Origin of the sequence: Acinetobacter sp. YH12070, assembly GCF_013419625.1 — a bacterium.
In the GTDB taxonomy this organism is placed as follows: Bacteria; Pseudomonadota; Gammaproteobacteria; order Pseudomonadales; family Moraxellaceae; genus Acinetobacter; species Acinetobacter amyesii.
On the sequence record NZ_VOZT01000004.1, the window covers coordinates 1 to 57,671 of the forward strand.

Below are 57,671 nucleotides of genomic sequence, written 5' to 3' on the forward strand. Positions count from 1 at the left end.
TTCGTATATTTGGCAATATCAAAAGCAGAGAGAAATTCACCTTTCCGCTTCAAATGCCTAAACCCTAAATCATTGACATAATTCCAGACGAAGTTCACTTCTGATGCTAGTTGGTCTAACACCTTGCGATGTTTGTCTTTTATACGTAATTTAAGGGTTTTCATGTACTTATATTAACAATCAAAACTCAAGGAAAATAGTCCTTAGTTAAATCAAACGACACTTCATGTCGTGTCGCTTATATCTCTGACCTGAAGGACTGAGTTTTACGCTCCATTTGATAAAACAGCTGTGCCATCACGGCATTCTGTCTTGAAACAAAATTTTTCCGCTCATTAATCTGTAAACTGGCCTGCTCTCGTATAGCATCATATTCTGCTGTTGTGAGTTTTCGCTGATTCTTCCAGTGCGCATCAGGTACATAACCTGTTCCATAATGTACATTCAACAATGGAAATTCATGAAAATATTTTGCCGTCGCACGTTTTTCTTTGGCTGTTAAAATATTCAGATGAATCCATTCACTGCCAAGATGAATCGATGGATCACGCTTCATACCTTCAGCAATCCATTTTTTGGCTAGTGAAATATTGCCGATCAACTCATAAGCTGTGCCTAAATTCACTGCCGTCTTCGGTAAACCTGGATGCTCATTTTCAATTGCACGTAAAACCTTAATGGCTAAATCGTAACGGCCTGCGTAGATCTGATGTACGGCATAATCATTTTCTGCCTGATAGTCTATTGGGCTAGGATGCCTTGAGACAAAGTTCTTCAATTTTTCGTCATGATGTTCTTCGTGTTGATTTTCTTTTTCTGAATCAGATGTATAAAAATCTTCTACATAGGTATTTAAACATGCCCAACTTGGCATAGTGATGAGTAATATGCTGCTCAATAGCATGATTTTTTTTATTATATTGTGTGTATAGACTGGACTATCCAATGTCATTTTCAAGCTTAGTTTTATCATCTAGTTATAATTCTGTGTGTTATTGGGTATTTTTAAATAATGACCATTCAAACATAAAAAAGCCACCCGAAGGTGGCTTTTTTCATTCAGCGAACTGAATTATTCATCATCTTTTTTTGCTTCGTCAGTAGGAGGTAAGTCCTTGACCGCTTCCGCAATTAGACCAAACATATAGTTGCCATAAGCATTTGTTTTGTCGTAATGGAAACGCAAACGTGGCGTAATACGTGTTTTGATACGACGGCTCAGTTCATGACGCAAGAAACCAGATGCTTTATTCAAGACATCTAAAGTTTCTTTATTTGCGGCTTCACTTTGCTCATCGCCTAGCTCACGACCCATTACAGTCACATAAACTTCGGCATATCCTAAGTCTGGGCTCACCTTCACGGCAGAGATGGTCACAAGACCACCTAAGCGTGGATCTTTCAGCTCCTGACGGATCAGTTCTGACAACTCACGTTGTACTGTATCCGCCATACGCTTCAGACGTTGACTACCCGCCATTAAAGACTCCGTTTAATCAATTGAACATCGTACACTTCAATCTTATCTTGTGCTTTGATGTCTTTATAGCCTTTCACCGCAAGACCACATTCCATACCGGCACGAACTTCTTCAACCACATCTTTGTAGCGACGAAGAGATTCAAGCTCACCTTGGAATACCACCACGTCATCACGTAATACGCGAATCGGTTTATTACGGTGTAATGTACCTTCAAGTACCATACAACCTGCAGCAGCACCGAATTTACTTGAGTGGAACACTTCACGTACTTCAGCAACACCAAGAATTGTTTCACGGTGTTCAGGCGCTAATTTACCGCTCATCGCATCTTTCACATCATCAATTAATTGATAGATGATCGAGTAGTAACGAATGTCGATACCATCAGCATCAGCTTTTTGACGTGCAGTATTATCAGCACGTACGTTAAAGCCGAGAAGAACCGCTTCTGATGATTCAGCAAGTGTTACGTCAGACTCAGTGATCGCACCAACACCTGAACCAATAATACGTACTTTCACTTCATCAGTTGCAAGTTCAGCAAGTGCAACGTGTAATGCTTCCAAAGTACCACGTACGTCTGTTTTCAATACCACGTTGACAATAGGCACATCTTTCTTGCCCATAGACGCCATGATATTTTCAAGACGCATCGCAGATTGACGCTCAAGACGTTTTTGACGTTCACGATCCATACGCGCATCAGCAACTTCACGTGCTTTTTTCTCGTCATTTACAACAAGAACTTCATCACCCGCCATTGGCGCTTCTGGTAGACCCAAGATTTCCACAGGAATCGAAGGACCAGCAGATTTAATACGTTGACCATTTTCATCTGTCATTGCACGTACACGACCGTATGACGAACCTGCAAGAACAAGGTCACCCACTTTCAATGTACCGTTTTGAACAAGAATCGATGTTACCGCACCACGTCCTTTGTCTACACGTGCTTCAATTACAACACCTTGTGCCGCACCCTCTTCAGATGCTTTAAGCTCAAGAAGTTCGGCTTGAATTGAGATCAAGTCAAGAAGTTCGTCGATACCTGCACCGCTGTGCGCAGAAACCATTGCCACTGGAACGTCACCGCCCCATTGCTCAGGTACGATTTCTTTCGTCGTCAACTCATTCAATACGCGATCTGGATCAGCAGACTCTTTATCCATTTTGTTGATAGCAACAATAATTGGCGTACCTGCTGCACGTGCATGGTCAATCGCTTCAGCAGTTTGTGGCATAACACCATCATCTGCTGCAACAACCAACACTACGATATCTGTAGATTTCGCACCACGTGAACGCATTGCAGTAAATGCTGCGTGTCCCGGTGTATCTAAGAAAGTAATAATACCTTTTTCAGTTTTCACATGGTAAGCACCAATATGCTGTGTGATACCACCTGCTTCACCTGCAGCCACTTTAGAGCGACGAATACGGTCAAGAAGTGATGTTTTACCATGGTCAACGTGACCCATAATTGTCACAACTGGCGGACGAGTGGTTTGGACACCACGCGCTTCTTCAGCTGCTTCAAGTAAGTTGTCTTCTGCTTGTGTATCCGAAACAAGTACTGGATTGTGACCCATTTCTTCAACAACAAGTACTGCGATTTCTTGATCAATCGCTTGGTTTTGAGTAACCAATTCGCCCATTTTCATGAGTGATTTGATAACTTCGCGAACTTTAACCGCCATTTTCGCAGCCAAGTCAGCAACAACAATTGTTTCACCAATTTCAACATCATAAACTTGTTTTTTAACTGGTTTTTCAAAGCCATGCTTGTTCGCTTGACTTGTTTTTAAACCACGTTTATGTGAGTTATCACGGAAAGATTGCTCTTCACCACGACGACCACCTTTTTTAGGTGAACGTGAATTGTTGGTATTGGTACCACGTTTAATTTCACGGTCTTCTTTCGCAAATGAATCTTCATATGCCTGACCTACAAGGCCGGCAGCAAGCGGAGAATCATCTACAACACGAATGGTCGCAGTAGTGTCTTCGTTAGAATACTTAGACGCCATTTGACGCATTTGCTCAAGCGTACGTTGTTGCGCTTCTTCAGCGGCTTTACGACGCGCCGCTTCTTCTACAGCTTTCAATTGTGCTGCTTGAGCTTCACGTGCTTTTTTCTGTTCTAGAGTTTCAACAGGTTTTGTAATTGGCTTGTTGTTTGACTTACGTTTTACAACAACCGCAGCTTTCGGTGTTTCTTGCTTCGCATGTTCTTGCTTCGCAGCAGCACGCATTGCTTCTAAAGCTTGTTTCGCTTTAGATACTGGTTGTTGCTTCGGTTCTTCAGCTTTCGCTTCAACCTTAGGTTCCTGTTTACGTGCTTGTTGGTCAGCTTGTGCTTTCGCTAATGCTTCAGCTTTAATTTGCTCAGGATCCGGTTTAACAAATGTATGTTTCTTACGAACTTCTACATTAATCGTTTTTGCCTTGCCCGATGTACTCGCCACTTTAGCAGTACTGGTAGTTTTACGTTTCAACGTGATTTGTCCTGCATTGCCCGCATCCTGACCATGAACTTTTTTCAAATGGTTAACGAGGGCATTTTGTTGTTCAGTGGAGATAATATCTTCAGGTTTAGTTTGTGTTAAACCTGCATCACGAACCTGTTCCAGCAGCTTCTCAACTGGACGACCCACGCTGAGAGCTAACTCCTTAATCGACTTGTCCGTCATATATTACCTCCTAGTTAAACCATGATTCGCGCGCTTTCATAATAAGTTGACCTGCTTTTTCAACACCTAAACCTTCAATATCAGAGATATCGTCAGTGGCTTGATCTGCAAGATCATCTACAGTTACCACACCGCGAGCGGCAAGCGCATACGCGATTTCTTTAGTCACGCCTTCCATTGCAGCAAGCTCTTCGCTTGGCTCTTGGATGTTCTCTTGTTGTTTCAATGCATCAGCCAATGCAACTTCTTTTGCACGACCTTGTAGCATTTCAACAGTTTCAGCATCAAGTTCGATCTCATCGAATGTTTCCGCAGGAACATACGCGATTTCTTCTAATGATGTGAAGCCCATTTCAACCAACGCCATCGCTAAGTCTTCATCAATATCTAGACGTGTAACAAACATATCTAAATATTGTTGCGCTTCGTTTTGTTGGCGTGCGTGATATTCTTCTTCAAGCATCATATTGAGCTTGTAACCAGTCAATTCAGATGCTAAACGTACGTTTTGACCTTGAGAGCCAATTGCACGCGCTAACTGATCACTCGTTGCAAAAATAATATCTGCAGTACGTTCTTCTTCATCAATCACGATACCTGATACATCAGCAGGCTCTAAAGCACTTGCAATGTACTGTGCCGCGTCATCCGACCAAACGACTACATCAATACGCTCACCATTTAACTCTGACTGAACCGCTTGGATACGTGTACCACGCATACCAATACATGCACCTACAGGATCAATACGGTGATCGTTTGTTTTCACAGCGATTTTAGCACGAACGCCAGGTTGGCGTGCAGCTGCCTTAATCTCAATGATTTCTTCAGCAATTTCAGGAATTTCTTTCTTCATCAATGCGATGAGCATTTCTGGTTTAGAACGAGAAAGTAATAACTGAGCACCACGGCCTTCACGGTTCACATTAAACAAAATCGCGTTTACACGTTGTTTAGGACGTAGAATTTCTTTAGCGATCATTTCTTCACGCGCAAGATATGCTTCTGCATTGTCACCTAAGTCAATGATAAAGCCATCTTTGGTTTGTTTTTTCACTTCACCGTAGATGAGTTCACCAACTTTAGACTCGTAAGCATCTGCAATTAATGCACGTTCTGCTTCACGAATTTTTTGAACAATCACTTGTTTCGCAATTTGTGCCGCAATACGACCGAAATCAATCGATTCAACTTCAAGTTCACGAATATCACCAATTGCCCATTTTGCAGGATCTACATCAGAGATCGCATCTTGGCATGCTGGCATTTCGTGATCTTCGTCGGCAACCACTTCCCATTGACGGAAAGTACGGTAATCACCAGTACGACGGTCGATTTCTACACGTAGACGAGCTTCTTCCGAGTGAGTTCCCTCGTAGAATTTCTTCTTAGTCGCTGCAACTAAAGCTTGTTCAAGCGCTTCAAAAATTGCATCACGACTTACACCTTTTTCGTTACTAACCGTTTCTACTACGGTAAGAATTTCACGAGCCATAAGTCACCTATTCGTTCAGATTCTTATTTATTAAATTAATCTTGGAAAACCAGATTTGCTTTATCAATATTGTGGCTGTCAATATCCAACACTTGTTGCTTTTCAACTTCAACCTGAATCATTTCGCTTTCAAGGTCTACGCTTACAAGTTTGGCTTGGAATTTACGACGATTATCCACAGCACTGATCAAACGCAAAGCGACTTGCTGACCAATGTATGCTGTCATTTGTTCCAATTTAAAGAACTGACGATCCCAACCTGGAGATGACACTTCCAATGCATATTCGCCTGAAATTGGATCATGTACATCCAACATCGCACCCACTTGCTGAGTGACACGAACACAGTCCTGCACGCCGATACCACGGCCTTGCTCAACTTCGCCATCTTCATTGATGACAGGTTCTGCATTTTCATCAACTTCACGGTCGATATAAATACGTAACAGTGAACGCTTACCTTGAGGTTGGAAATCGATCCCCCAAAGTTCTACATCACATGCTTGCACCGCTGGGGCAATTAAGTCCTGAAGTGCTTGAGTTTTATTTGATAGCTTCATTTACTCTCGTCAAATTTGTGCGATTCGATGGTCGAAATGACCACTACAGACCAATGCAAAACTATAGTAGTAGTGAAACATGACGGTTTGACCAAAATACTGTCGACACTACACGATAGCCAATAAAAAAGGGCGTAAATCGCCCCATTATTACACAGAAAACCATAGTCCACTGTGCAAAAAGGCCCACCTAGTTGTGAGCCTCTTTTAGAAACTTGGTAGCGGGAGCTGGATTTGAACCAACGACCTTCGGGTTATGAGCCCGACGAGCTACCAGACTGCTCCATCCCGCATCAACATGCAAAAATTATATACAATTTCTTGGTCATTTTCAATCTAAAACAACCTGAAGAATTGCCCCACTGAGTTGCATCTCAGAGGATTGGTAGCGGGAGCTGGATTTGAACCAACGACCTTCGGGTTATGAGCCCGACGAGCTACCAGACTGCTCCATCCCGCATCAACATCACAATAACTTTCAGATAAACTGCTTATATAGATTGTGCGCTATATAAGATTGGTAGCGGGGGCTGGATTTGAACCAACGACCTTCGGGTTATGAGCCCGACGAGCTACCAGACTGCTCCACCCCGCATCAATATGCAAATAATTCTCTCAGCTTTAAAAGCTGTCCATTTAAAAGTTTGCATCTTAAAAATAGAATTGATTGGTAGCGGGAGCTGGATTTGAACCAACGACCTTCGGGTTATGAGCCCGACGAGCTACCAGACTGCTCCATCCCGCATCAACAGAGTTTTGCTGCATACACCAACTTATGTTCTGGATTATAAGTTGGTGCGGAAGGGGGGACTTGAACCCCCACGCCCGAAAGCACTACCACCTCAAGGTAGCGTGTCTACCAATTCCACCACCACCGCAGCTGTGACGCATTCTAGTCGCAACACGTCAAAAAAGAAAGCGCTAAATAAATTATTCAGCGCTTTTTGGTGCAGTTGGCGAAGTTTCAGCCGATTTTGCAGGCGCAGTCGGTACTGAAGAAATTGCATTCAGACTATAAGCATCTGTCGTTTGTTTCTTTGCAAACACAGCAAGTGTCAAGCTCGTAACGAAGAACAAAGCCGTTAAAATCGCAGTCAAACGGGTCATAAAGTTACCCGAACCCGATGCACCAAATACAGTTGCAGCACCGCCGCCACCAAAAGATGCACCCGCATCTGCGCCTTTACCATGCTGAACTAAAATCAGCACGATCATTAAAATCGCTAAGATAATATGTACCACCAGCACAAACGTATGCATGCTGAACTCCTAATTATTTTGTATTTGCAAATGCTTGAGCAATTTTATAAAACGACTCTGCATTTAATGATGCACCACCGACCAGCGCACCATTGATATCCGGACAGGCTGCCAACTCTACTGCATTTTCAGGTTTTACACTACCACCATAAAGAATCGCAGTATGAAGTCCCATTGGGGTGATTTGGCTTAAACCTTCACGAATTTTAGCATGCATCGCTTGTGCATCTTCAGGTGACGCTGTTTTACCTGTACCAATGGCCCAAATTGGCTCATAAGCCACCACAATTTGTTTCCACTGCTCTGCTTGTACGACAGCAGCGATATCACATATTTGTTGTAACACAACCTGTTCTGCTTGACCGCTTTCACGTTGTTCTAAGCTTTCACCCACACAATAAATCACAGTCAAACCTGCGTTTAATGCATTTTTTACTTTTTCATTAATGATATGCGGTTGATCAGCGAATATTTCACGGCGTTCTGAATGACCAATCAGTACAAATTCAACACCATAATCTTTTAATAGCTCAGCACTGAGCTCACCCGTATATGCACCTGTACCTGCAACGCGAGAAACGTCTTGTGCAACAGTCATGATGTTACGGCTAGCTTGTGCTAATTCATTTTGCACCGTGGTCAGAGCAATAGCTGTTGGTGCAACCCCAATATGGCATGCCGCTTCAGCAATATTTTGTTCATTTAATAATTGCTTAAAATTCTTAAGAAGTGCGCCAGCATCGGCTTGCAATGGGTTCATTTTCCAGTTACCCACTACCCAAGGCGTAATCGTCGAACCCGACATATTTATCCCACATGACAAAGATGAAATCGGGCACATTCTACACGTAATTCATAATTTTGAAGATAAATTTCAACACATTTGCGTATTCGAATGACTCTAGTCATTCCAAGATCTTCACTTTTCTGTAAAAAAATTAAGCAGATTTAAGGACTGGTTCATGCTTTTTACCAATTCTTAGCTAGTGACAACACTTTAAGATATGGTATTTTTGTGCAACAAAAGTATAATTTTGCTATACCAATTATAAACAAACTGAAGCATAGGCAAGTAAAAGCATGACAGCAGTTCAAGGTTCTTCAAGATTTACGGGGTTTATTCGTCGCTTAGTTGACGAAGGGCATCTGTCTGCCGAAAAAATGCAAACAGCGCTGCAAAATTCAAAAAAGGCTCATCAAGATATCGTGCCGCATTTGATTCAGGAATATCAACTTTCAGCACGCCTGATTGCAGAAACCATCTCGATAGAGTTCGGTGAACCGGTTTTTGATATTTCAACTTATGACACCTCCTTAATTATTCGTGATGAATTTGAAGATAAGTTAATTACCAAGCATCGTATTTTGCCCATTTTTAAACATGGCAATTTGTTATTCGTTGCGATCAGTAATCCCACCAATATTGAAGCTGTAGACGCCATTCGATTTGGTAGTAAGCTGAATACCGAAACAATTATTGTTGAACATGACAAACTTGAAAAGTTAATTGAACAGAACTTTGCTGAAGAAAGTACTTTTGACTTTGATGATGACTTTGATCTTGATTTAGATAGTGAAACACCCGATCCATCTCAAGAAGATGAAGATGAGGCAACGGGTGATGAAGCGCCGATTGTTAAGTACATCAATAAACTGCTGGTCGACGCAATTCGCATGGGTGCATCTGACTTACATTTCGAACCCTATGAAAAGTCTTACCGCGTCCGCTACCGTGTCGATGGCGTGTTAAGAACAATTACTAATCCGCCCTTGCAGCCCGCGACTCGACTTGCTTCACGTTTAAAAGTCATGTCACAAATGGACATCTCGGAAAAACGTATACCTCAAGACGGTCGTATCAAGTTAAAGCTGTCAAAGAACAAAGCTATCGACTTCCGTGTGAACTCTTTACCGACCTTATTTGGTGAAAAACTTGTTCTACGTATCCTTGACCCTTCTAGTGCGATGTTAGGGATTGATGCATTGGGTTATGAACCGGATCAAAAAGAACTGTTCATGCAGGCTTTAGAAAAACCGCAAGGCATGCTGCTCATTACTGGCCCAACGGGTTCCGGTAAAACCGTATCTTTATATACAGGTTTAAACATTCTCAACCGTGAAGATACCAACATTTCAACGGCCGAAGACCCTGTGGAAATTAACTTAGAAGGGATCAATCAGGTCAACGTAAATAATAAAGTCGGCCTCACCTTCTCCGCAGCCTTAAAATCATTCTTACGTCAAGACCCCGATATTGTGATGGTCGGTGAGATTCGAGATTTAGAAACGGCTGAAATTGCCATTAAAGCGGCTCAAACGGGTCACATGGTGATGTCTACACTACAATACCAATAGTGCGCCTGAAACACTGACACGCTTACGCAATATGGGCGTGCCTTCATTTAACATCGCGACATCCGTAAACCTTGTCATTGCGCAGCGACTTGCACGTCGCCTATGTTCACAATGTAAAGAAACAGTAGACGTACCAAAACAAAGTCTATTGGAACTTGGTTTTACCGAAGATGATTTAAATACACCAGAATTTCAAATATACCAACCTGTCGGTTGTGCCGAATGCCGCGAAGGCTATAAAGGTCGTGTGGGTATTTACGAAGTCATGAAAGTGACCCCTGAAATTTCAAGAATTATTATGGAAGATGGCAATGCCTTACAAATTGCCGAAGCTTCAAATCAAGCAGGTTTTAACAATTTACGCCGTTCAGGCTTAATTAAGGTCATGCAGGGGGTGACTTCACTTCAAGAAGTCAATCGTGTGACCAGTGAGTAAGTGAATTAGTATTTAAAAATAAGGATAAATTCATGGCTGTAAAAAAAGCGCAGATGATGCCAACCTTCAGTTATGAAGGCGTGGATCGCAAAGGGGCGAAAATTAAAGGAGAGTTGCCTTCACGTAATATGGCTTTAGCCAAAGTCACTTTACGTAAGCAAGGCATTACCATTAAAACCATTCGAGAAAAACGTAAAAATATTCTCGAAGGCTTGATGAAAAAGAAAGTATCCACTTTGGATATCACGGTATTCACGCGCCAACTTGCAACCATGATGAAAGCCGGTGTACCGCTCGTTCAGGGTTTTGAAATCGTGGCGGAAGGCCTAGAAAACCCAGCCATGCGTGAAGTTGTCTTGGGGATCAAAGGTGAAGTTGAAGGCGGTAATACTTTTGCCGGTGCGCTGCGCAAATATCCGCAGTATTTCGATAACCTCTTTTGCTCCTTGGTTGAATCAGGTGAACAGTCGGGTGCACTTGAAACCATGCTAGACCGTGTTGCAATTTACAAAGAAAAAAGTGAATTGCTTAAGCAAAAAATTAAAAAAGCCATGAAATACCCAGCTGCGGTAATTGTTGTTGCTGTTATTGTGACGATCATTTTGATGGTGAAAGTGGTTCCCGTATTCCAAGACTTGTTTTCATCATTTGGTGCAGACCTACCTGCCTTTACCAAAATGGTGGTCAACATGTCGGAATGGATGCAAAAATATTGGTTCTTCCTCATCATTGGAATTGGCGCTTTGATTGCCGGTTTCATGGAAGCAAAAAAACGTAGCAAAGCTTTCAGAGACTTCTTAGACAAAGCTGCACTCAAAGCACCGATTTTTGGTGATTTGGTTTATAAAGCAATTATTGCCCGCTATAGCCGTACCTTGGCAACCACATTCGCCGCGGGCGTACCCTTAATCGATGCGCTTGAATCAACTGCAGGTGCAACCAACAACGTGGTCTATGAAACAGCGGTCATGAAAATTCGTGAAGATGTGGCGACTGGTCAACAACTGCAATTTGCTATGCGTGTCACCGATAAATTCCCATCTATGGCGATTCAAATGGTGGCTATTGGTGAAGAATCCGGTGCCTTGGATGCTATGCTGGACAAAGTGGCAACGCATTATGAAAATGAAGTGGATAATGCCGTAGATGGCTTAACTTCGATGATGGAACCCTTGATTATGGCGGTACTAGGTGTCCTCGTTGGTGGTCTTGTGATTGCAATGTATCTTCCAATCTTCCAAATGGGTTCTGTGGTTTAATGCAAGAATTAATAACATATTTAATTAATACCCCAATTGCGTTATATATCGCAGTTGGGATTTTTAGTCTTTGCATCGGTAGTTTTTTGAATGTGGTAATTTACCGCACACCAAAGATGATGGAACAAGAATGGCGTACGGATTGCCAACTGTTTTTACATCCGGATCAACCGATTATTGACGAAACAAAGATCACACTGAGCACACCTGCTTCAACCTGCCCAAAATGCAAAACGCCCATTCGTTGGTATCAAAACATTCCGGTTATCAGTTGGATTGTTTTACGCGGAAAATGTGGAAGTTGCCAAAATCCAATCAGTAGCCGTTATCCACTGATCGAATTACTCACCATGATCTGTGCGCTGATTGTTGTTGCAGTTTTTGGTCCAACCATCCAGATGCTGTTTGGTTTGGTGCTGACTTATGTCTTGATTGCCTTAACATTTATTGACTTTGACACCCAACTTTTACCTGACCGTTATACCCTTCCTTTGGCTGCACTCGGGCTTGGCGTGAATAGCTATGCCATTTATACCTCTGCAACCTCAGCCATTTGGGGATATATCATCGGCTTCTTATGCCTATGGATTGTTTACTTTTTATTTAAAATCATCACTGGCAAAGAAGGTATGGGCTATGGTGACTTTAAGCTTTTAGCTGCCTTGGGTGCATGGATGGGCCCTTTCCTGCTTCCACTGATTGTATTACTCTCTTCACTGGTGGGTGCAATCATTGGCATTATTTTGCTCAAAGTCCGTAAAGAAAACCAACCTTTTGCATTTGGTCCCTATATTGCCATCGCCGGATGGATCGCCTTTTTATGGGGTGATCAAATTATGAAAATTTATTTGGGTCAGTAAGGTCGTTGTATGACATTTGTCTTGGGTTTAACAGGTGGTATTGGTAGCGGTAAATCTGCTGCAAGCAATTGGTTTGAACTCCAAGGCATTCAAGTCGTCGATGCTGATATCGTTGCACGCGAGGTTGTCGAACCGGGACAATCTGCACTGAATCAAATTCAGCAACAATTTGGTGATTGGTTTTTACTTGCAAATGGTGAGTTAAATCGACGCGCTTTACGTGAACATATCTTTAAAGATCCTACAGCACGTCAAGCACTTGAAGCCATTACCCATCCTGCAATACGTCAGTCCATTATCCAACAGTTAAATGAAGCCACCAGCCCCTATGTCATCTTGGTTTCGCCGCTGTTATTTGAAACCAATCAACATGAATTAACCAATCACACCTTACTTATTGATGCCACAGAACAATTGCAAATTCAGCGTGCATCACAGCGCGATGGTCAAAATATCGAGCAAATCCAAAAAATCATTCAAGTGCAAATGTCGCGTCAGGAAAAGCAAAAAATTGCAGATGATATCGTGCTGAATGATGGTCATTTAGATCATCTTTATGCACAGCTTCGGCCGTTGCATCTCAAGTACTTAGCGCACGCTGAAAAAAGCTAAATAAAAAAGCAGTCTTACTCAGACTGCTTTTTTTGTTGTTCGAGTTGCTGCTCTAGACTGTCCTTTCGTCCCAACCATTTCCACGGTTGAATCGCTCCAATCCCCATCCCGACCAATCCACACACAATTGCAAAACTTAATGGTTCATTCAGCAGCGGTACCGCTAAAATTGCAGCAATAAAAGGTGCCAAAGTTACGATACTTCCGGCTTTAAATGCACCCAAGCGCTTGATCGCCTCTACATACGTTAAAGTCGCAATAATCACCACAAAAATACCGTGAAAGATAACTTGTCCAATGAGTTGCAATGGCTCTGGGTCAGACCAATGTTTAGGGAAAAATAGTAGATAAATAGGTACGAATACCACGGCAGACCAAACCGCAACCCCCGCCATGGCATGCCAAGCAGAGAGCCTCCATTGCTTAAGCAATACCGTAAATATCCCCCACCAAATGGCACTGATAAAAAATAGCAAATCACCTAAACCAAATGCCACACCAGTCTCGACGTACATTAAATAGCTCATTAAGCTAATGGCAGAGACCATAATCACCACACTGATCCACGTATGCTTATCGATCGGCTGTTTGAAGATCAGAAACGCGGCTATGGCCGTACATAAGGGAATACAACCATTGAGGAAAATTGCAGCATGGGCCGCAGGAGCATAATGAAATGCGCTATAGGCTGTTAAACAATAGGTCACCCCGCCGAGCATGGCGAGGATAAAAGGCTCTTTCTTCCATAAAAAAGCCGTATCTTTTTTATAAATCAAAATTGGCATTAAGATGCAAAATGCCAAAGCAAACCGAAGTGCCGTGATATCCCAAGCACTGATTCCCCAATTGGCGCTTAAACGCGCTGTTAAGGTGAATCCGCCCCAAATACACATGGTAATGAAAACATATAAATAACCTTGCTTTTGGGGAGACATCATCACTTCTATTTCAATTCATTGTTACGTTGACGACATGCTTCATACAATGCCATACCGGTTGCGACACTGACATTTAAGCTTTGCAAGTTACCAGCCATTGGAATGTACACAGTTTGATCACATTGCGCCTGTGTAATAGGACGCAAACCTATATCTTCAGCGCCCATCACCACACATACACCCGTACCAGTGAAGTCAAATTTTTGAATCGGCAAAGCTTTTTCATCTAGCATAGTACCGACCACACGTACATTAAAGTCTTCTTTGATTTGAGCCAATGTACGTGCCAAGTTGGTCACCTGAATAAACTTCACTTTTTCAGCACCACCAGCAGCAACTTTACGGGCTGTTGGAGTAAGTGTCGCTGAACGATCACGCGGTGCAATCACGGCTTCAACACCCATAGCTGCCGCTGTACGGATACATGCACCAAGGTTATGTGGGTCTGTAATATGATCTAAAGCCAATAGCAACGCATTGGGATTGGCTTGTAATAAAGCCTCTAAATCTTTTTCGTTTAAGACTGGATGGGGGCGTACAGCCGCGACCACACCTTGATGGAACGGTTGTCCCGCAAGTTTTTCCAAACTATCACGGCTAGCTTTTTGAATGCTGACACCAAACGGTTCTGCCAACTCAAAAATACGTTTTAAACGCTGATCATCACGTCCTTTTAACGCAAATAAAGTTAATACGCGTTCTGGCTCAAGTTCCAGTAATGACTCCACTGAATGAACGCCATAATAATATTCCGGTTTCGCCATGAACGACCTCTAATTTGCAAACTTCGATAAACTTTTAAACAGGGTATGATCACCCAGCGCACAGCTTAGGTTATCAAAAAGAAAAATCCTGCAAAGCAAGCTTTACAGGATTTATGCTATGACACATAGTTTAACCGATTTGAGGTTAAAAAACTGTGCCTAAATTGATTGAATTATTAGCCTTCTAAGTGGCACACATAATCCAAGACTTCATCTGTTTCAATTTTAAAACGGCTATTACCTGGCACGTAGAATGATTGACCAGCACGGAATAGTTCGCTTTCTTCGCTATCAGCAATTTGAACACGACATTCACCTGAAATAATTTCCATACGTTCAGGTACATGGGTTTCAAAAGTCAGCGCTTGTTCAGTTGGAAGCAACACACCCAGTGTTTTCTTGGTTCCATCTTCAAATTGCACAGTGTGGCTGATACATAGACCGCCAAAATAAACATTTGATTTTTTGATGACTGATACATGATCAAACTGTGCTGACATGCGTTTTCTCCAGATAAAGCATATTTATAATATTTTGATCGAAGTAGTTTAATTGTGCTGCAAAAACTAATCAATCAGTGTTGAAAACTTTGAGATAGATAATTACAAAAATCTGAGAAGTGGATATGTCCCCATACCATCTCACTATCTTGACATTGAGAATCTAAAACAAACTGTACTTTTGTACAAAATACTTTTTTTATTTCATCCACTAAAGTCCTAGTTAGGGTCTATTGAAACGCTGCAAAATCATTTCACAGATATACATGGATAATGAATTATATGGACGGATTTAAGAGACCAAATCATGACGTTTTAAGGCAATAACACTTTAGATTAGATACAAGAATACATACACAAACGTGTTTTGTGAGAACTTAGCAAAATGTTGGATGATTTAAGCTCACGTTATGCAAGATCATTTACTCTTTGCATCACTACACTGCGTGCTTACGGCAGATACGAAACTAATTTCTTATTAAACTGAAATTTAGGATAGAATTATGAGGTTTTTCGTCATCTTAAAATAAAACTTATCTTGTGACCAAAACAAAACTTAATTATCTTTAACTAGAACTTTTCGCAGCTCGGATGCGTTTATGCTGACACATTTAACTCTGATCAATTTTGCATTAGCCGACCATTTAGCCATCGACATTGAACAAGGCTTTAACGTCCTGACGGGTGAAACAGGTGCTGGTAAATCTTTGCTGCTAGACGCACTATCAGCATGTTTAGGTGAACGAACAGACACCAACTATGTGCGCTATGGATCAGACAAAGCCGATGTGACAGCGACCTTTAGCTACCAAGAGCACAGTCCTGAAGCACTGTGGCTCAAAGAACATGAGCTGGATGATGAGTCTGGAGAAATCCATTTACGTCGCGTGATTTTTGCAACAGGTCGTAGTAAGGCATGGATTAATGGACGTCCGAGCAGCTTATCCGAATTAAAAGAAATTGGCCGCTTATTGGTTCAACTCTATAGCCAACACAGCCAACAACAACTTTTAGAACCCCCCTACCCAAAACATTGGCTGGATCGCTATTACAATTTTTATCAACCTGCTCAAGCCGTGCGTGATGCCTATAGCAAATGGCAAAAGGACATTCGTCAGCACCAAGCAGCGCTCGATGCCCAAGCCACACGTAAGCAACGGATAGAAACGCTTGAACTTCAATTGGAAGAACTTGAAGACGTTGTGCAAACGGACTACAAAGAAATCGAGCAAGAATTTGACCGTCTCAGTCATCATGAACATATCATGCAAGATTGTAGCTATGGTCTAAATGCCCTCGATGACGCCGAGCAAAATATCAATCAAGAAATGGGCGCGATCATTCGTCGGATTGAATCACATGCAGGACGTAGTGAACAACTTTCTGAAATTTATACGTCGCTGCTGAACGCTCAAAGTGAAATTGAAGATGCGACAGCAAATTTACGTCAGTTTATTGATCGTCAAAGTTTCGATCCTGAACGTATGGACGAATTAAACACTAAACTCGAAGTTTTCCATCGTTTAGCGCGTAAATATCGTACTCAGCCTGAAGATTTAAAAAATGATTATGATGCGTGGCAACTTGAGCTTGAGCAATTACATCAACTTGAAGATCCTGAAACCTTAGCTGAACAAGTGGAAGTGTCTCATCAAGACTTTTTAGCCAAAGCACAGCATTTGGATGATATTCGTCGTGAAGCATCTATCCCATTGGCGAAGCAGTTGACTGAACAAGTGAAGCAGCTCGCGCTCCCAGAAGCACATTTTGAATTTAAGTTTGAACTTCTAGAACAAGCTTCAAGTGAAGGTTTAAGCTTTATTCAACTCCTGTTCACCGCAAACAAAGGGATTCCTGCTCAGCCTTTAGCACGCGTGGCATCGGGGGGTGAATTGTCACGTATCGCCTTAGTCATGCAAGTGATGAATGCTGAAAAAACCGAATCCGAAGTCTTAGTCTTTGATGAAATTGATGTCGGGATCAGTGGCGGAACGGCAGAAATTGTCGGACGTTTGTTGGCTGATTTGGCACAGCATGTTCAAATTTTATGTATTACTCACCAAGCCCAAGTCGCTGCTCAATCTGACCAACATCTTTTGGTGAAAAAACGTCAAACGGATCCTGCAAGCAGTACCATTATCGAATTAGAAGAAGATGATCGGATTCAAGAGCTGGCTCGAATGACCGGTGGGGTGGAGATTAGTCAAACGACCTTACAACACGCAAAACAATTACGACAATTAAAATTTCAACATAGTTAATTTTAATTGTTTTCAAAAAAGCCTGTGGATTAAAAACTACACAGGCTTTTTTCTTAAACACACTATTTGACAATTCCCTGATACACAAAGGCTTTCGAGCCTAAGGTATAGCGTAAATATTTATACTGCGGCTGATGTTGTTGATTGAGTAACATTACATCCACGTGTTTCGGACTGATTTTGAGATATTCATTCCCGCTACGACGATCGGTTTCATAATGGCAGTCATAATCTACCGAGATTTGATCTAGTTTCTTTTGCTTAGGTTGAAATACATAAGATTTAAGTAACTGTTTTGGTCCAACTTCAACAGCTCTTAGATGATGTAGTCCACTGCAATTATCACCTTTATAATAACTCTTCACCAAATATACGGTTTTATTTTGGATGTTGATCGGTAAAATTTGATTGATATAGCCTGAGTCAAATTGATCTAAATGTTGCGTTTTTCCCGTTGCATATTGCACATAGCTGCTCCACTCCCCCATGGTGCCTCCGCCAGACACATCAAAACTATAAAATTTTAGTTTTTTATCCGGAGAATATTGCACATGAACAAAACCTTGCTTTTCCAGTTGCGTAAATCCGTAGTGAAAACTGCTGGGATCTGCCGCAATGACATCCACAATTTCACGTTCTATCGCTGCATTGACCTCATAAAAATTTAAGTTTTTATATTTTTTAATCACCTGAGATTCATGTTTTTGTAAGTCAGCGCTTCCTGCAAAGCCTGAAATAGGTAGGCTTGCACAGAGTGCCATCCCTATTATTTTTGAAAAATGTGTCATTGTTGCACCCTCAGTTTATCCTGCTATTTTAAGCAATCTCAGTCATCCATCACGTATAACTTCTCCTCACTTTTGTACTGCTGTTGTTCAAATCACCAATCATCTCTTCACAATTCACCACATTGCAGACCTGCCTGCACGATGACGATTTTGATCATGCCCCTCACCGGTCGAGCATGACAAATATTGAATTTGCAGAAAAACTCATTGTTGAAAACTTGTGAGTCTAGTATGTTGATAAATACAACGTTATTCGAATGCAATTCACCCCAAAAATTAAACTTACCCCAATAAGGAGAAGCCATTAGGTGACTAAACAATACCTCACACACCGCTGCCTGATTGCTCCACCCGAAATGAACGATGAATTCTTTGCCAATACGGTGATTTATTTGGCTCGACATGATGAAGATGGCGCTCAAGGCATCATTATTAATCGTCCATCAGGTTTACAGATCAAAGAACTCTTGAATGATTTGGAAATTGAGGCAGATAATGTGCATCCTCATGAAGTGTTGCAAGGTGGACCTTTGCGCCCAGAGGCAGGTTTTGTTCTTCATACCGGTCAACCGACATGGCATTCGTCTATTGCTGTAGGTGAAAATGTTTGTATTACCACCTCTAAAGATATTTTAGATGCGATCGCACACAATGAAGGTGTGGGTCGCTATCAGGTGGCCCTAGGCTATGCCAGTTGGGGTAAAAGCCAATTAGAAGAAGAAATTGCTCGGGGTGATTGGCTCATTTGTGACTCAGACATGGATTTAATATTTAACTTACCTTATGACGACCGCTGGGACGCTGCCTATAAAAAAATGGGGGTAGACCGCATGTGGTTATCATCTGAGATTGGACATGCCTGATTTACCACAATATCAAATGATTATGGCCTTTGACTTTGGCACACAAAAAACAGGAATGGCTGTAGGACAAGCCCTGATTGAAAGTGCAAATCCCCTACCACTCTTTCCCATGAAAGATGGCATTCCCAATTGGGATAATCTACTCAAGATTGTGAAACAGTATCAGCCGGATTTGTTTATCGTGGGTCTACCGCTCAATATGGATGATAGCGAATCTGAACTCTCCACACGTGCGCGTAAATTTGCACGACGCCTTCGCCACCAAACCAATATTGAAACCTTGATGGTCGATGAACGCTTAACGACACGTGAAGCGCGTGATGAATTAGATCATTATCAAGCCCAAGGCCGTGCGAAGAATCTTTCTGCCGACAGCCTTGCTGCAGCATTATTTATTGAAAGTTGGTATCGAAATCCAGTGGGACTGAAACCTTAAGCGCTTTCAACAAACAGGCAAATAAAAAAGCATCCGAAAAAGGATGCTTTTTTATGCGCAAGATTGATCACTCAATGCTGCGCAAATGAAATGATTGGGGATAACTTAGTTTTTATCCACAATATGAATCGTGGTGGTTCGACCCGCGACAAAAGCCAGCTGATCATGCGGCACTTCATCCAGTACAATTTTCACTGGTACACGCTGTGCCAAACGAACCCAACTAAAGGTTGGATTGACATTAGCCAGTAAACCATCAGTCGATGTACGTTCACGGTCTTCAATCCCTGTTGCAACGCCTTGTACATGGCCTTTATAAACTTCAGAACTTCCCATCAGTTGGATTGTTGCAGGTGCGCCAACATAGATTTTATCCAGTTTGGTTTCTTCAAAATATCCCACAACATACAATTGTTGACGGTCAATTAAGGCCGCTACGGCTTGGCCGACTTTGACGTAATTCCCTGCTTTGAGTTCAAAGTTAGACAATGTTCCATCAGTCGGTGCAACCACTTCCGAACGGTTTAAATTCAATTCAGCCAAATGCAAACTGCTATTCGCCGCTTCAATCAGGGCTTTTTGCTGCACCACACTGGCTTTGGCTTGTTCAATCGCTGCCTGAGTTTGTTCATGCTCTGCATGTGATTGATCACGTACTGCAAACATTTGATCTTGTTCTTGTTTTGAAATCGCACCGTCCATCAAACTTGCATAACGATTTGCATTTTTATCTGCAAGATTAATATTGGCTTGTGACTTCACTAGATTGGCTTTAGCTTCAGCAAGCTGCGCTTCAGCCCCTGCCAGTCCTGCTTTGGCTTTCGCCAAGTCAGATTTGGCTTGCTCAACATCCAAAGCTTGACGTGCCACATCTATACGAAACAGCACTTGGCCTTTTTTCACTTGTTGGTTGTCTTGAACTAAAACGTCTGTGACCAAACCTGAAACATCCGATGACACTTGAATCACGTCACCACGTACCCGTCCATCACGCGTCCATGGTTCCGAATTGTAATAGTCCCAAATATGTTTCAGCGCAAGTAATGCACCGCATAGCACGATTATCAACAATACAGGCCGAACATATTTTCGGACATTCAAATGGGTCATACGATTACCTCAATCATTTCATTTTTTAGGGGCTTAGAACTGGCAGAAAATAAAGATTTCATGCACCAGCCAAAGCAACATCACAAATACACCCAAATAAAAAATATTGAGCATCGGCACCCAATCTGGCGCCATCCATCGGTCAAGCAAACGCATGATGACCCGCAATAACAGATAGGCCAATACCGCTTGAATCAATAGAATGGGCACATAGACGCCATATACATTTAGCTCACCCATGTTGTGCCTCGACCTGTAAATTATCTGGTGTTTGCTGTGTTAGGACATGACACAAACTGCTTTGAATATTGTTCAGCGAATACTGAATTCGATGCATAACATCATCGTTTTCCACACCCTGAACAGCCTGATTCAATCGTTGAATTCGCTCTACAATTTGCTGTTTCAAGCTCATAGACACATTCTTTTGCCCTTGTTCCATGGCCCGAAAATAGTCATCTAAATCTTGTTGTAACTCTTCGAGTTCGCTGACCAGTGCATCATTCGGATCGAGTTTATTCATGAGTTCTTGCAAGCGGGTTAAATCAATCACAGCACTGGCTTCCACCAAAGCCCACTCGATCTGTTGTTTTAAATTCCCTGATTGCACCATTTTGCTGTTTAGGATGCCGATTCGGTCCAACATACTGCGTAAATGCACCCGAAACGGTAAGCCATACGGCAGATATAATGCCTGACGCAGTGCTTTGTAATGCTGTGAAAGTATGCGTTGGGCCGTCATATCCGGTGACATCGCACGCACTAAATGAATAATAAACACCGAAATAATGGGTCCCAAAACCGTCCCAATCGATGCATCGAAGAAAAACACCTGATCAAGGCTAAAGCGGTTTTGAAAATTCAGCCCCATGATGGTGCCCATCAAAAGCGGCAAGCTGATCCCGACCAAAGGCGGATGTAAAAATAGCATCAGACAGAACATCACAAACGGTGCTAACACCACGATCAACTGCCAAAAAGCGGTCACATGCGGGAAAATGCCATTGGCGTAGATGAACACCATGAAAGCCGCATACATATTGGCGCGAATAAACATTTTCAATGCAGGAACAGGGTTATCCATTGCAGTTAAAATACAAGCACTGATTGCAGCCATTTCGGCCATCATAAATCCAGCTTTCCAACCACTAACGATCCAAAAACCCGTAGAAATTAAAATAATCAAACATGCGGACACCCCGCCACGAATGGCAACACCTGCATCTCGATGCAAAGTCGGATAATGACTATTGCCCAAGGCGGTCAGTGTGGCAGGTAAAGTGGAGTCGCCTTGCTGTACCCCCTGCCAAAGCAAGCGAATCGCACGAATATTCTGAATAAAATGCCGAATATCCATTTTTAGACTACCTAAAATCACCTGTTGTGATGGCAATGCCTGTGCCTGAATGTGTTGAAAATCTTGCTCAAACTGTTCAGGCAATTGATTGAGTTCACTTTCCTCAATCTGATGTTGATCTAATAAAAACGCGGCAATATGTTCATGGGCTTGCTTGAGTGCCGTCCGATAATTTGCATCCAGACCATCTAATTGTTTCATCCGTTCAGACATGGCCACCAAGTTGCTGACCAACAAACTCAACTGATGCAAGATTTCCTGCAACGGACGTGTCATGCCTTTTAAGGTGGATTTTTCATAAGACAAATGCACCGCCATGACATGTATATCGGCGATATCTCGTGCAATATTGCCGAGATTTTTAGAATAATTTTTTAGCTCGGCAGGCTCTAATAAAATCTGATCAAAAATTTCTTTGGTATCGGCAAAGGTTTTGCTCACCCGTGTTTCGACGGCAGGGCCAATATGCATTGGAAATAATGTCGTGGTCACGATGGCACTACAGACCACACCCACCGTAATTTCGAGAAAACGCCCCAAGGCCATATCGAAAATCGAAGCAGTATCAATAAAATACACCACGTTAAAACAGATAATGACCGTGGTATAACCCGCCAACATGGAAACATAACTACGAGGCGTGCGGTCTAGCAATGACAAATACAGGCAAAACCCAACCCAAACCGCTAAAAACACCGTAAACAGTACAGGCATGTGGATGAGATGTGGCAGTGCCACCACCGACACGGCCGCCCCTAAGAACGTCCCTAATACACGATACAAACTTTTTGAAGACGTCATGCCTGAATATGGATTCGCGATCACGAAAACGGTGCCAATCGCCCAAATCGGATAAGCCAAATTCAGTACAAAGGCCACATACAATGCCAACATGCCCGCGATGAACGTTTTGGTCGCAAAAATCCAGTCCATTTTATTGGGCCGAAAAGCGAGTATTTGTTTCGTCAGCAGCATGATGGATCTCGGTGGTTTGCTTCTTTTTAGTGAAAACGACCTCGTATCGAATGCTTAAACATTCGACAGCACAACCTGTATCACGGCACAGGAATGACTAGAAATTTCAATAAGTAAAGAAGCGATTCAAATCGTATTTCAAACCATTTGAATACAAAAAGTAATGTGCAACATTGCCTGCGCATCGAACATATGGGGCAATATTTATTCAATATAGGATATTTTCATAGCAATTTTGCTAAAAAAATAAATAATAGTCAATATAAATATCTTATTTTGATAATTTAACTATATTTTAAATGCATATTTTAAGTTTTTCTTATGCTTTTATCAGGATGCCCTAAGAAACCCTGAGATATTTCAGATTTGTTTCATTTCCAATGTAGAAAAGCGCAACATCAGGCCGAGCAATTTGTTATAAAGTAACTTAACGATTCATTTTTTATTGTGACCAAGCAGGTTCTTATGGCGCTTTCCAGTTTTGGTAAAATTCTCACCGTACTCGACTTATTTTCAGTTGCTCGTCCCATCATCAATGTCGACATTATTAGTGAAGAATTAGGCTTATCTAAACCAACGAGCTATCGCTATTTAAAAGAACTGGTTTCTGCTGAATTATTGCAGCGCCTCAGTGGGACTTCTGGCGATTACACACTGGGTTCAAAAATTGCTGTGCTTGATTTTATTTCTCGCACCACCGATCCATTGGTGCAAATTAGCATTCCCTTCATGAAAGAAATTGTGGAACGCACAGAGTCTTGTTGCTTATTGACGCATCTGAATATCGACTCATGTATTGATGTACATCATGAACTGTATAAGGACTATACTGCCTTGGCATATGGTCGAGGTAGCCCACGTCCAATGTACAAAGGCTCATCGTCTAAAGTGATTTTGTCGCAGTTACCTAAGCAACGGATTTTAGATTATTACCACCGTTTTGCGGACGAGTTATCTCAAGTTGGTTTTGCGCATAATGAAGAAGAATTTATGCTGCAAATGAAAAAGATTAAAAAGCAGGGTTATTATTTTTCCAATGGTGAAGTTGACCCGAATATGTCGAGCTTATCGATTCCGATTAAATTTTCCAGTAAAGAACCCCCGCTTGCTTTGACCCTATTGGCGTCTAAAAATCGTTTTGAATTTATGAATTTTCAAAAAGTCGTAGAAATGATGCAAGACTGTACAGCGCGTATTGAGAAAAAATACAGCAGTATGATGGAAGAATCGGACGCCATTTAAATCTGATCAGATTGCGCACAACTGATGCGATGTTGTAAAGATGATATTTAATTAATCTGATAAACCCATATTATTAATTGAATTTATTAATTATAAATATTGGATAAATTATCATAATATGATTATTGTTCTTTAGCAGTCATCTCAGCCATGTGTTCCATGATTTCAGTTGATTGTCGCTATACTCTTCCTCAGAGAAAGAAAAAAGCTCATCTAGATATGGGCTTTTTTTACGGCTGTTGATCATAGAAATAACGAAAGGTTAAATTCACCCTCGGCTCGGTCACTTTCATCGACTTCATTAGGGCATGTTTCCAATACCGTTGGGTTTTCCCACGCATCACAATCAACTGTCCACTTTGCAGTAAAAGCTGTACTTTCTCTTGAGTGCTTTTATGTTTAAAGCAAAACTTTCGGCTTGCACCAAAACTCAAAGATGCGATCACCACCTGCTGTGTGGGTGAAAGCAAAGATGGCTCATCATCACTATGCCACCCCACCGCTTGCGTACCATTTTCGTATAAATTGGCCAAACAGGAATTAAACGTCTGACCCACCCGTTGCTCAATATATTTCTTTAAGCGCAGTAAAGCCGGATTCCAGATCAATGCCTGCTTTTGCATGCCTGAATAGTGATACTCATAATGAGCATCTCCATACCAAACCACTTTTCGTTCCGTTTGAAAATACTGTCCATGCAAAATGACTTCATCATGCTGCCAAGCCAACTGCGTGAGGAAATAGCGTAAATATTTTTCACTGTCTTCAGCATTGAAGATCAATCCATAATCTTCAACTTCACCATCATAGGGCAACAGATTTGCATGCGGTTCAGGCGTAAATAATTCAAAATTCATCGGTTCAACTCAACACTGTTTGGCACAGCAGCGTGATGCTGATGTCGTGAGCACATTTAAAAAATATCTTAGCCGAAAAACTCTCGTCACAAATCAAAACATTGTCATTACTTGTCGCATAGAATTTTCAGTCTTAGACTAAAGCTCATATTCACAATAAAAATAATTGCTTATGAATCTGTGGCAACTTTTCCAAAAACTACGCCCATTCGTACAGCCATACCGCTGGCTGGTGGTCGTGACGCTGATCTTGACCTTAATTGGCTCACTTACGGCACAGGTAAATGCCCTGACACTCAAATATGCCGTAGACAGCATCAATCAGCTTTTGCAACAAGGTCTCGGTCTAGCCAATGGTTGGCATATATTAATCACCATCAGCGTGGTCTTACTAGGAAAAGAAGTCATCAATGCCATCGTGCAATTTGGACAAAAATCGTTTGGTGAAAAGTTACGTATTTTAATTTCTCAGGATTTGTCCCAAGGCATTATTGAAAAATTTATCACCTATCGATTGGCATTCTTCGATCAACAAGACAACCAAGCAGGTAAGCTCCAAACTCGAATTGATCGGGGTGTCAGCTCGCTCACACGATTGGTTCAAATCTTTTTTATTGATATTTTACCATTATTTACCAGTGCCATTATTGCACTGGGCTTAATGTATTATGCCAATGTTTGGGTTGGTGTGGTGGCCACAATTATCGTGCCGATTTATTTTTGGCTGACCTTCAAACAATCACAAAAACTGGCAGGCAAACGCCGTGCCCTACGCGATAATTTTGAAAAGAAAAATCAGGGTATTCTGAGTATTATCAATTCGATAACGGTCATTAAATCTTTTAACAAAGAAGCCGTCGAATCGAAAAAACAATTAAATCTGCAAAAGTCGCTGACTGAAAACCAAATGCAGACACGGCAAACCAGTTATATCTTTGACGGACTCAAAACCTTTATCGAACAGGTCGGTGTGGTACTGATCATCATTCTGACAGCCTATTTTGTTTTGGATGGGCAAATGAGTATCGGGATGATTATGTATCACGTGTTGTTATTTAATAACGTCTCTGCCCCTATTCGCTCGCTGCATCGTATCTATGATGAAATTAACTCTGCGATGATTTATTCGGAAAGCTTCTTTAATATCTTAGAAGCGGATCATGAAATTGAAACCAGTGGCACTGCCCAACCTACGATTCAAGGTCAATTTGAATTGAGCAATGTCGACTTTAGCTATCCCAATGGTTTTCAGGCATTGCACCGCATCAACATGACCATCCAACCGAATAAAATCACCGCATTGGTTGGTTTATCTGGCGCTGGTAAATCGACATTAATTAGCTTATTAGATAAGTTTTATCATCCTCAAGCGGGCAATATCAAACTCGATGGCATCGACCTAGAACAAATTGATACGCAGTATTTACGTGAAAATATTGGTTTGGTTTTACAAAAAAATCATATTTTCCCAGGTTCAATTTTTGAAAATATTCGCTATGGCAAAAGTACAGCCACAGAGCAAGAAGTCTTTGATGCAGCACGAAAAGCCTCGATCCATGATCAGATCTTAAAACTTCCACATGCCTATGAAGCCGATGCCCTACTGCTTTCGGGTGGACAACAACAGCGCATTGCCTTAGCACGCATGTTCCTGAAAAATCCACCGATTATTTTCTTGGACGAACCGACGGCTAGTTTAGACGCGATCGCTGCTGAACAAATTAAAAATAGTCTGGATCAAATTAAACAAGGGCGTACCGTCATCATGATTTCACATAGTTTGTCGCAAATTATCGATGCCGATTACACCTATGTGATGAAAGACGGACAAATCGTAGAACACGGGGAGCATCATGATTTGTACCATCAAGAAGGTGCCTATAAGCAAATCTTCGATGCGATGGCGAAAAGTTTAAATATTGACAAAATTGCCCGGACTTTTGAGGAAGACGAAGAAACACATAGTTAATTTTAGACCGAAAAAAGCCCATCGTTTGATGGGCTTCGTTCATATTTGTTTTATTCAATTAACGCTGAACTTTTTGCTCAATTTCTTCAACACTGGTGTGACGGACATCTAGACCTTTCACCATATAAATCACCTGTTCAGAGATATTTCGAGCATGGTCACCAATACGTTCAAGTGAACGCAGCACCCAAAGTACATTCATCACCCGAGTAATATGGCGTGGATCTTCTATCATATACGTCATGAGGGTACGGGTTGCCGATTGATACTCGCGGTCAATATCAGCATCGGCCAAAAGGACACGTAAAGCCTGATCTACATCCAAACGTGCAAAGGCATCGAGCGCATCATGAATCATCACGCGGACTTGGTTGCCAATATGACGTGTTTCCATATAGCCACGCGGTGAACCCCCCTCTTCACACAAGCTTTGTGCAATACGGGCAATTTTTGCCGCTTCATCACCAATCCGTTCTAAATCGGTGTTGGCTTTCGACATCGCAATCACCATGCGTAGATCAATTGCAGCAGGATGACGACGCGCCAAAATTAGGGTAAGCGCTTCATCAATTTCAGTTTCCATACGGTTCACCGTATTGTCTTGAAATTGAACATCAATCGCCATTGTTGCATCCGTATCCAATAAGGCATGAATGGCATTTGCAACCTGCTGCTCCACTAAACCACCCATGGTCATAAATTTGGTATGCACATCCTGCAACTCTTCATTGAATTGCGAAGAAATATGATGGTTTAAAACAGGATTATTAGGCAAAGCGAGTCTCCACTACAACGTGAATCGGCAGATTTTAGTGCCATATTAAAGCATATTGATTGTGAAACTTTTATGACCATGGATTATTTCTTTAGTAGGATCGATGGCTGATTTTTCTGATCGACCAACCACGCATTCATTTCCACTAAATCAGCTTCCGTTAATTTCCCAACAGAGGCTTTGAGTTGCAATACATGTATTAAATAATCGTACTTGGAATTTAAATAATCTTGACGGGCTGAAAAGGCATTACGCTGTGCCAGCAGCACATCAACCATGGTTTTCAGACCTTCCTGATACTGGGCTTGTGAGGCCAATGACACTTGCGCGGAAGAATCCATCGCGGCTTTACGTGCCTGTAATTTACTTTGATCCGTTTCGACTTGCATATAAGATTTTTTTACATCGGTTTGTGCTTTTCGAATTGCTGCATCCACCTGTGCTTGGCTTTTTTCAACATTGATCGCCGCTTGCTTAATGGATTTCTGTGTCCGTCCACCATTAAACACATTCCAGTTCATTTCAATCCCCACCTGATCAAATTGACCATCTTGCGACATGATGGATTGTGGACTTTGCTTGTTATACCCATAGGTCCCTACCGCTTCAATCTGAGGATATAAGGCGGCCTTTTCAACGCGTTTACCATCTTCCGCATAACGTTGTTGCATACGCGCTTGTAAAATACCTAGGTTCTGTCCCTGAGCCAGTTCTTCCCACGCTTGTACATTGTTTGGAATCGGTTTTTCAAACTGAAAATCTTCACGTAACACCGCCAAATTTTCTCGATATAGCCCAATCAATTGCTGTAATTGTTCCTGCGCCAAAACCAATTGAACATTGGTTGCCATGCGGTTTGCCCGTGCATTTTGATATTGTGCATTGGCTTCACTGACATCACTTTTTGCCACTAGGCCTTCTTTTAATTTGCCATTCATCATGCGCAGCTGTTCAGATAGCGCCTGTTCTTCTTGTAGGTTGGCAACCGTCAATGCTTGCTGGCGTAGAACATTAAAATAAGCTTCAGAGACATTTAAAATATGATCTTGTTTTTGAATCCGCAGATTAATTTCACTTAAATTAATCGAGGTCTTTACTTGCTTCAGCCCTTCCCATGCATCCCAACGAAAAATGGGCTGACGGGCAGTGAGCGCAATTTGTCTTGTTGTGGTGCTGTCTGGCATGATCAGCCCGGCTTGAGCGCCGCTTTGGTTGGAATTTTGATTTTTTCGGGTCACATTTCCGGAGATTGTTACCGTCGGGAGTAAGTTCCCATTGGCAATCCCCAAATTCAATTTATCCGCTTCATATTGTAGTTTATTGGCTTGCCAATTGGGGTCTTCTTGTTTTGCACGTTCATAAGCTTGCACAAGATCTAGCGCACACGCCCACTGACTCGTGAAAAGTAAACAAAGACCCACCACAACTTTTTTGTTCATTTTTTTTGTAAATTCCTAATATTCAAATACCCGAGATTGAATATTCAAGCCTAAAACTAAGCAGATACTAATCATATCCTTGCAAATTTCCGTATGATTTTTATTAATTTTTTATATCAAATGCGACAAAACCAGATAATTTAAGTCGTTTTCGGACATTACTCACAACGCTATAACAAAGAACTGTACAATAGTACACATATTGCGCGTGTTTCATCTATAGAATAGTCGACATTCCATCGGACAATACCACTTCTATAGCGCATCGAGTTCCAGTGTCAAAAATTTTTCAGCTGCCTGCAAAGTTTAGTGCAATGTTTTTATGTTTCAGTATGTTGAATGGATGCCAACAACAACCTGAACCACAACCTGCACCAGAGTTTCCCAACAATAAGACTGTTCAAAAAGAAGCAGTCGATTTGTCTTTGCTGTGCAAAAAACTTGAAAAAAATATGCTGGAAATAGACGATCAACGCACAACTTTTGCTTTAGAACAAATCAACCAAGATCTCAAAGTCTGCTTGCCGCTGTTAAAAGCGGACGAACAAAAAAAATTACTGCGCTTGTCCAATCAAATGTATCGCAACTTTTTACATGTTGAACGTACAGCTCAACAGCAAATGGCATTCGAACAATTTGCTTTTGATATGGCTCAGCATCCGACCATTCAACAAAATCATTATGAACAGCTCACCGCCCGAGATCAGTATTTACTGAAACATAAAGGCCAAGCCTATGTGGAATTGTTCGATGCAGGTGAAGGACAATTACGCTATCGCCGTAGTCCTGAATATTTAGCCAAAATTTTTGCGCCGTATATGGAAGAATCTGAGCAAGTCTTTATTGAAAAACTGGCTGAACAAAATGCACAACCTGCCTTGTTGCAACAAAGTTTAGCCATTGAGCCGCAAGAGATTGCTACACGTGCAATTTTTTGGGAAGACTATCTCAAGCAATATCCAGATAGCCCATACAAAAAAGATGCACAACAATTACTATATCAATATAGTCAGTTGTTATTTATTGGTTCGGCACATAGTCCAGTTTCCAATGACTTTTCAGACCGCCTCAGTATTCAAGCCAGTTCTTTAGAAGAAATTGAACGCTTGGCTCAATTAAAAAACTCCAAATTGGCAGATCAGGCGCGTTTATTTTTAAAATTATTAGATCAAAATACTGCTGCATCTAATCAGCGATCAGAAGCGCAGTTGTTGAATTTAATTGGTGTCCGTAATCCTGATCCGCATTATAAGAAAGACTGTTTTAGCGACGCCATCTGTGTAAATCAGTCCTCTACTTAGCAAAATCCAAATCAATTGCACACGAGCCTAGCCAAAATTCTGCACAGCAAAATTGATGAAAAATAACACTGTTTTAAAACAGCCTTCATGCTAGTATCCGCACAAAGCTTGACGGAGCGCAGGTAATTTCCTGCTGAGATCATCTAAATTTAGTTCGCTAAATTTAAGGATGAGTACCGTTGAACCTGATCAGGTTAATACCTGCGTAGGAATCAAGCCATCTAAAAACTTAAGCCCTTCTTATCTCTTGGTGTTACGCCTTTATTTTCAGGTGAATCCATCAGATAAACCGCCACGTTTTTGGTCGTGCTTGATTCGTTGATGTCATTCATAAGGATCATTGCAATGAACCAATTAACGAATCTCACCGCTTCAGATCGCGCTGCTCAACATGAACAAGATGCTAAAGATCTCACTCGTATTCTCCCTGCATCAAAGAAAGTCTATATACAAGGCTCACGTCCTGATATTCGCGTACCAATGCGTGAGATTAGCCTTACAGATACGCCTACAGGTCTGGGTGGAGAAAAAAATCTGCCCATTATGGTCTATGACACCTCTGGTGCTTATACCGACCCCAATATTCAAATTGACCTGAATCAAGGTCTACCCAATGTCCGTGAATCTTGGATTGAGTCTCGAAATGATACGGAAATACTCGATACCTTAACTTCAAAATTTGGGCAAGAACGTCTTCGAGATATTCGTACTGCAGAGATTCGTTTTGCGCATATTTCAAAACCGCGTCGTGCTCGTCGTGGACACAATGTCTCTCAAATGCACTATGCCAAACAAGGCATCATCACCCCTGAAATGGAATACATTGCGATTCGTGAAAATCAACGTCAGCGTGAAGGTGTTGATATGCGCCAACATGCCGGTCAAAATTTTGGCGCCCGTAATTTAACTGAAATCACGCCTGAATTTGTACGTCAAGAAGTGGCTGAAGGTCGTGCCATTATCCCTGCCAACATTAACCATCCTGAATGTGAACCGATGATTATTGGTCGTAACTTCTTGGTGAAAATCAATGCCAACATTGGTAACTCAGCGCTCGGCTCAAGCATTGATGAAGAAGTGGCAAAAATGACGTGGGCAACTCGTTGGGGCGCTGACACCATTATGGATTTATCGACAGGTAAAAATATCCATGAAACCCGAGAATGGATTATTCGCAACTCACCTGTACCCATTGGCACCGTACCGATTTACCATGCTTTAGAAAAAGTTGACGGTGTCGCAGAAGACTTAACCTGGGAAATTTTCAAAGACACACTGATTGAACAAGCAGAGCAAGGTGTCGATTACTTTACGATTCACGCAGGCGTGCTGCTTCGTTATGTTCCACTCACCGCCAACCGTTTAACAGGGATTGTGTCACGTGGCGGATCCATCATGGCGCAGTGGTGCTTAGCGCATCATGAAGAAAACTTCCTGTATACGCATTTTGATGAAATCTGCGAAATCATGAAAGCCTATGATGTGTCATTCAGTTTAGGTGATGGTTTACGTCCGGGCTGTATTCAAGATGCCAACGATGAAGCCCAATTTAGTGAATTACGCACCTTAGGTGAATTGACTCACCGTGCATGGGAGCATGATGTGCAAGTCATGATTGAAGGTCCAGGCCACGTCCCAATGCACATGATCAAAGAAAATATGGATCTACAGCTAGAGGTTTGCAAAGAAGCACCTTTCTATACCCTTGGACCACTCACCACTGATATTGCGCCGGGCTATGACCACATTACCTCTGCGATTGGTGCAGCAATGATTGGTTGGTATGGCACCGCGATGCTGTGTTATGTGACCCCGAAAGAGCACCTTGGTTTACCAGATAAAAAAGACGTCAAAGACGGCATTATCACCTACAAAATTGCAGCCCATGCCGCAGACCTTGCCAAAGGTCATCCCGGTGCGCAGGCCCGTGATAATGCATTGTCGAAAGCACGCTTTGAATTCCGCTGGGAAGACCAATTTAATCTGAGCTTAGACCCTGATACAGCGCGCAGCATGCATGATGAAACCATGCCGAAAGAAGCACATAAATCGGCCCATTTTTGTTCCATGTGTGGACCTAAATTTTGCTCAATGAAAATCACACAAAATGTGAGAGATTATGCAAAAAATCAGCAAGATATGCAGCCTTCTTCAGAATCTAATCCTGAAATTGAAACAGGTTTACAGAGCATGAAAGCGGCCTATCATGAACATGGTCAAAAGTTGTACCATAAAGTGTAAAGCTTAAAAAAAATCTTTTGTATTCAACAAAATCTCGGTTAGGATGAAATGGAAGATTTCATCCTAATTAGCGCTTATGAATATTATTAAACAGGCCACATATAACAAAAAAGATTACAGCATTGAAGGGCGTGAACATCTTTATAAAGGCTTTATTCAAGTTGAAAAAGTTCTGCTTCGACACCGCTTATTCCATCAAGACAACATGATTCCAACCATTCAGCGTGAATTGATTCATCGTCCTGAAGCAGCAGGTGTACTGATTTATAGCCATCAACAACAAAAATTTGCCTTAATTGAACAATTCCGCATTGGGGCGATTGATGATGAAACTTCGCCATGGCAACTAGAGATCATTGCCGGCGTGCTCGATGGTGATGAATCTGCTGAAAGCTGTATCCGTCGTGAAAGTTTGGAAGAATCAGGCTGTGAATTAGATGCACTACAGCATTTATTTAGTTTTTATCCCTCTGCGGGTGCCTGTGCTGAATTATTCCACCTTTATAGTGCTGAAGCTGAACTGCCCGAACATGGAGGAGTCTTTGGCATGCCTGATGAGGGAGAAAATATTCAATTGCATATCTTAAACTATGCTGATATTCCTGAATTATTAACCAATGGTCGGCTAAAAAACGCACCTGTCATTATGGCCTTGCAATGGTTACAACAACAAATACATACTACAAGGAATGTCTAAGGGGAAGGACATGACTTTAAGAGACACACCACAATACGACTGGACACTGATCCAGATCTCGGACACACATTTAATGGATCAGGAAGATCTTGAGTTTGTCCGCATGAATCCAGAGCAGAGTTTTCACGATGTGATTCAACAAATTCAGTTGAACCATCATCACATCGATACGCTTGTCCATACTGGCGATCTTGCACAAGTGCCGGTAGAGCGCACCTATGCGCGTTATCGCGAATATATGCAACAGCAGCCGTTTCCGTTTTATCAGATTCCGGGGAACCATGACGAAGCGTCTTGCTTCCCATTTCATCAACAGGAAGATCGGGCTCACTGCATCGCATTAGGCAATTGGTGTCTGATTTTACTGAACAGTGCGGTCAAAGGAAAAGTCGATGGTTGGGTATCACAACAGCAGCTAGAACAATTAGATCAGTTGCTCACAGCACACCCACAGCAACACATCATTGTGGCATGCCACCACCACCCTTTTGCCATGCAATCGCATTGGATAGATCAGCACAAATTAAAAAATGCTGAACATCTGATGGATGTGCTTTCACGCCATGACAATGTCAAAATTGTACTGTGCGGACACGTACATCAAGACTCGTCTAATCAATGGCGCAATATTCAGTTTTTATCGACACCTTCGACCAGTGTTCAGTTCAAACCACATAGTGAAAATTTTGCCTTAGATGAAGCTTTACCAGGGTATCGTGCACTCTATCTGAATGATAATGGTGAATTTAAAACGGAAGTTGTTCGGGTCAAATTGAAACAACCTCAAATTAATGTTGAAATTTCAGGTTATTAACTTTTCAATTTGATTTTTTTGCTTTACTTTATGCCTTCTAAAGGAAAAGTGATAGTTAGAATCCAAACATCAAAGACTATCAATAAGCAGAAAAAGTCTATATGATGACGACCCCCACAGAAGGAAACTCTGTGTTGGGTGGATAAAAAACTTGCATATCACCATATTTTTTGCGTATAGATATATGCATATGATGAGGAATGCCCTATATGGCGAATGACAACCAAAATCAAGTCTTAGACGAACAAACTGATGTAGTAGACGAAAAGTCTACCAAACGCGTGCGCAAATCAAAGCCAAAGGCGACTGAAGGTGGTTCTACTGCAAGCTTATTTGGTATTGAACCTTATCAGCCTAAAAAGAATGAAGAATACATGTCTGAAGGGCAACTTGAGCATTTCCGCCACATCTTATTGGCGTGGAAAGCTGAGTTAATGTCAGAAGTAGACCGTACTTTGAATACCATGCAGGACGAAAATACTGCGCTTCCAGATGTGAACGACCGTGCAACGCAAGAAGAAGAATTTGCGATTGAACTTCGTACACGTGATCGTGAACGTAAACTGATCCGTAAAATTGAACAATCAATTGAAGCGATCAAAAATGATGACTACGGTTTCTGTGAAACGTGTGGTATCGAAATTGGTTTACGTCGCCTAGAAGCACGTCCAACAGCGACTTTATGTATCGACTGCAAAACACTTGCAGAGATCAAAGAGAAGCAAAATAACGGTTAATTCTGTGTTGAGTAATTCCTCTCTAGCCCTCCCTTTAGATAAGGGAGGGAAAGCTGCAGAGCATTACGTGGGTCGGTTTGCGCCATCGCCAACCGGCCCTTTGCATTTTGGCTCTTTAATTACAGCAGTTGCAAGCTACTGCGATGCCCGTGCCCATCAAGGGCAATGGGTGGTTCGTATCGAAGATACCGACATTCCACGTATATTTCCCGGCAGCGAAGAACACATCTTACGTTGTATTGATGCTTTTCAATTCGAACCAGATACCGAGATCATTTTCCAAAAAGACCGCCTCGAAATCTATGAGCAGGTCATTACACATTTGCATGCCCAAGGCTTGGTCTATGCTTGTCAATGCACCCGAAAAATGCTCGGTTCGAATCATATCTATCAAGGTACATGTCGTAATCTTGGTCTTCCCCTTCAGGATCAGGCTATTCGAATCAAAGTCGATGCACAGAACATTTGTTTTACCGACCGCTTACAAGGGACGCATTGCTCCAATCTGCAGCAAGATTTAGGTGACTTTGTCTTAAAACGCCGTGATGGCATTATCAATTATCAACTTGCTGTCGTGGTGGATGACTACCTACAAGGGATGACCCATGTCGTACGTGGGGCTGATCTTTTGGACAATACCGAACGTCAAATTTGGCTCGGACAGATTTTGGGTTATCCACACCTTGAATACATGCACTTGCCATTGGCAATGAATAATCAGGGACAAAAACTTTCAAAACAGAATATGGCTCAAGCTCTTGATTTAAGCCAAGCGGCACCTTTATTACAACAAGCATTGCAAGCCCTACACCAACCGGCAGTCGACTTAGATACGCCACGTATTATGCTGCAACAGGCGATTGCGCAGTGGAATATTCAATATATTCCCCATGGCACAGCATTGCCTCAAATCTATCAATAAACCCAAATATTGATCTAAGCCAATCACTCGATTTTCAATTGAATTATGCTTTAATAAAGTGATCAATCGACCATTGTAGAGCCTAATGTTTTTTATTTTTGGATTTGGTCCGAAAACCAAAGTCATTGAAAAGAGCCAATTTACTTGCCCTGTCTGCCGAAGCAGAACTCAGTATGAGTTAAAACAGCAACGTAATTATTTTTCTTTATTTTTTATCCCATTGATTTCCCTTTCTAAAGCCAAGGCGAGCTTGGTCAAATGTCTCCATTGTGGAACGGAGATGCCAGCCAGTGTCCTCCACCATGCATCTCCCGATCCGCAACGAGATACCAATTTAGAAGCTTGATTCTTCTTTACTTGGGTTTACTTCTTTGGTCGTCGCATCGATCTTTAAGATCAGACTCACCATAACCGCACAGATAATCAGAGAAGACCCCCCATAACTAATAAACGGTAAGGTCAAACCCTTGGTAGGAAGCATGCCCATGTTCATGCCGGCATTCACCAAAATTTGCAGCAAGAAGATAATACTAATGCCATAAGCCAAGTAGCCTGCACGTAAGTATTGATGACGTAAAGCACGATGACCAATGCGAATACAGCAGATCAACATCACAAATGACAGCGTCAATACGGTCAAAATCCCAAAGAAGCCAAATTCTTCGCCCAAAACCGCCAACATGAAGTCAGTATGAGCCTCAGGTAAATACGACATTTTTTGAATACTATGACCCAAGCCGACACCAAACCATTCACCGCGACCAAAAGCCATTAATGCATTCGACAACTGGTAGCCTGCGCCTAATGGATCATTCCATGGATTTGAGAACGACATCAAACGTTCTAAACGGTAAGGTTCAAATAAAATCAAGAACACAAAGGCCATGATGATCGCACCAAAGGCAATTGCGAACTGAATCAACGGTGCTCCTGCGAGGAAGAATACCCCTAGCATGGTTAAGGCAATCACCACCGTCGCCCCTAAATCGGGCTCTGCCATGACCAAACCGACAGTTGCAGCCATAATCACTGCCAAACGTACCAAGCCCTTGATGTTATTGCGGACTTCTTCGGCACGCCGTACCACATAGTCTGCGGTAAATATCGCCATCATGACTTTGGCGACTTCCGAAGCCTGTAAGGTGAAACCAGCAATACGAATCCAACGTTTAGAACCATTGACCTCTGTCCCGACAGCCAATACAGCAGCCAGTAAGATAATCGTGATAATCCATAAAAAGAAGGTGTTATTAAACCAAACATTCAACGGCACTTTATAGGCGATATAGGCAGCGGCGGCGGCGGCGGCAATCGAAATCCCATGTCGTGAAATGTAATGGAAAGCATTTTCATGCATGCGTTCTGCATAGGGCATAGATGCAGATGCTACCATGATCGAACCAATACACAACAATGCCAAAACACAGAACACCAAAACATTGCGCACGTTGACCTCGGCAGGTAACCGAGGAAGCCAACGCTCTACAACTTCATTTATTCTATTTATGGTCGTCTGAGCCAACCCAGCCATACAACTTTCCTTATCGTTCTTTTAAACGAGTGCATTCACACAATCAACAAATTGGTGTCCACGCTCACTGTAGCCTTTAAACATATCAAAACTTGCGCACGCTGGAGACAATAAGACCACATCATTGGCTACCGCATTTTGTTGGCACAGCTCAACCGCTTGTTTCAAACTTTCAGCATGAATCAGCGTGGTTGTCCCTTCAACCGCTTTTTCAATAATTGGACGATCTTCACCAATCAACACCGCAACTTTGGCATATTTTGAAAGTGAATCACGTAGCGCAGTAAAGTCCTGCCCTTTGCCTTGACCACCTAAAATAATCGCCACTTTACCGCCTTTGGCTTCAATCGCAGCACCTAGACCATCAATCGCAGCTAAAGTCGCACCAATATTGGTACCTTTAGAGTCGTTATAATAACGAACACCATTCACTTCTTTGACAAATTCACAGCGGTGCTCTAAACCTTTAAAGGTTTTCAAAGTTTCCAACATGCCTTCTAGTGGCAAACCAATCGCTTCACCCAAAGCTAAACATGCCAAGGCGTTTGCCACATTATGAGTCCCTTGGATATACATGTCCGCACTTTTCAGTAAACGCTCACGACCACGTGCCAACCAAATTGTGCCATCAGTATCACGTAAAATACCGAACTGATTCATATCTGGTGCATTTAAGCCAAAGCTTTGCATTGGGGTGACATCTGGAACCAATGGACGTGTTAATGAGTCATCACGGTTATACACCACTTTTTTCACCGCTTGGAAAATACGATGCTTCGCAGTGTGATAGCCCATCATATCGCCATGACGGTCCAAATGGTCTTCACTCATGTTCAACACCACAGCCACTTCTGCTGCCAAGTTTGACGTGGTTTCTAATTGGAAACTTGAAAGCTCTAAAACATAAAGCTCTGGATCATCTTTGGTGAGATCCAAAGCTGGACGACCCAAGTTGCCACCCACTGCCACTTTTTTGCCTGCATCTGCTGCCATAAGACCAAATAAAGTCGTTACGGTACTTTTCGCATTCGAACCTGTAATCGCGACAATTGGCTTATCCGTCGCACGACGTAAAATTTGAATTTCTGAAACCACAGGAATGTTGGCTGCAATGGCCGCCTGAATTTGCGGTAATTTTGGATCTAGCCCCGGGCTGATAATAATTTCTTCTGCTTGGAGTAATAAATCTTGATCCAACTGACCAAAACTGGTTTGTACATCACTTGGAATTTGATCATGACCCGGTGGGACTGCTCGTGAATCGGTGACTGCAACGCGGTAGCCATGGCTATGTAAGAAATTCACTGCGGAAACACCAGAAATCCCTAATCCGGCAACAACCTTCAATCCACCACGCTGTATTAACATTTTCGCCCCATTTTTTTGGTCGGTTTTTAAATCTGACAAAATGTTAGCACTTTGCTGTTTTGAATGCTTTTTATGTTTTCACTTTCTCGCAGTTTTTTTGTGTCCGCTCGTAAAAAACCGCCCATCTCGGGCGGTTTCTTCAAGCAATTGAAGGTGAGCTTATTTCCACTTCACCGCTTGTACTTCAGCTTTTTTTGCAGATGAATTATCCGAAGCTGAACATCCACAACCGCCTGCACAGCCTGCTGCTATTTTTGGCTTTAACCATTTGGCTAGACTGTTCCAACCACGGTTTGCACAGTGCTCAGAAAAAGTTGTGAAGACTGAGTTCGATGTTTTTGGAAATACCTTCTTAAACACCACGACAGCACTCCAAATCACCAATACCGCAATAATTATTGATTCAAGCATGTCTCTCTCCTTTGTTCAGCTTTTGCCATTCACAATTCACGATCCAAAATAGCGTGTTGCAATTTGATACGTGATGAATGCCATTAGATAAGCCAAACCAAATAAATAGATAGTCATGAAACTCACCGTTTTCAAGGAGCCAGTTTCACGTTTAACTGTCGCCAGTGTCGCCAAGCAATGTGGCGCATAAATAAACCATACCAATAATGATAGACCGGTTGCCAATGACCAACCCAATGACCCATCGCTACTAATTAAATTTGCCAGACCTTGAGACATGGCATCTTCATCTGTTGCAGACAAGGCATACACCGTACCCAATGCCGCCACAACGACTTCACGTGCCGCCATCGCTGGAATTAAGGCAATACAGATCTGCCAATTAAAACCTAATGGTGCAAAGATCGGTTGTAATACATGCCCAAGCATACCTGCCAATGAATAATCAATATCCGGCAAGGTTGCTCCTTCTGGCGGTTGCGGGAAAGTACACAAGAACCATAACAAAATCGATAAAGCGAAAATGATGCCACCGACACGTTTCAAGAAAATCTTGGCACGGTCCAGTAAACCAATCCAAACACTCTTAATATCTGGGAAACGGTAGCTTGGAAGTTCCATCAATAAGGCATGCTGTGATTTATCTTTTTGGAAGAATTTCAGCACTGTTGCCACAATTAAGGCACTCACAATCCCGGCTGCATATAATGCAAATAGCACCAAGCCTTGTAAGTTAAAGACGCCCCAGACCATTTGCTCTGGAATAAATGCCGAGATCAGCAAGGCATAAACCGGTAAACGTGCCGAACAAGTCATCAATGGCGCAACTAAAATCGTTACCAGACGATCTCGAGGATCTTGAATACTCCGAGTTGCCATGATGCCCGGTACAGCACAGGCAAAGCTCGACAGCAAAGGAATAAAAGCACGTCCACTCAAACCCGCTTTAAACATCAGCTTATCTAGTAAGAATGCTGCACGTGGTAAATAACCTGATTCTTCTAAAACCAAAATAAAGAAGAATAAAATTAAAATCTGCGGCAAGAACACCACTACACCGCCTGCACCAGCAATGATCCCATCAACCACCAAGCTGTTCAGGAGTGGATGTGAAATGTGTTCACCGACCAATTCACCGAACCAACCGAAGAAGGTTTCAATACCATCCATAAAGGGCGCAGCCCATGCAAACACCGCTTGGAAGATAATAAACATCATCACCGCTAAGGTAATTAAACCAAAGACTGGATGTAAAAAAATTTTATCGAGGAAGTCTGAGCGTTTATCTTCATGATCAACAAACACCACCACGTCTTTTAAAATTTGTTCAATTTTTTCGTGGTTAGTCCCAGAAAGATTGGTATCACTTAATGACGCATCTGGTTTTCTGAAGCCTTCGGCATCCAAAGCGCCCATTAAGTTTTCAATACCTGCATTACGTACAGCAACGGTTTCTACGACAGGCACACCCAAACGCTGAGACAGCTTTTGGGTATTGATTTGCATGCCACGACGACGTGCTTCATCCATCATGTTGAGGACAAGTAAAATTGGACGACCCAAATCGATCATTTCCATGACCAAACCGAGGTGCAATTTTAAGTTTGTCGCATCAACTACACATAAAAAGACATCTTGATGCCCTTCTTCTGCAATTTTACCTTGCACGACATCACGCGTAATGGCTTCATCAGGACTCGTCGCTTCTAAGCTATATGTCCCCGGCAAATCCAAAACTCGAACAGATTTACCCGATGGCAACGTAAATTGACCAACTTTACGCTCAACCGTTACCCCAGCATAGTTCGCAACTTTCTGACGTGTACCAGTTAAATGATTGAATAATGAAGTTTTACCACAGTTTGGATTACCAACGAGGGCAATACGTAACGCATCACTCATGCTGATGCCCCTTCCATTGCTATTTCCACTTTTTCAGCTTCTACTTTTCGCAGTGCGAAACGAGTAAACCCAACTTGAATTAAAATCGGGTCACCACCAAAAATACCTTTGGTAATCACCTGTACTTTTGTTCCGGGAACAAAACCCAAAGTCTCTAAACGGCTAGCGACTAAATCAGCCGGAGCATTGTTGCCATTCTGGTTACGATGTACCTTATGAATGACTGCGCTTTGTTTCACTTTCAAATCAGATAATCGCACGCAACTAACCCTAAAAAATTTTGAACATTATACAAACAAATGAGAATAATTAACAAATCGGATTCGATTTCAATTCTCATTTAACAATCTAGCATCGACACGACTATTTTTTTAAATTACATTGCATTAAACCATTGTGATTTCTTGGTTTAATTTCAAAAATGAGCGGCACATGTTAAATAAAAAACCACGAATCCCGACCCCAGTCCAAATTCCAGAAACACTCAGTTTTTTACACGGATATCGTGATGATTTAATTGCTCAAACGGTCAGTCCACATACTCGAAATGCATATTTATCTGATTTAATTCAATGCAGTGGGTGTCATACACATGTCATGACAGATTGGAGCAGTGACGACATTTCAGATGTCTTGCTCAGCCTGACTAAACAAGGAAAAAGCCCTCGCTCGATCGCCCGCTCACTTTCTGCACTGCGTTCATTTTTCAAGTTCTTACGCGAACAAAAAATACGCAGCGACAATCCTGTTGCAATCCATAAAACACCCAAATTGGGTCGTGCCCTACCAAAGGACTTATCTGAAGCAGATGTCGAAGCACTGATTAATGCCCCTGACCTCAGCACCGCATTGGGTCTACGTGATCGTGCCATGCTCGAAGTGCTGTATGCCTGTGGTTTACGTGTCTCTGAGTTATTAAATTTAAGATTAGAACTGATCAATCTGAAACAAGGCTATTTACGGATTACTGGTAAAGGCAATAAAGAGCGCTTAGTTCCTTTAGGTCAAATGGCGGTGGAATGGATCGAGAAATATTTAGCTGAAGCACGTCCCGTCTTATACAAAAGCGCAACCGATGCTTTATTTCTCACTCAACTCGGTGGAATGATGAGTCGCCAAAACTTTTGGTACGCGATTAAACGCTATGCGCTCATTGCAGGTATTCAAGCCGAATTATCACCACATACCTTGCGTCATGCCTTTGCCACGCATTTGCTCAACCACGGTGCCGACTTACGTGTCGTGCAGATGCTGCTCGGCCACAGTGACTTGTCTACCACGCAAATTTATACCCATGTCGCGCAAGTTCGTATGCAAAAATTACATGCAGACTATCATCCAAGAGCTTAACGGCAGGAAATATCAGACCAAGAAGTTCTATCGTGCCCGATATTTTTTGCTATGCTTACTCACCTGTTTGATAAAGCTAAAAGAAAAGGGTTGTTTATGTTATTTACCCGTTCAAAAATTTTTCTCGCATCGACACTTGTTGCCAGTATGGCGTTAGTGGCTTGTTCTAATTCAAATAATGACGAAAAGAAAGACGCGACATTAACGGCAAGTACACCTGCAACTGGTGAAGCTTCGAATTTATCTGAACGTAATGCTCAGCAGCGTTTAATTGATACTTTGCAATCCAATCTGCAAAAAGCCAATATCAATGCCAAAGTCACTGGGGTGAAAGCGACTGAAGTTCCTAATTTGTTTTGGGTCAGCTTTGAAGGCATGCCTGCGGTCTATGCTACAGCTGATGGTAAATACATTTTCCAAGGCGACGTGGTTCGTTTGGGTGAAAAACAACTCTTTAATGTAGGCGATACCCTACAAGCAGAAGCCGACAAAAAATTATTTGATCAATTAAAAACTGAAGACTTACTGATTTATAAAGCCAAAGGTAAAACCAAACACGTGGTTTATGTATTTACCGATGTCAGCTGTCCTTATTGCCACAAATTACATGAACAAATGGATGATATTAATGCCCGCGGCATTGAAGTCCGTTATATCGCTTGGCCACGTGGTGAACAACACATGCCAATGATGGAAAATATCTGGTGTAGCAAAGACCGTCGTGCCGCATTTGATAAAGCTATTGCCGGTGAGCAAATCGAGCCAGCATCATGTAAAAACCCAGTGCGCAGCATGTATGAAATGGGTTTAAATATCGGTGTGAATGGTACGCCAGCGATCTATAACGCAGAAGGTAAACACATCGGTGCGTACATGTCGGCTTCCGAACTTGAAAGTGCGCTTAAATAACTAATTTTTATAGGCTAAATGAATGTTTTTTATGGGTAGGAATAAAGTGATTTCTACCCTAGAGTCCGAACGTTTTTTTAGCTATGATCTAAACTCACTTAAAGCAATGATGAAATAAATGGAGTGTGACGTGAAACCAGTTCGTCTGGCAATCCTCGGTCTTGGTACTGTGGGTGGTGGTGCCCTTAAACTACTAAAAGAAAATGCTGCTGAGATTAAACGTCGCACCGGTCGTGAAATTGAAATTACCCATGTGGGTACGCGTCGCCCTCGTCCTGATTTAGAACTGCCTGCTTCAGTGAAGCAAAGTGCTGATTTATTAGATATCGTCCGTCAACCCGATGTAGACGTTGTGGTTGAAGTTATGGGCGGCATTCACCCTGCGTATGAAGTAATTCGTGAAGCAATCGTTCATGGCAAACAAGTGGTTACAGCCAACAAAGCTTTATTAGCTGAACACGGCAATGAATTATTTAAATTGGCCGATGATCATCACGTTCAGATTGCTTATGAAGCAGCTGTCGCAGGCGGTATCCCAATTATTAAAGTCCTCCGTGAAGGTTTGGCAGCCAATAAAATTGACTGGCTTGCAGGTATTATTAACGGTACAGGTAACTTTATCCTGACTGAAATGCGTGAAAAAGGTCGTGCCTTTGCAGACGTTCTCAAAGAAGCGCAAGAACTCGGTTATGCCGAAGCAGATCCAACTTTCGACGTCGAAGGAATCGATGCAGCGCACAAGTTAACATTGCTGGCTTCTATTGCTTTTGGTATCCCACTCCAGTTTAACAAAGTCTTCACTGAAGGCATCAGCAAAGTCACTGCGCAAGATGTCAAATATGCAGAAGACCTTGGTTTCCGTATTAAACATTTAGGTATTGCACGTCGTGCTGCAACGGGTATTGAGCTTCGTGTTCATCCAACGCTGATCCCTGAAGACCAACTGATTGCCAATGTAAATGGCGTTAAAAATGCTGTATTGGTTCAAGCCAATGCTGTTGGTCCAACGCTTTACTATGGCGCAGGCGCAGGTGCAGGCCCGACAGCATCAGCGGTGGTTGCTGACGTTGTCGATATTGTCCGTGACATCTCATATACCGAAGATGGCGCTGGTACAATTCCACAGCTTGCTTTTGAAGCACTGACCGATTTACCAATTCTTCCACGTGAAGAAATGACCACAGGATACTACATCCGTATTAATGCCGAAGATCAAACTGGCGTTCTTGCTGATGTCACTACGATTTTAAGCCGTGCAGGAATCAGCATCGATGCGATCATGCAACAGCCGCGCTTAAAAGACCTTATTCCTATCGTGATTCTGACTGATCCAGTCAAAGAATCTAAAATGGATGAAGCCCTTCAACAAATTCAAGCATTGCCTGTCATTCATGGCGAAATTGTACGAATTCGTTTAGAATCGCTTGATAATTAATCGGGTCGAGGGGAATATTTCAGTTCCTCTCGCCAAGCTCTACACACAATTGGAACATCATCATGTCTAATGCCAATCGTTATACTGGTTTAGTTGACCGCTATCGCGACCGTTTACCCGTATCTGCAACTACTCGCGCAATTTCTTTGGGCGAAGGTAATACGCCACTGATTAAGCTTGAGAACATTCCACGCATTATTGGCAAAAATGTTGAAATTTATGTGAAGTACGAGGGCTTAAACCCGACTGGTTCATTTAAAGACCGTGGTATGACCATGGCCGTAACAAAAGCAGTGGAAGCAGGCTCAAAAGCGATTATTTGTGCCTCTACAGGTAATACATCTGCTGCCGCAGCGGCGTATGCTGCACGTGCGGGTATTAAAGCATTCGTGTTAATCCCAGAAGGCAAAATTGCCATGGGTAAAATGGCACAAGCGATGATGTATGGCGCGGTAACGATGCAAATCCACGGTAACTTCGATGACGGTATGCGTCTTGTAAAAGAAGTTGCGGATCAAGCACCAGTTACGATTGTAAACTCAATCAACCCATACCGTCTGCAAGGTCAAAAAACCATTGCTTACGAAATCGTGGATGAGTTAGGTCGTGCACCAGACTACCACTGCCTACCTGTAGGTAATGCGGGTAACATCACAGCACATTGGATGGGTTATACCGAAGCTGTGGCGAATCAGCCTAAAGAAGAATTTGTACAAGTAGTTTATGATCCTGAAACTGATCAATTCACAGGTCCAAAACCTGCGGGTCTACCAACAATGGTGGGTTACCAAGCTGCTGGCGCGGCACCATTCCTACGCGGCGCACCTGTAGAAAACCCTGAAACTGTAGCAACTGCGATCCGTATTGGTAATCCACAAAGCTGGAACCATGCTAAAGCCGTAGTCCGCGACTCAGAAGGTTGGTTTGACGAACTGCAAGATGCTGAAATCTTAGAAGCACAGCGTCTACTATCTATGTACGAAGGTGTATTCGTAGAACCTGCTTCTGCAGCTTCTATCGGTGGCGCGATTCGTGACATCAAAGCAGGTAAAATTGCTGAAGGTTCTGTGATCGTATGTACTGTAACAGGTAACGGTTTAAAAGATCCTGACACTGCCATCAAGCAATGCCAAGATGCCGTAATGTTGTCGATTGATGCAACTATGGATCAAGTTCGTGATTCAATTCTGTCAAATATGTAATTTATATGCTGACTGAATAAAAAAAAGCCCTGCTCTTGCAGGGCTTTTTTTATATCTTGCATTCACTTCAGCATTTAAACGTTGAGTAAATCTAAATACTGAAAGAATGAAAAATCTGAAATCTTGTTAAATACGTTTTGGTAACTGGCTCGCCCAATTCATTAAACGTGTCGCATCATTGGTTCGTGCAACTGAAGAATCCGCACCCAATAACACCACTACCGCTGGACGGTTATTCAATGTGGTATGCATCACAACACAGCGCCCTGCTTCATTAATAAATCCTGTTTTTGAAATATTAATATTCCAACCACCATTACGCACTAACGCATTGGTATTGTTTGATTTCAATACGCGGTAGCCCAAATTAAAGTCATAACTTGGTGTGGTTGAAAATTGGCGAATCAAACCATACTGCGAAGCGGTATTCACCAAAATACCTAAGTCACGTGCCGAAGCAACATTGCCTGGATGCAAGCCAGTCGATTCCATATAATGAGTCGAGTTCATTCCTAATGAGCGTGCTTTCGCATTCATCGCTGAAATAAATGCAGAACGACCACCTGGATAAGTACGTGCTAATGCCGAAGCCGCTGGATTTTCAGACTTCATTAAAGCAAACAGCAATGCTTCTGCGCGGTTCATACTGTCGCCAGCACGAAGTGTTGAACTTGAGCTTTTACAACCTGAACATGAGAAATCAGACTGTTGTAAGATAATCTTTTCAGACATGTTTAATCGGGCATCTGAAATCACTACTGCTGTCATGAGTTTGGTAATTGATGCAATCGGTAAAGCGGTATTGCTATTTTTGCTATATAGCACTTCACCAGTTTGACCATCCATAACCAGTGCTGCACGCGCATTTACAGAGGGCTGTCCTGCGTATTGATTGGTATCAATAATACGGACCGTCTTTGATGGTGCTGTCTGTACCACACCGCCTGTACTACGTACAGAAGTAGTCACTTTAGTTGACCCTTGAGGAGATAGCTCTTCAGCGCTATAAGACACGTCACCGTTGAGTAACTGGTTTGCATCTTCAGATGACCAGCTAATATTTGACTGCTGACTTGCAGCACTATTCATCACAATTTCAGCAGAACTGAAACTGCTCATACTGAATAAAATTGACATGCCCAAAACGTGCATGAAGGATTTATTTAATTTTTTCACCATTGCTCACTCAACTCAGGATACTAAACATTTGCGCAAGACCAGCAATATGCCGTACATTGGTCACAACTACGAACATTTTTTGCTCACACATTGTGTATGAAGTTTTTCATTTCATATAAGAATAGGATTGCTAATTTTGTCGTTTCATTGCAAGCTTATTTTGCTTTATGTAACAAAAAAAACAGATTTTGATTTGAGGGAGAGTGTAGGTGATCACAGTTTTGGTGGTAGATGACCATGAATTAGTCCGTACTGGTATTTGCCGTATGCTCGAAGACCATGCAGATGTCCAAGTCATTGGACAAGCCGAATCGGGTGAAGATGCGATTACACTTGTTCGCCAACACCATCCAAATGTCGTTCTATTAGATGTCAATATGCCGGGGATCGGAGGTGTAGAAACCACACGTCGCCTACTTCAAACAGCGCCAGATACAAAAGTCCTCGCAGTCAGTGGACTTGCTGAAGAACCCTACCCGTCTTTATTGTTAAAAGCAGGTGCCAAAGGCTATATCACCAAAGGTGCACCAGTTACTGAAATGGTCCGTGCGATTAATAAAGTGATGCAAGGTGGCAAATATTTCAGTGCAGACATTGCGGAACAACTGGCTAGCTCATATTTGTCTGATACACAACAATCACCTTTTGACGCCCTGTCTGAGCGTGAAATGCAAGTTGCCATGATGGTGGTCAATTGTATTAGTGCACAAGAAATTTCCGATAAATTATTTGTTAGCGTTAAAACGGTGAATACCTACCGTTACCGCATTTTTGAAAAACTGAATATTGATAGTGATGTCAAACTAACTCACTTGGCGATTCGCTACGGGTTAATCAAACCTTAACACAACGTACATCCTGTTACTTATGACACAGCGTTCAATCCATAGTGAATTGAACCAGTATCATTTGGGCCTTTGGTACAGTGCTTATCGCTTTATCATCAGTGCCTGTCTGTTACTGGTCTTTTTACTGACCTACACTCAATTCAGTTCAGATTATGAATACCCACGTTTATACCTATATGTATTGACGATTTATTTGCTGTTTACCAGCATTCAATTCATGTCACTTGGACGTTTCAAAGTCCGGATCCCAAACCAGTTACTACTGTTATTCATTGTAGATGTCATTTCGCTGAGCTTACTGACCTTAGCCATCGATGGACCTAATTTACATTTGAGTTTGCTGTTTGTGATTACGATTTTTGCAGCATCCCTGTTATTAGATGCCCAAAAAGCTTTGGTCATCACCCTCATCGCTGTGATTTGCGTGGTGTATCAACTGTTTTTAGGTTCAATTCTTGAATTTACCTCACTCAAAAATTTAACCAACAGTGCGATTTTGGCTTTTTTATTTTGTGTGGTGTATGGCAGTGCGCAAATTGCCGTGAAACGTTTCCAGTTACTAGAAAATCTGAATTTTTCGCAATCCTTAGAGCTACATCGACTACAAAACATTAACCGCTATATCTTGGAGCAGATTGATACGGGCTATTTGGTGTTGGATGAAAACTGTCATGTGGTGCTGAGTAATCCTGCTGCTTGCCATTTACTCGGCATGCCAAATTTTTATCATCATGATCAATATCCACTGTATACCACGCAGCCCGATTTATTTGAATTACTCAAATTTGAAGATTTAAAAAGCGGTGAAAAATTCCAATTTGAATCCCAACAAAGCCAATACCACATTCAGGTACTCGTACAAAAACTCGTTGTGCCGCATCAAATGCTGACCTTGCTGATTTTACAAGATGCACAAAAACTCAATCAGCAAGTGCAACAACTAAAATTAGCCGCTTTAGGGCAACTCTCCGCCAGTATTGCACATGAAATTCGTAATCCTTTAGCGGCGATTGTGCATGCCAATGATTTATATCCGCAAAGTGATACCGAACAACAGCACATGTTGAATCATATGATTTCACGTCAAGCGGTGCGGATTGACCGAATTATTCAAGACACCCTAAATATGGTGCGCAATAAGGAAACCCATCCGACTCGTCTGAATCTAGAGCAATTTTTACCGTTGTTCCTGCAAGAAGATCTGGCAGACATTCAACAGAACATTCGGCTCAATGTACAAGCCAAGACTTTAATCGATTTTGATGAGGCACAGTTCAGACAAATTTTAATCAACCTAATTCGTAATGCGATTCGCCATAACAATCCGGACATGTCGTATATCGAAGTGGTGGCGCGTACGGATCAGAAAAAAGTCCAGATCGATGTCCGAGATTTCGGTCATGGGGTTGCTTTACAAAACCGCGCACAGTTATTTCAACCATTTTTTAGTACCGAAATTACTGGAACTGGTTTAGGATTATATCTTGCTCATAGCTTCTGTGAAGCGAATCAAGCACAGCTTTCCTATGTAGAACAAAAACAGGGAGCTTGCTTTAGGATTGAGTGCTTACAAGCTGTTATTTAATTGTTTTTAGGGGAAAACTGTGGATTCACAACCACTGGTATTGTTAGTTGATGACGAAGAAGACTTATGTATGCTGATGCAGATGTCTTTATCAAGGATGGGGGTTAAAACGCATGTTGCACATCGCCTCGACGAAGCTAAAAAAGCCTTGTCTACCTATAGCTACGATGCCTGTCTAACCGATCTCAACTTACCCGATGGTAATGGTCTACAGCTCTTAGATTGGATGAATGAACACTGTCCTGCCCTGCCCGTTGCTGTGCTTACAGCCTATGGCAACATGGACATTGCCATTGCCGCATTAAAGGCGGGAGCATTCGATTTTGTCAGCAAACCGATCAATCCCAAACATCTTGAAACTGCTACAAAAAGCCCTGAATAAGCCATTGGCCGAAGACATTACTTCGCAAGATGCTTTAGAACATAAAATGTTGATTGGTGAATCGCTTCCAATCCAGCAATTGCGTCGAACTCTAAAGAAAATTGCACGTTCACAAGCACCTGTTTTTATTACGGGTGAATCTGGTACGGGTAAAGAGGTCGTGGCCAATTTGGTTCACCGTTTAAGCAACCGTAATGAAGGACCCTTTATTGCCATTAACTGCGGGGCAATTCCCACAGAGTTAATGGAAAGTGAACTTTTTGGCCATAAAAAAGGCAGCTTTAGTGGTGCCACCCAAGACAAACAAGGTCTGATTCAATCTGCACATGGCGGTAGCTTATTTTTGGACGAAATTGCCGAACTACCTTTAGCCATGCAAGTTAAATTGCTACGCGCAGTACAGGAAAAACGTATTCGTCCTGTAGGTTCAGACTGTGAAATTGACGTTGATTTCCGTGTGATCAGCGCCAGCCATCAGGACTTAGAAGCACTCGTCCAACAAGGTCGCTTCCGCCAAGATTTATTCTTCCGCATCCATGTGATGGATTTAGTGTTGCCTGCCTTACGTGAACGTGGCGACGATATCCTCTTATTGGCTCAACATTTTATTCAAAAAATTAGCCATGAATGGGAAATTGCCACTAGGCCTCTAACTGAACGTGCGAAGAGTTTCCTGCTCAGCCAATATTATCCAGGTAATGTGCGTGAACTCCGCAATATTATCGAACGCGCTATGACCCTCTGCGATGATGATCAGATTGATCTTCAACATCTGCAAAGTGCGCCATTAAGACAACCAAGTGCTCAGTTCAATTCCGCTCCAACAACGAATGAATCCGCTCAGCTAGGTGCAAACAGCAACGAACAGAGTGTGGTCCCTCGCAAACTACCTGAAGAAGGCTTAGAGCTCTTTTTAGAAAATATCGAAAAAGAAGTGCTCATGAATGCGTTGAACATCACCCACTGGAACCGAACCCTTGCCGCAAAAAAATTAGGCATGTCATTCCGTTCATTGCGCTATCGTTTGAAAAAATTCGGTTTAGATACCGAAGACGAAGAGTAAAAGCTTTCCAGCGTATTGCTGTTTATTTTTGATTCAGCAATAACTCTGCAACATGATCGACATAGTGATCTTCACGTGCATCATGTTGCAGCGGATAGTTATAGTCTGGCTGCACCCCAATTCCTTCAATCATTTTGCCATTCGGTGTCAGATATTGCGACACAGTCATTTGTAAAGCCGCACCATTCCTCAATGGAAATAGTTTTTGAACCACACCTTTACCATAACTTTTCTCACCCGCTACCCATGCACGTTTATGCTCTTTTAATGCTGCGGTAAAGACCTCTGCGGCAGAAGCAGAACGATTATTGATTAAGATGCCGACTTTCATATTTTGAAATTCAAAACTTGGTAAAGCCTGAAATTGTTGGTCACCCTCAGATCGACTTCGAGTCGACACAATAATGCCCTGATTCAAAAATAAATCGGCAGACTCTACTGCTGCGGACAGTAACCCCCCAGGGTTATTTCTTAAATCAAACAATACCGCTTTGACACGCGAACCATGACTTTCAATCAAACGCTTTATTTCATTGGCTGTATCTTGTTGAAAAACTTTAACGTGTAAAACTAAAACCTGATTATTTAATAATTTAGATTCTATATCTGTTTCAACTTTAGTGTTTCTGACCAAATTGATCGGTTGACTTGCAGTTATCAACTGTAGATTCAGCGTCGAGCCGATACTGCCGGTAAGCAGGTGTCGCACTTGATCTTGATTGAGTTTTTTGAGTTCTTGATCATCAATTTTAAACACCGCTGCGCCATTTTTCAGACCTAGCTTCGCTGAATCGGCATCAGGCTTTAAATTGGTGATGACCCATTGCTGTAAACCTACATCAAAGCGCAAATTGAAATCGACACTCGCAATATCCCCTTCGGTGTATTGCAAAAGCTGCTTATAGTCTTCAGGTGAAAGATATCGTGAATAACGGTCTAAACCACTGACCATGCCTTTGATGGCTTGTTGGAATAATGCATCGTCATTTTTTTCAACTACATAATTTTCTTTGACAATGCCATAGATCTGAACAAATTGTTGGATCGATTCGACAGGTACTTCGGCATAACTTTGTTCATAGCTGCCATCAAATTCATCGAAAGCCGACTTTGCTTTGTCGGCTCCCCATGTCGAATGACTAGAACACAGCAGCAAGGCTGTAAGGCTTACAACTGACGTCCAGTGTGCTTTAGTCATTCATGCTTCCTTACATTTTAAGATTCAAGAGTAATCAAGTTACGACCTTGCATTTCTGTTGGTACAGGAATGTGCATAAGCGTTAAAAGTGTCGGCGCTACGTCAGCCAAAACACCACCTTCTGTAATTGTTGCATTGGTCGGGCCAACATAGATAAACGGCACAAGTTCAGTGGTATGTTGAGTATGCACCTGACCACTTTGGTAATCCTGCATTTGCTCTACGTTACCATGATCGGCGGTCACGAGCATGTGCCCTTTATTTGCCATCACAGCTTCATACACACGACCTAAGCACGTGTCTACAGCTTCAACTGCTTTGACTGCTGCATCAAATACACCAGTATGTCCGACCATATCACCATTGGCATAGTTCACCACCAGTAAGTCGTACTCACCTGAATTAATTGCGGCAACCAACTCATCAGTGACTTCATAAGCACTCATTTCTGGTTTTAAATCATAAGTCGCAACGTTTGGTGATGGAATCAAAATACGTTTTTCACCCGGATATTCATCTTCACGTCCACCACTGAAGAAGAAGGTCACGTGTGCATATTTTTCAGTTTCAGCAATACGAAGTTGTGTTTTACCCAAATTAGACAGGTATTCACCAATCGAATTATGCAACGCTTCTGGCATATAAGCCACAGGTGCATCAATTGTTGCTTGGTAACGTGTCAACATGACAAATTTTGATAAAGCGGGAACCACTTTACGTTCAAAACCTGCAAAATCTTTTTCCACAAAAGCTTTGGTAATTTCACGCGCACGGTCAGCACGGAAGTTCATAAAGACAACGCTATCACCATCTTGGATCGGTGCTAAATCACCAATACGCGTCGCTTTCACAAACTCATCTGATTCTTCAGCTGCATAAGCCTGCTCTAGACCTTCAACAGCAGTCGCTGCTGTACGCACAGCTTCACCTTCAGTTAAAAGACGATAAGCTTGCTCAACACGATCCCAACGGTTGTCACGGTCCATCGCAAAGTAACGACCAATCATGGTAGCAATACGACCTTGACCCGGATACTGAGCAAACAGCGCATCTAATTTTTCAAGCGAAGGTTGTGCGCTTTTTGGTGGCGTATCACGACCATCAAGGAATGCATGAAGATAAACTTTTGCACCACGTTTTAATGCCAATTCAGCCATCGCCACAATGTGATCTTCATGTGAATGCACACCACCTTCAGACAACAAGCCCATGATATGTACAGCACGGTTTGCAGCTTTGGCTTTTTCAACCGCATCGACTAATACGTCATGTTCAAAGAAGGCACCGGTACGAATATCTTTGGTAATACGAGTAAAGTCTTGATACAGCACACGTCCTGCACCAAGGTTCATGTGGCCCACTTCAGAGTTACCCATTTGACCATCAGGTAAACCAACGTCTTCGCCAGAGCCTGAAATCAATCCATGCGGATGCTTTTCCTGCATTGCAGTCAAGTTTGGTCGTTTTGCTGCTAAAAAGGCATTGTCCTCGACCGCTTCGCGATGACCCACACCATCCATAATTACCAATACGTGTGGGATTTTGCCAGCAGTTGCATCCGTCATAATGAACACTCTTTCGTTTATAAATTAATCATACTATCTTACCGAATTTTCGGTGAAGACTCTATGTGACAACCATGGTTTATCTAGGTCATCAACATTGTTTTACTCAATCTTGCATGCACTTAACGTGCGCGATGCAGCAAGTAGCCACCCGCTACAAACATCAAAATAATTGGTATAAAGACGAACCATGCAGGCGATGGCGCGTACACCAAACTTGCATAACCCAAGAAATCTTGTAAGTAGTAAAAACCCAGTCCAGCAAATAAGGCAATCACCAAGCGGAAACCCATCGACTGTTGACGTAAAGGTCCAAAAATAAATGAACAAGCAATCACCACCAAGGCAATTAAAGCAAAGGGCGAACCAAACTTTTGCCAAAACGCCAATTGGTAAGTTTTCGGGACTTGGCTATATTCATGCATATAGCTCATAAAGCTCACCAATTGACTTGGTGATAAATCTTCAGGGTCAATGGTAACCATATGCACATATTTAGGTTGCAATGCCAATGAAAGCGGCTGTTCAGCATTTTGCTTAGCTACAGCATCACCCGTCGCTAATAGGTCGACTTGGGTTGAATTTTGCAGTGTCCAAGAGCCATTTTTGACAAAATTCCCTTGCTCCGCATCCAAAGTGCCTCGCAAACGATATTTTTCATCAAAATCAACAACCTGAACATCTTTAATTTGACCTTGCGAATTGGCATAGTCAATATAAATAAAGCGCTGGCCTTCACGTGACCAATAGCCTTTGACTTCGCCCAGTTCAGCCGCAGTGCGGTGACTTTTGACGCTTTTGGCTTGTTCATTGGTATAGGGAATGACCCATTCGCTTAATGCAAAGGATAAAACCACCAAAATGAGTGCCGAACGAATCACCCAGCCCACAATCCGCCATAGGCTGATGCCGACCGAACGCATCACAATCAATTCACTGTTTGAAGCTAGAGTCCCTAAACCCAGTACTGCACCAATCAAGGCTGAAATCGGCAAAATTTCATATAAATAATTCGGTGAACTCCATAACACATACTGCAAAGCATTCCATGCGTTATAGCCTTCTTTCAGCGAGCCCAATTCACCTAAATAAGTAAAAAGCACTTGTAAGCCAGCCAATACCGCGGTCGCACCAAGCATGGCTAAAGCAGTAGTTTTGGTCACATGTTTTGCAACTATACGACGTGCCAACATTTTAAGACCTCACTCGCTGAATTTGTTTCTTAATTTTGGGCGCTAATTTTTGTTTACGCGAGAACAATGCCGCTGCAATGCCGTAAATTACCAAAACAAGTGGATAAGCCCAGATGCCCATTTCTTCTTTACTGATCCGCGTTTTGATCGCCATTAAAGCCACGATTAAACTGGCAAAAATAAGTAAGGCGGGGAACAGTTTTAGGTAACGCCCTTGACGAGGACTGACCTCAGACAAAGCGGTGGCAAGCAATAACGCCACCAAAATAGCGAACGGCACAAAGATTCGCCAACCAAGTTCACTGGCAACCACAGGATCATGACGGTTATCCCATAACTTCGAGGTTGGTAAAGCTTCTACTTCAGTACTTTCAAATTTTGCTTCTTTATCATTTTCTAAACGTAAACGATAACTTTGGAATTCTGCTTGAGAATAACGCGGTTGCCCCGGATAAATTTCGTAACGGCGGCCTTCAACTAAATCAACGACATTGGCATTGTCATCTGGCACTTCGACGCGGGTCGCTTCTTTTGCCAAAATAATGACATCAGGCTTACCCTCCTTTTCTGCACGCTGATAGAAGAAAATATCTTTTAAGTTTTTACGGTCTTCTGACAAGTCGCCTGCATAAATGGTATAGGGCCCAGAGGAAATAAACTCTTTCGGGCGAACCAAGTCAAAGCCTGTTCGTACCGCTTGTGAAGTCGTTAATGCTTCAAACTGACGGATGCCCCAAGGCGACGCCCACAGCATCAAAAATGCTTGAACAGCCATAAAGACCACAGTCATTGGCACCAATAAACGTGACAATTGATTGCGACTGACACCGCTACCATTGAGCACAGCCATTTCATGATCGACATACAGACGACCAAAGATCAACATCAGACCAATAAAGAAACCGAGCGGAAGAATTAAGGTTAAAAACTCAGGCAAACGGTAGCCAATGATGCTAAATAAAATACTTGCATCTAAACGGCCCTGAGCCGCCACACCAAAGTACTTGATCAAACGACCACCCATCATGATCAAGGTCAATAAGGCAATCACAACCAGTGATGTCGACACCACTTGCTTGACCAGATAACGCCGAATAATCAAATTAATTCTTCCAAAAATAGGGCCAATAAAAACTAGCGTTAGTTTACCCGAATGTAGAAAATATAAAACCTATACCCTTGTTGCTCATTGAAACTCTATTCATATAAATGTTTCAATGGTTTAATGGTTTATAAATTTAAAAAGGCATAAATACCGCACATGAAACTTTCTATTAATACGTCATTCCAAGCGAATGCGTCCAGCCAATATTTGTTGATATTAGTAGATTCTGAGCACGTTACAAATGCAGCTACTTCATATCAAATCAATGATTTAGATAATTTAATTGAAGCGACTCAATTTAAAGCAGCACTCAATGAAAGCCTGCCTTTGGTGGCGAACATTGCCGCTTGTCGCAATAGCGCTCTTTTAGGCCTCGGCAAAGTTGCTGAATTACAGGTCAATAAATTTGCAAAAATTGCACAAACCATTATTAAAGCGTCACAAAAAAAATTCAAACAGATCAATGTCGATATCTCTGCCCTACCACAAGAACAACATTATTTATTTGCACTTAGCCTGACGCAAGCGGCTTATGCCTTTGATGAATACAAGTCTAAGAAAAATGAATTTGTTTTGGAGCAGATCCATTTAATCGCTGCTGAAAGTCCATTAACCACTGCACAGCTTGACTTAATTTCTGCAGTACAATCAGGTCAAAGTTTTACCCGTGACCTAGGTAACCGTCCGGGCAATATCTGTTTCCCTGAATATTTAGCCGAACAAGCTCAAGCGCTTGCAGCTGAATTTCCGGATCAACTCAAAGTGACTGTACTCGATGAACAGCAAATGGCTGATCTCGGTATGGGTGCTTTCCTTGCTGTGAGCAAAGGTTCTGACCGTCCAGGCCGTATTATTACCATCGAATACCTTTCAAACCGTGAAGAAGCACCTGTGGTGCTTGTTGGTAAAGGCGTGACTTTTGATACGGGTGGTATCTCACTTAAACCCGGTGCGGGCATGGATGAAATGAAATTCGACATGTGCGGCTCTGCATCAGTTTTGGGTACTATCCGTGCGTTATGTGAAGCGAAATTACCGATTCATGTGGTCGGCGCAATTGCTGCTGCAGAAAACATGCCGTCTGGTCATGCCACTCGCCCGGGCGACATCGTGACAACCATGAGCGGTCAAACCGTTGAAATTTTAAATACCGATGCCGAAGGTCGTTTGGTGCTGTGCGATACCTTGACCTATGTAAAACGCTTTAACCCTGCACTGGTGATTGATATTGCAACCCTCACTGGTGCATGTGTTGTGGCATTAGGTTCAGTCCTTACCGGTATGTTCACCCCTGATGATGAACTTGCGGCTGAATTGACTGCTGCGGGTCAACATAGCTTTGACCGCGTATGGCGCATGCCAGTGATTGAAGATTATCAAGAACAACTTGATTCTCCATTTGCAGATATTGCCAACATTGGTGGTCCAAAAGCAGGCTCTGTGACCGCT

General features: G+C 42.3%; 51 protein-coding genes, 5 tRNA genes, 2 pseudogenes and 1 riboswitch (1 of these 59 running past the window's edge). Of the genes and pseudogenes, 25 read left to right on the forward strand and 33 right to left on the reverse strand.

Annotated features, from left to right (window positions below; all coding sequences use genetic code 11):
• From FTU17_RS01940 to tpiA, 13 genes and pseudogenes are all read right to left on the reverse strand, one after another.
• Positions 1-164: pseudogene (locus FTU17_RS01940) on the reverse strand (RNA-guided endonuclease TnpB family protein); the annotation flags it as partial.
• 74 nt (positions 165-238) lie between these two features.
• Entirely contained in the window at positions 239-904 is a 666-nt protein-coding gene (locus FTU17_RS01945) for a M48 family metallopeptidase (protein WP_180008039.1), read from the reverse strand.
• A gap of 168 nt (positions 905-1,072) precedes the next feature.
• Positions 1,073-1,480: a ribosome-binding factor A gene (locus tag FTU17_RS01950; RefSeq protein WP_078189413.1), complete on the reverse strand. Its 408-nt coding sequence runs from the start codon at positions 1,478-1,480 to the stop codon at positions 1,073-1,075.
• Positions 1,480-4,173: a translation initiation factor IF-2 gene (gene infB / locus FTU17_RS01955; protein WP_180008040.1), complete on the reverse strand. Its 2,694-nt coding sequence runs from the start codon at positions 4,171-4,173 to the stop codon at positions 1,480-1,482. Before infB ends, FTU17_RS01950 begins: the two co-directional genes overlap by 1 nt.
• Before the next feature lie 10 nt (positions 4,174-4,183).
• A complete protein-coding gene (gene nusA, locus FTU17_RS01960) occupies positions 4,184-5,668 on the reverse strand; it encodes a transcription termination factor NusA (protein ID WP_180039976.1) in 1,485 nt (494 codons plus the stop codon).
• Positions 5,669-5,703: 35 nt separating this feature from the next.
• Positions 5,704-6,228, reverse strand: a complete 525-nt coding sequence (gene rimP / locus FTU17_RS01965; RefSeq protein WP_078189416.1) for a ribosome maturation factor RimP — start codon at positions 6,226-6,228, stop codon at positions 5,704-5,706.
• Between the two features lie 216 nt (positions 6,229-6,444).
• Positions 6,445-6,521 (reverse strand) — tRNA-Met (locus tag FTU17_RS01970).
• Positions 6,522-6,611: 90 nt separating this feature from the next.
• Positions 6,612-6,688, reverse strand: a tRNA-Met gene (locus tag FTU17_RS01975).
• A 58-nt stretch (positions 6,689-6,746) separates the two neighbouring features.
• Positions 6,747-6,823 (reverse strand) — tRNA-Met (locus FTU17_RS01980).
• A gap of 73 nt (positions 6,824-6,896) precedes the next feature.
• Positions 6,897-6,973 (reverse strand) — tRNA-Met (locus FTU17_RS01985).
• A gap of 48 nt (positions 6,974-7,021) precedes the next feature.
• A tRNA-Leu gene (locus FTU17_RS01990) sits at positions 7,022-7,106 on the reverse strand.
• Positions 7,107-7,158: 52 nt separating this feature from the next.
• Positions 7,159-7,488 (reverse strand): preprotein translocase subunit SecG, encoded by a 330-nt coding sequence (secG, locus tag FTU17_RS01995; RefSeq protein WP_078192560.1) that lies wholly within the window; start codon positions 7,486-7,488, stop codon positions 7,159-7,161.
• Positions 7,489-7,501: 13 nt separating this feature from the next.
• On the reverse strand, positions 7,502-8,293 hold the full coding sequence (gene tpiA / locus FTU17_RS02000) for a triose-phosphate isomerase (RefSeq protein WP_180039974.1): 792 nt from the start codon (positions 8,291-8,293) through the stop codon (positions 7,502-7,504).
• A 275-nt stretch (positions 8,294-8,568) separates the two neighbouring features.
• Between tpiA and pilB the strand changes: the two are divergent.
• From pilB to coaE, 4 genes and pseudogenes are all read left to right on the forward strand, one after another.
• Positions 8,569-10,279, forward strand: a pseudogene (pilB, locus tag FTU17_RS02005) (type IV-A pilus assembly ATPase PilB).
• 32 nt (positions 10,280-10,311) lie between these two features.
• Positions 10,312-11,538, forward strand: a complete 1,227-nt coding sequence (locus FTU17_RS02010; protein ID WP_180134583.1) for a type II secretion system F family protein — start codon at positions 10,312-10,314, stop codon at positions 11,536-11,538.
• The gene (locus FTU17_RS02015; RefSeq protein ID WP_180134584.1) at positions 11,538-12,398 is read left to right on the forward strand and encodes an A24 family peptidase; all 861 of its coding nucleotides are present in this window, start codon (positions 11,538-11,540) and stop codon (positions 12,396-12,398) included. Before FTU17_RS02010 ends, FTU17_RS02015 begins: the two co-directional genes overlap by 1 nt.
• Before the next feature lie 9 nt (positions 12,399-12,407).
• Positions 12,408-13,010 carry a dephospho-CoA kinase gene (gene coaE / locus FTU17_RS02020; RefSeq protein WP_180134585.1) on the forward strand — a complete coding sequence of 201 codons (603 nt, stop codon included), beginning with the start codon at positions 12,408-12,410 and terminating at the stop codon, positions 13,008-13,010.
• A 14-nt stretch (positions 13,011-13,024) separates the two neighbouring features.
• Here coaE and FTU17_RS02025 read toward each other — a convergent pair whose 3' ends face one another.
• The 3 genes from FTU17_RS02025 to FTU17_RS02035 all read right to left on the reverse strand — a co-directional run bounded on the left by FTU17_RS02025 (position 13,025) and on the right by FTU17_RS02035 (position 15,212).
• On the reverse strand, positions 13,025-13,945 hold the full coding sequence (locus tag FTU17_RS02025) for a DMT family transporter (protein ID WP_372491165.1): 921 nt from the start codon (positions 13,943-13,945) through the stop codon (positions 13,025-13,027).
• 8 nt (positions 13,946-13,953) lie between these two features.
• A complete protein-coding gene (gene rlmB, locus FTU17_RS02030) occupies positions 13,954-14,712 on the reverse strand; it encodes a 23S rRNA (guanosine(2251)-2'-O)-methyltransferase RlmB (protein WP_180134586.1) in 759 nt (252 codons plus the stop codon).
• 176 nt (positions 14,713-14,888) lie between these two features.
• A complete protein-coding gene (locus tag FTU17_RS02035) occupies positions 14,889-15,212 on the reverse strand; it encodes a pyrimidine/purine nucleoside phosphorylase (protein ID WP_067763086.1) in 324 nt (107 codons plus the stop codon).
• Between the two features lie 599 nt (positions 15,213-15,811).
• Between FTU17_RS02035 and recN the strand changes: the two genes are divergently transcribed.
• The gene (recN, locus tag FTU17_RS02040; RefSeq protein ID WP_180134587.1) at positions 15,812-17,473 is read left to right on the forward strand and encodes a DNA repair protein RecN; all 1,662 of its coding nucleotides are present in this window, start codon (positions 15,812-15,814) and stop codon (positions 17,471-17,473) included.
• Between the two features lie 62 nt (positions 17,474-17,535).
• On the opposite strand, the gene FTU17_RS02045 is transcribed toward recN, so the two are convergent.
• The gene (locus FTU17_RS02045) at positions 17,536-18,261 is read right to left on the reverse strand and encodes a hypothetical protein (RefSeq protein ID WP_180134588.1); all 726 of its coding nucleotides are present in this window, start codon (positions 18,259-18,261) and stop codon (positions 17,536-17,538) included.
• A 308-nt stretch (positions 18,262-18,569) separates the two neighbouring features.
• Between FTU17_RS02045 and FTU17_RS02050 the strand changes: the two genes are divergently transcribed.
• Together FTU17_RS02050 and ruvX are read left to right on the forward strand one after the other, a co-directional pair.
• Complete coding sequence (locus FTU17_RS02050; RefSeq protein WP_078189425.1) at positions 18,570-19,124, forward strand: YqgE/AlgH family protein; 555 nt, start codon at positions 18,570-18,572, stop codon at positions 19,122-19,124.
• A complete protein-coding gene (gene ruvX, locus FTU17_RS02055) occupies positions 19,117-19,560 on the forward strand; it encodes a Holliday junction resolvase RuvX (RefSeq protein WP_078192570.1) in 444 nt (147 codons plus the stop codon). The genes FTU17_RS02050 and ruvX overlap by 8 nt, the downstream gene beginning before the upstream one ends.
• A 105-nt stretch (positions 19,561-19,665) precedes the next feature.
• Here the strand turns inward: ruvX and FTU17_RS02060 are convergent, their stop codons facing one another.
• From FTU17_RS02060 to FTU17_RS02070, 3 genes are read right to left on the reverse strand one after another with little or no spacing between them, the layout of a single operon-like run.
• A complete protein-coding gene (locus tag FTU17_RS02060; RefSeq protein WP_180134589.1) occupies positions 19,666-20,670 on the reverse strand; it encodes an HlyD family secretion protein in 1,005 nt (334 codons plus the stop codon).
• Between the two features lie 33 nt (positions 20,671-20,703).
• On the reverse strand, positions 20,704-20,910 hold the full coding sequence (locus tag FTU17_RS02065; RefSeq protein WP_180004682.1) for a DUF1656 domain-containing protein: 207 nt from the start codon (positions 20,908-20,910) through the stop codon (positions 20,704-20,706).
• Positions 20,903-23,002, reverse strand: coding sequence for an FUSC family protein (locus FTU17_RS02070; protein WP_180134590.1), 2,100 nt, complete (start codon positions 23,000-23,002; stop codon positions 20,903-20,905). Before FTU17_RS02070 ends, FTU17_RS02065 begins: the two co-directional genes overlap by 8 nt.
• 465 nt (positions 23,003-23,467) lie before the next feature.
• Between FTU17_RS02070 and FTU17_RS02075 the strand changes: the two genes are divergently transcribed.
• Positions 23,468-24,244, forward strand: coding sequence for an IclR family transcriptional regulator (locus tag FTU17_RS02075; protein ID WP_180062785.1), 777 nt, complete (start codon positions 23,468-23,470; stop codon positions 24,242-24,244).
• Between the two features lie 230 nt (positions 24,245-24,474).
• On the opposite strand, the gene FTU17_RS02080 is transcribed toward FTU17_RS02075, so the two are convergent.
• Positions 24,475-25,101, reverse strand: a complete 627-nt coding sequence (locus FTU17_RS02080; protein ID WP_078192573.1) for an alpha-ketoglutarate-dependent dioxygenase AlkB — start codon at positions 25,099-25,101, stop codon at positions 24,475-24,477.
• A 172-nt stretch (positions 25,102-25,273) separates the two neighbouring features.
• Between FTU17_RS02080 and FTU17_RS02085 the strand changes: the two genes are divergently transcribed.
• Entirely contained in the window at positions 25,274-27,070 is a 1,797-nt protein-coding gene (locus tag FTU17_RS02085) for an ABC transporter ATP-binding protein (protein WP_180105642.1), read from the forward strand.
• Between the two features lie 58 nt (positions 27,071-27,128).
• Here FTU17_RS02085 and phoU read toward each other — a convergent pair whose 3' ends face one another.
• The gene (gene phoU / locus FTU17_RS02090; protein ID WP_078189433.1) at positions 27,129-27,845 is read right to left on the reverse strand and encodes a phosphate signaling complex protein PhoU; all 717 of its coding nucleotides are present in this window, start codon (positions 27,843-27,845) and stop codon (positions 27,129-27,131) included.
• 83 nt (positions 27,846-27,928) lie between these two features.
• Positions 27,929-29,284: a TolC family outer membrane protein gene (locus tag FTU17_RS02095; protein WP_180134591.1), complete on the reverse strand. Its 1,356-nt coding sequence runs from the start codon at positions 29,282-29,284 to the stop codon at positions 27,929-27,931.
• A gap of 314 nt (positions 29,285-29,598) precedes the next feature.
• Here FTU17_RS02095 and FTU17_RS02100 point away from each other — a divergent pair, with 314 nt between their 5' ends.
• From FTU17_RS02100 to FTU17_RS02130, 7 genes are all read left to right on the forward strand, one after another.
• Positions 29,599-30,585, forward strand: coding sequence for a hypothetical protein (locus FTU17_RS02100; protein WP_180004716.1), 987 nt, complete (start codon positions 29,599-29,601; stop codon positions 30,583-30,585).
• 102 nt (positions 30,586-30,687) lie between these two features.
• Positions 30,688-30,814: riboswitch (TPP riboswitch) on the forward strand.
• Between the two features lie 116 nt (positions 30,815-30,930).
• Positions 30,931-32,826, forward strand: a complete 1,896-nt coding sequence (gene thiC / locus FTU17_RS02105) for a phosphomethylpyrimidine synthase ThiC (RefSeq protein WP_180134592.1) — start codon at positions 30,931-30,933, stop codon at positions 32,824-32,826.
• A gap of 76 nt (positions 32,827-32,902) precedes the next feature.
• Complete coding sequence (locus tag FTU17_RS02110; RefSeq protein ID WP_180134593.1) at positions 32,903-33,523, forward strand: NUDIX domain-containing protein; 621 nt, start codon at positions 32,903-32,905, stop codon at positions 33,521-33,523.
• Positions 33,524-33,533: 10 nt separating this feature from the next.
• Positions 33,534-34,337: a 3',5'-cyclic-AMP phosphodiesterase gene (cpdA, locus tag FTU17_RS02115; protein WP_180105641.1), complete on the forward strand. Its 804-nt coding sequence runs from the start codon at positions 33,534-33,536 to the stop codon at positions 34,335-34,337.
• A gap of 209 nt (positions 34,338-34,546) precedes the next feature.
• Positions 34,547-35,074, forward strand: a complete 528-nt coding sequence (gene dksA, locus FTU17_RS02120) for an RNA polymerase-binding protein DksA (RefSeq protein ID WP_078189438.1) — start codon at positions 34,547-34,549, stop codon at positions 35,072-35,074.
• Positions 35,075-35,078: 4 nt separating this feature from the next.
• A complete protein-coding gene (gene gluQRS, locus FTU17_RS02125; RefSeq protein WP_373684047.1) occupies positions 35,079-35,996 on the forward strand; it encodes a tRNA glutamyl-Q(34) synthetase GluQRS in 918 nt (305 codons plus the stop codon).
• Between the two features lie 85 nt (positions 35,997-36,081).
• Positions 36,082-36,342, forward strand: coding sequence for a zinc-ribbon domain-containing protein (locus FTU17_RS02130; protein WP_180049846.1), 261 nt, complete (start codon positions 36,082-36,084; stop codon positions 36,340-36,342).
• Here the strand turns inward: FTU17_RS02130 and ftsW are convergent.
• From ftsW to FTU17_RS02155, 5 genes are all read right to left on the reverse strand, one after another.
• A complete protein-coding gene (ftsW, locus tag FTU17_RS02135; RefSeq protein WP_078192579.1) occupies positions 36,331-37,527 on the reverse strand; it encodes a putative lipid II flippase FtsW in 1,197 nt (398 codons plus the stop codon). The genes FTU17_RS02130 and ftsW overlap by 12 nt on opposite strands.
• 21 nt (positions 37,528-37,548) lie before the next feature.
• A complete protein-coding gene (gene murD, locus FTU17_RS02140) occupies positions 37,549-38,895 on the reverse strand; it encodes a UDP-N-acetylmuramoyl-L-alanine--D-glutamate ligase (protein ID WP_180105639.1) in 1,347 nt (448 codons plus the stop codon).
• Between the two features lie 159 nt (positions 38,896-39,054).
• Positions 39,055-39,306: a DUF6587 family protein gene (locus FTU17_RS02145; protein ID WP_180105638.1), complete on the reverse strand. Its 252-nt coding sequence runs from the start codon at positions 39,304-39,306 to the stop codon at positions 39,055-39,057.
• 36 nt (positions 39,307-39,342) lie between these two features.
• Entirely contained in the window at positions 39,343-41,208 is a 1,866-nt protein-coding gene (feoB, locus tag FTU17_RS02150; protein WP_180134594.1) for a ferrous iron transport protein B, read from the reverse strand.
• Positions 41,205-41,468 (reverse strand): FeoA family protein, encoded by a 264-nt coding sequence (locus FTU17_RS02155; RefSeq protein WP_078189444.1) that lies wholly within the window; start codon positions 41,466-41,468, stop codon positions 41,205-41,207. The genes feoB and FTU17_RS02155 overlap by 4 nt, the downstream gene beginning before the upstream one ends.
• A gap of 172 nt (positions 41,469-41,640) precedes the next feature.
• On the opposite strand from FTU17_RS02155, the gene xerD reads away from it, so the two are divergent.
• The 4 genes from xerD to thrC all read left to right on the forward strand — a co-directional run bounded on the left by xerD (position 41,641) and on the right by thrC (position 46,104).
• Positions 41,641-42,558: a site-specific tyrosine recombinase XerD gene (xerD, locus tag FTU17_RS02160; RefSeq protein WP_180134595.1), complete on the forward strand. Its 918-nt coding sequence runs from the start codon at positions 41,641-41,643 to the stop codon at positions 42,556-42,558.
• 96 nt (positions 42,559-42,654) lie between these two features.
• Positions 42,655-43,467 carry a DsbC family protein gene (locus FTU17_RS02165; protein WP_180134596.1) on the forward strand — a complete coding sequence of 271 codons (813 nt, stop codon included), beginning with the start codon at positions 42,655-42,657 and terminating at the stop codon, positions 43,465-43,467.
• 130 nt (positions 43,468-43,597) lie between these two features.
• Positions 43,598-44,902 (forward strand): homoserine dehydrogenase, encoded by a 1,305-nt coding sequence (locus tag FTU17_RS02170; protein WP_180008061.1) that lies wholly within the window; start codon positions 43,598-43,600, stop codon positions 44,900-44,902.
• Between the two features lie 62 nt (positions 44,903-44,964).
• Positions 44,965-46,104: a threonine synthase gene (thrC, locus tag FTU17_RS02175; protein WP_078189447.1), complete on the forward strand. Its 1,140-nt coding sequence runs from the start codon at positions 44,965-44,967 to the stop codon at positions 46,102-46,104.
• A gap of 126 nt (positions 46,105-46,230) precedes the next feature.
• Here thrC and FTU17_RS02180 read toward each other — a convergent pair whose 3' ends face one another.
• Positions 46,231-47,280, reverse strand: a complete 1,050-nt coding sequence (locus FTU17_RS02180) for a serine hydrolase (RefSeq protein ID WP_180134606.1) — start codon at positions 47,278-47,280, stop codon at positions 46,231-46,233.
• A gap of 212 nt (positions 47,281-47,492) precedes the next feature.
• Here FTU17_RS02180 and FTU17_RS02185 point away from each other — a divergent pair, with 212 nt between their 5' ends.
• From FTU17_RS02185 to FTU17_RS02195, 4 genes are read left to right on the forward strand one after another with little or no spacing between them, the layout of a single operon-like run.
• Entirely contained in the window at positions 47,493-48,128 is a 636-nt protein-coding gene (locus tag FTU17_RS02185) for a response regulator (protein WP_078189449.1), read from the forward strand.
• Positions 48,129-48,150: 22 nt separating this feature from the next.
• Positions 48,151-49,716, forward strand: coding sequence for a PAS domain-containing sensor histidine kinase (locus tag FTU17_RS02190; RefSeq protein ID WP_180039937.1), 1,566 nt, complete (start codon positions 48,151-48,153; stop codon positions 49,714-49,716).
• Positions 49,717-49,735: 19 nt separating this feature from the next.
• Positions 49,736-50,098, forward strand: a complete 363-nt coding sequence (locus FTU17_RS17720) for a response regulator (protein ID WP_373684048.1) — start codon at positions 49,736-49,738, stop codon at positions 50,096-50,098.
• Positions 50,099-50,144: 46 nt separating this feature from the next.
• Positions 50,145-51,161, forward strand: coding sequence for a sigma-54 interaction domain-containing protein (locus FTU17_RS02195; RefSeq protein ID WP_373684049.1), 1,017 nt, complete (start codon positions 50,145-50,147; stop codon positions 51,159-51,161).
• A gap of 22 nt (positions 51,162-51,183) precedes the next feature.
• On the opposite strand, the gene FTU17_RS02200 is transcribed toward FTU17_RS02195, so the two are convergent.
• From FTU17_RS02200 to lptF, 4 genes are all read right to left on the reverse strand, one after another.
• Positions 51,184-52,359 carry a S41 family peptidase gene (locus FTU17_RS02200; RefSeq protein ID WP_180134597.1) on the reverse strand — a complete coding sequence of 392 codons (1,176 nt, stop codon included), beginning with the start codon at positions 52,357-52,359 and terminating at the stop codon, positions 51,184-51,186.
• Positions 52,360-52,376: 17 nt separating this feature from the next.
• Entirely contained in the window at positions 52,377-53,924 is a 1,548-nt protein-coding gene (gene gpmI / locus FTU17_RS02205) for a 2,3-bisphosphoglycerate-independent phosphoglycerate mutase (protein ID WP_180049867.1), read from the reverse strand.
• 122 nt (positions 53,925-54,046) lie between these two features.
• Positions 54,047-55,117: an LPS export ABC transporter permease LptG gene (gene lptG, locus FTU17_RS02210; protein WP_168378229.1), complete on the reverse strand. Its 1,071-nt coding sequence runs from the start codon at positions 55,115-55,117 to the stop codon at positions 54,047-54,049.
• Position 55,118: 1 nt separating this feature from the next.
• Positions 55,119-56,219 (reverse strand): LPS export ABC transporter permease LptF, encoded by a 1,101-nt coding sequence (gene lptF / locus FTU17_RS02215; protein WP_180134598.1) that lies wholly within the window; start codon positions 56,217-56,219, stop codon positions 55,119-55,121.
• A gap of 159 nt (positions 56,220-56,378) precedes the next feature.
• On the opposite strand from lptF, the gene FTU17_RS02220 reads away from it, so the two are divergent.
• Positions 56,379-57,671, forward strand: the 5' portion of a protein-coding gene (locus tag FTU17_RS02220) for a leucyl aminopeptidase (protein WP_180134599.1). It continues 156 nt past the right edge of the window; 1,293 of the gene's 1,449 nt are visible here — the first part of the coding sequence; the start codon lies at positions 56,379-56,381; its stop codon lies off the right edge, out of view.

Excerpts from the sequence above, each read along its gene's own strand:
- FTU17_RS01945 (WP_180008039.1), bottom strand. The coding sequence starts at position 904 with ATGCTATTGAGCAGCATATTACTCATCACTATGCCAAGTTGGGCATGT.
- FTU17_RS01950 (WP_078189413.1), bottom strand. The coding sequence starts at position 1,480 with ATGGCGGGTAGTCAACGTCTGAAGCGTATGGCGGATACAGTACAACGT.
- infB (WP_180008040.1), bottom strand. The coding sequence starts at position 4,173 with ATGACGGACAAGTCGATTAAGGAGTTAGCTCTCAGCGTGGGTCGTCCA.
- nusA (WP_180039976.1), bottom strand. The coding sequence starts at position 5,668 with ATGGCTCGTGAAATTCTTACCGTAGTAGAAACGGTTAGTAACGAAAAA.
- rimP (WP_078189416.1), bottom strand. The coding sequence starts at position 6,228 with ATGAAGCTATCAAATAAAACTCAAGCACTTCAGGACTTAATTGCCCCA.
- secG (WP_078192560.1), bottom strand. The coding sequence starts at position 7,488 with ATGCATACGTTTGTGCTGGTGGTACATATTATCTTAGCGATTTTAATG.
- tpiA (WP_180039974.1), bottom strand. The coding sequence starts at position 8,293 with ATGTCGGGTTCGACGATTACGCCTTGGGTAGTGGGTAACTGGAAAATG.
- FTU17_RS02010 (WP_180134583.1), top strand. The coding sequence starts at position 10,312 with ATGGCTGTAAAAAAAGCGCAGATGATGCCAACCTTCAGTTATGAAGGC.
- FTU17_RS02015 (WP_180134584.1), top strand. The coding sequence starts at position 11,538 with ATGCAAGAATTAATAACATATTTAATTAATACCCCAATTGCGTTATAT.
- coaE (WP_180134585.1), top strand. The coding sequence starts at position 12,408 with ATGACATTTGTCTTGGGTTTAACAGGTGGTATTGGTAGCGGTAAATCT.
- FTU17_RS02025 (WP_372491165.1), bottom strand. The coding sequence starts at position 13,945 with ATGTCTCCCCAAAAGCAAGGTTATTTATATGTTTTCATTACCATGTGT.
- rlmB (WP_180134586.1), bottom strand. The coding sequence starts at position 14,712 with ATGGCGAAACCGGAATATTATTATGGCGTTCATTCAGTGGAGTCATTA.
- FTU17_RS02035 (WP_067763086.1), bottom strand. The coding sequence starts at position 15,212 with ATGTCAGCACAGTTTGATCATGTATCAGTCATCAAAAAATCAAATGTT.
- recN (WP_180134587.1), top strand. The coding sequence starts at position 15,812 with ATGCTGACACATTTAACTCTGATCAATTTTGCATTAGCCGACCATTTA.
- FTU17_RS02045 (WP_180134588.1), bottom strand. The coding sequence starts at position 18,261 with ATGACACATTTTTCAAAAATAATAGGGATGGCACTCTGTGCAAGCCTA.
- ruvX (WP_078192570.1), top strand. The coding sequence starts at position 19,117 with ATGCCTGATTTACCACAATATCAAATGATTATGGCCTTTGACTTTGGC.
- FTU17_RS02060 (WP_180134589.1), bottom strand. The coding sequence starts at position 20,670 with ATGACCCATTTGAATGTCCGAAAATATGTTCGGCCTGTATTGTTGATA.
- FTU17_RS02065 (WP_180004682.1), bottom strand. The coding sequence starts at position 20,910 with ATGGGTGAGCTAAATGTATATGGCGTCTATGTGCCCATTCTATTGATT.
- FTU17_RS02070 (WP_180134590.1), bottom strand. The coding sequence starts at position 23,002 with ATGCTGCTGACGAAACAAATACTCGCTTTTCGGCCCAATAAAATGGAC.
- FTU17_RS02075 (WP_180062785.1), top strand. The coding sequence starts at position 23,468 with ATGGCGCTTTCCAGTTTTGGTAAAATTCTCACCGTACTCGACTTATTT.
- FTU17_RS02080 (WP_078192573.1), bottom strand. The coding sequence starts at position 25,101 with ATGAATTTTGAATTATTTACGCCTGAACCGCATGCAAATCTGTTGCCC.
- FTU17_RS02085 (WP_180105642.1), top strand. The coding sequence starts at position 25,274 with ATGAATCTGTGGCAACTTTTCCAAAAACTACGCCCATTCGTACAGCCA.
- FTU17_RS02095 (WP_180134591.1), bottom strand. The coding sequence starts at position 29,284 with ATGAACAAAAAAGTTGTGGTGGGTCTTTGTTTACTTTTCACGAGTCAG.
- FTU17_RS02100 (WP_180004716.1), top strand. The coding sequence starts at position 29,599 with ATGTTTTTATGTTTCAGTATGTTGAATGGATGCCAACAACAACCTGAA.
- thiC (WP_180134592.1), top strand. The coding sequence starts at position 30,931 with ATGAACCAATTAACGAATCTCACCGCTTCAGATCGCGCTGCTCAACAT.
- FTU17_RS02110 (WP_180134593.1), top strand. The coding sequence starts at position 32,903 with ATGAATATTATTAAACAGGCCACATATAACAAAAAAGATTACAGCATT.
- cpdA (WP_180105641.1), top strand. The coding sequence starts at position 33,534 with ATGACTTTAAGAGACACACCACAATACGACTGGACACTGATCCAGATC.
- dksA (WP_078189438.1), top strand. The coding sequence starts at position 34,547 with ATGGCGAATGACAACCAAAATCAAGTCTTAGACGAACAAACTGATGTA.
- FTU17_RS02130 (WP_180049846.1), top strand. The coding sequence starts at position 36,082 with ATGTTTTTTATTTTTGGATTTGGTCCGAAAACCAAAGTCATTGAAAAG.
- ftsW (WP_078192579.1), bottom strand. The coding sequence starts at position 37,527 with ATGGCTGGGTTGGCTCAGACGACCATAAATAGAATAAATGAAGTTGTA.
- murD (WP_180105639.1), bottom strand. The coding sequence starts at position 38,895 with ATGTTAATACAGCGTGGTGGATTGAAGGTTGTTGCCGGATTAGGGATT.
- FTU17_RS02145 (WP_180105638.1), bottom strand. The coding sequence starts at position 39,306 with ATGCTTGAATCAATAATTATTGCGGTATTGGTGATTTGGAGTGCTGTC.
- feoB (WP_180134594.1), bottom strand. The coding sequence starts at position 41,208 with ATGAGTGATGCGTTACGTATTGCCCTCGTTGGTAATCCAAACTGTGGT.
- xerD (WP_180134595.1), top strand. The coding sequence starts at position 41,641 with ATGTTAAATAAAAAACCACGAATCCCGACCCCAGTCCAAATTCCAGAA.
- FTU17_RS02165 (WP_180134596.1), top strand. The coding sequence starts at position 42,655 with ATGTTATTTACCCGTTCAAAAATTTTTCTCGCATCGACACTTGTTGCC.
- thrC (WP_078189447.1), top strand. The coding sequence starts at position 44,965 with ATGTCTAATGCCAATCGTTATACTGGTTTAGTTGACCGCTATCGCGAC.
- FTU17_RS02190 (WP_180039937.1), top strand. The coding sequence starts at position 48,151 with ATGACACAGCGTTCAATCCATAGTGAATTGAACCAGTATCATTTGGGC.
- FTU17_RS02195 (WP_373684049.1), top strand. The coding sequence starts at position 50,145 with ATGTTGATTGGTGAATCGCTTCCAATCCAGCAATTGCGTCGAACTCTA.
- FTU17_RS02200 (WP_180134597.1), bottom strand. The coding sequence starts at position 52,359 with ATGACTAAAGCACACTGGACGTCAGTTGTAAGCCTTACAGCCTTGCTG.
- gpmI (WP_180049867.1), bottom strand. The coding sequence starts at position 53,924 with ATGACGGATGCAACTGCTGGCAAAATCCCACACGTATTGGTAATTATG.
- lptG (WP_168378229.1), bottom strand. The coding sequence starts at position 55,117 with ATGTTGGCACGTCGTATAGTTGCAAAACATGTGACCAAAACTACTGCT.